The organism is Undibacterium sp. Di27W (assembly GCF_049340345.1).
GTDB lineage: Bacteria > Pseudomonadota > Gammaproteobacteria > Burkholderiales > Burkholderiaceae_D > Undibacterium.
Genome location: NZ_JBMPOS010000009.1, coordinates 226,623 through 283,923, shown reverse-complemented (window position 1 = coordinate 283,923; position 57,301 = coordinate 226,623). Strand labels below are relative to the sequence as shown.

60 protein-coding genes (1 of these 60 running past the window's edge) are annotated in these 57,301 nt (G+C 49.0%); 19 read left to right on the top strand and 41 right to left on the bottom strand.

Annotation, left to right across the window (positions count from 1 at the left end):
• On the top strand, nt 1-3,259 hold the 3' portion of the coding sequence (locus ACO0LF_RS19410; protein ID WP_423016955.1) for a PAS domain S-box protein. It extends 596 nt beyond the left edge of the window; only the last 3,259 of its 3,855 coding nucleotides appear in the window; its start codon lies off the left edge, out of view; the stop codon is at nt 3,257-3,259.
• Nucleotides 3,260-3,283: 24 nt separating this feature from the next.
• Here ACO0LF_RS19410 and trmB read toward each other — a convergent pair whose 3' ends face one another.
• Nucleotides 3,284-4,000 (bottom strand): tRNA (guanosine(46)-N7)-methyltransferase TrmB, encoded by a 717-nt coding sequence (gene trmB / locus ACO0LF_RS19405; protein WP_423016953.1) that lies wholly within the window; start codon nt 3,998-4,000, stop codon nt 3,284-3,286.
• A 467-nt stretch (nt 4,001-4,467) separates the two neighbouring features.
• Between trmB and ACO0LF_RS19400 the strand changes: the two genes are divergently transcribed.
• Genes ACO0LF_RS19400 through ACO0LF_RS19390 form a run of 3 tightly spaced genes read left to right on the top strand, consistent with a single transcriptional unit; the run spans nt 4,468 to nt 7,551 of the window.
• Nucleotides 4,468-5,490: a phospholipase gene (locus ACO0LF_RS19400; protein ID WP_423016951.1), complete on the top strand. Its 1,023-nt coding sequence runs from the start codon at nt 4,468-4,470 to the stop codon at nt 5,488-5,490.
• An 8-nt stretch (nt 5,491-5,498) separates the two neighbouring features.
• Nucleotides 5,499-6,914, top strand: a complete 1,416-nt coding sequence (locus tag ACO0LF_RS19395) for a peptidylprolyl isomerase (protein WP_423016949.1) — start codon at nt 5,499-5,501, stop codon at nt 6,912-6,914.
• A gap of 40 nt (nt 6,915-6,954) precedes the next feature.
• Nucleotides 6,955-7,551, top strand: coding sequence for a hypothetical protein (locus ACO0LF_RS19390; protein ID WP_423016947.1), 597 nt, complete (start codon nt 6,955-6,957; stop codon nt 7,549-7,551).
• Between the two features lie 166 nt (nt 7,552-7,717).
• Here the strand turns inward: ACO0LF_RS19390 and ACO0LF_RS19385 are convergent, their stop codons facing one another.
• The 38 genes from ACO0LF_RS19385 to ACO0LF_RS19200 all read right to left on the bottom strand — a co-directional run bounded on the left by ACO0LF_RS19385 (nt 7,718) and on the right by ACO0LF_RS19200 (nt 37,851).
• The gene (locus ACO0LF_RS19385; protein ID WP_423016945.1) at nt 7,718-8,269 is read right to left on the bottom strand and encodes a hypothetical protein; all 552 of its coding nucleotides are present in this window, start codon (nt 8,267-8,269) and stop codon (nt 7,718-7,720) included.
• Nucleotides 8,270-8,559: 290 nt separating this feature from the next.
• Nucleotides 8,560-8,964: a hypothetical protein gene (locus ACO0LF_RS19380; protein ID WP_423016943.1), complete on the bottom strand. Its 405-nt coding sequence runs from the start codon at nt 8,962-8,964 to the stop codon at nt 8,560-8,562.
• 99 nt (nt 8,965-9,063) lie between these two features.
• Nucleotides 9,064-9,468 (bottom strand): hypothetical protein, encoded by a 405-nt coding sequence (locus tag ACO0LF_RS19375; protein WP_423016941.1) that lies wholly within the window; start codon nt 9,466-9,468, stop codon nt 9,064-9,066.
• Between the two features lie 442 nt (nt 9,469-9,910).
• A complete protein-coding gene (locus ACO0LF_RS19370; RefSeq protein ID WP_423016939.1) occupies nt 9,911-10,330 on the bottom strand; it encodes a hypothetical protein in 420 nt (139 codons plus the stop codon).
• A gap of 320 nt (nt 10,331-10,650) precedes the next feature.
• The gene (locus tag ACO0LF_RS19365; RefSeq protein ID WP_423016937.1) at nt 10,651-11,199 is read right to left on the bottom strand and encodes a hypothetical protein; all 549 of its coding nucleotides are present in this window, start codon (nt 11,197-11,199) and stop codon (nt 10,651-10,653) included.
• A gap of 369 nt (nt 11,200-11,568) precedes the next feature.
• Entirely contained in the window at nt 11,569-11,934 is a 366-nt protein-coding gene (locus ACO0LF_RS19360; RefSeq protein WP_423016935.1) for a hypothetical protein, read from the bottom strand.
• A 525-nt stretch (nt 11,935-12,459) separates the two neighbouring features.
• Nucleotides 12,460-12,885 (bottom strand): hypothetical protein, encoded by a 426-nt coding sequence (locus ACO0LF_RS19355; protein ID WP_423016933.1) that lies wholly within the window; start codon nt 12,883-12,885, stop codon nt 12,460-12,462.
• A 180-nt stretch (nt 12,886-13,065) separates the two neighbouring features.
• Nucleotides 13,066-13,398: a hypothetical protein gene (locus ACO0LF_RS19350; RefSeq protein ID WP_423016931.1), complete on the bottom strand. Its 333-nt coding sequence runs from the start codon at nt 13,396-13,398 to the stop codon at nt 13,066-13,068.
• A 243-nt stretch (nt 13,399-13,641) separates the two neighbouring features.
• The gene (locus ACO0LF_RS19345; protein ID WP_423016929.1) at nt 13,642-14,055 is read right to left on the bottom strand and encodes a hypothetical protein; all 414 of its coding nucleotides are present in this window, start codon (nt 14,053-14,055) and stop codon (nt 13,642-13,644) included.
• Nucleotides 14,040-15,521: a hypothetical protein gene (locus tag ACO0LF_RS19340; RefSeq protein ID WP_423016927.1), complete on the bottom strand. Its 1,482-nt coding sequence runs from the start codon at nt 15,519-15,521 to the stop codon at nt 14,040-14,042. Before ACO0LF_RS19340 ends, ACO0LF_RS19345 begins: the two co-directional genes overlap by 16 nt.
• Before the next feature lie 319 nt (nt 15,522-15,840).
• Nucleotides 15,841-16,287 (bottom strand): hypothetical protein, encoded by a 447-nt coding sequence (locus ACO0LF_RS19335; protein WP_423016925.1) that lies wholly within the window; start codon nt 16,285-16,287, stop codon nt 15,841-15,843.
• Nucleotides 16,284-17,429, bottom strand: coding sequence for a hypothetical protein (locus ACO0LF_RS19330; RefSeq protein ID WP_423016923.1), 1,146 nt, complete (start codon nt 17,427-17,429; stop codon nt 16,284-16,286). The genes ACO0LF_RS19335 and ACO0LF_RS19330 overlap by 4 nt, the downstream gene beginning before the upstream one ends.
• A gap of 141 nt (nt 17,430-17,570) precedes the next feature.
• Nucleotides 17,571-17,816 carry a hypothetical protein gene (locus ACO0LF_RS19325; protein ID WP_423016921.1) on the bottom strand — a complete coding sequence of 82 codons (246 nt, stop codon included), beginning with the start codon at nt 17,814-17,816 and terminating at the stop codon, nt 17,571-17,573.
• A 75-nt stretch (nt 17,817-17,891) separates the two neighbouring features.
• Nucleotides 17,892-18,314, bottom strand: coding sequence for a hypothetical protein (locus ACO0LF_RS19320; protein ID WP_423016919.1), 423 nt, complete (start codon nt 18,312-18,314; stop codon nt 17,892-17,894).
• The gene (locus tag ACO0LF_RS19315; protein WP_423016917.1) at nt 18,307-18,789 is read right to left on the bottom strand and encodes a glycoside hydrolase family 108 protein; all 483 of its coding nucleotides are present in this window, start codon (nt 18,787-18,789) and stop codon (nt 18,307-18,309) included. The genes ACO0LF_RS19320 and ACO0LF_RS19315 overlap by 8 nt, the downstream gene beginning before the upstream one ends.
• The gene (locus ACO0LF_RS19310; RefSeq protein WP_423016915.1) at nt 18,782-19,057 is read right to left on the bottom strand and encodes a hypothetical protein; all 276 of its coding nucleotides are present in this window, start codon (nt 19,055-19,057) and stop codon (nt 18,782-18,784) included. The genes ACO0LF_RS19315 and ACO0LF_RS19310 overlap by 8 nt, the downstream gene beginning before the upstream one ends.
• Before the next feature lie 334 nt (nt 19,058-19,391).
• Nucleotides 19,392-19,850: a hypothetical protein gene (locus tag ACO0LF_RS19305; protein ID WP_423016913.1), complete on the bottom strand. Its 459-nt coding sequence runs from the start codon at nt 19,848-19,850 to the stop codon at nt 19,392-19,394.
• 12 nt (nt 19,851-19,862) lie between these two features.
• Nucleotides 19,863-21,455, bottom strand: a complete 1,593-nt coding sequence (locus ACO0LF_RS19300; RefSeq protein ID WP_423016911.1) for a hypothetical protein — start codon at nt 21,453-21,455, stop codon at nt 19,863-19,865.
• A complete protein-coding gene (locus ACO0LF_RS19295; protein ID WP_423016909.1) occupies nt 21,440-22,018 on the bottom strand; it encodes an aspartyl/asparaginyl beta-hydroxylase domain-containing protein in 579 nt (192 codons plus the stop codon). The genes ACO0LF_RS19300 and ACO0LF_RS19295 overlap by 16 nt, the downstream gene beginning before the upstream one ends.
• The gene (locus ACO0LF_RS19290) at nt 22,015-22,329 is read right to left on the bottom strand and encodes a hypothetical protein (RefSeq protein ID WP_423016907.1); all 315 of its coding nucleotides are present in this window, start codon (nt 22,327-22,329) and stop codon (nt 22,015-22,017) included. Before ACO0LF_RS19290 ends, ACO0LF_RS19295 begins: the two co-directional genes overlap by 4 nt.
• Nucleotides 22,326-22,577 (bottom strand): hypothetical protein, encoded by a 252-nt coding sequence (locus ACO0LF_RS19285; protein ID WP_423016906.1) that lies wholly within the window; start codon nt 22,575-22,577, stop codon nt 22,326-22,328. The genes ACO0LF_RS19290 and ACO0LF_RS19285 overlap by 4 nt, the downstream gene beginning before the upstream one ends.
• A 3-nt stretch (nt 22,578-22,580) precedes the next feature.
• Nucleotides 22,581-22,859, bottom strand: coding sequence for a hypothetical protein (locus ACO0LF_RS19280; protein WP_423016904.1), 279 nt, complete (start codon nt 22,857-22,859; stop codon nt 22,581-22,583).
• On the bottom strand, nt 22,853-24,403 hold the full coding sequence (locus tag ACO0LF_RS19275) for a hypothetical protein (RefSeq protein ID WP_423016902.1): 1,551 nt from the start codon (nt 24,401-24,403) through the stop codon (nt 22,853-22,855). Before ACO0LF_RS19275 ends, ACO0LF_RS19280 begins: the two co-directional genes overlap by 7 nt.
• On the bottom strand, nt 24,390-25,853 hold the full coding sequence (locus tag ACO0LF_RS19270) for a hypothetical protein (RefSeq protein ID WP_423016900.1): 1,464 nt from the start codon (nt 25,851-25,853) through the stop codon (nt 24,390-24,392). Before ACO0LF_RS19270 ends, ACO0LF_RS19275 begins: the two co-directional genes overlap by 14 nt.
• 151 nt (nt 25,854-26,004) lie before the next feature.
• Entirely contained in the window at nt 26,005-26,532 is a 528-nt protein-coding gene (locus tag ACO0LF_RS19265) for a hypothetical protein (RefSeq protein ID WP_423016898.1), read from the bottom strand.
• A gap of 344 nt (nt 26,533-26,876) precedes the next feature.
• Nucleotides 26,877-27,290, bottom strand: coding sequence for a hypothetical protein (locus tag ACO0LF_RS19260; RefSeq protein ID WP_423016896.1), 414 nt, complete (start codon nt 27,288-27,290; stop codon nt 26,877-26,879).
• 9 nt (nt 27,291-27,299) lie between these two features.
• The gene (locus ACO0LF_RS19255; protein WP_423016894.1) at nt 27,300-28,079 is read right to left on the bottom strand and encodes a hypothetical protein; all 780 of its coding nucleotides are present in this window, start codon (nt 28,077-28,079) and stop codon (nt 27,300-27,302) included.
• A complete protein-coding gene (locus ACO0LF_RS19250) occupies nt 28,079-28,687 on the bottom strand; it encodes a phage adaptor protein (RefSeq protein ID WP_423016892.1) in 609 nt (202 codons plus the stop codon). Before ACO0LF_RS19250 ends, ACO0LF_RS19255 begins: the two co-directional genes overlap by 1 nt.
• Entirely contained in the window at nt 28,684-28,968 is a 285-nt protein-coding gene (locus tag ACO0LF_RS19245; protein ID WP_423016890.1) for a hypothetical protein, read from the bottom strand. The genes ACO0LF_RS19250 and ACO0LF_RS19245 overlap by 4 nt, the downstream gene beginning before the upstream one ends.
• Nucleotides 28,968-29,273, bottom strand: coding sequence for a hypothetical protein (locus tag ACO0LF_RS19240; RefSeq protein ID WP_423016889.1), 306 nt, complete (start codon nt 29,271-29,273; stop codon nt 28,968-28,970). The genes ACO0LF_RS19245 and ACO0LF_RS19240 overlap by 1 nt, the downstream gene beginning before the upstream one ends.
• 116 nt (nt 29,274-29,389) lie before the next feature.
• Complete coding sequence (locus tag ACO0LF_RS19235) at nt 29,390-30,313, bottom strand: DUF5309 domain-containing protein (RefSeq protein WP_423016887.1); 924 nt, start codon at nt 30,311-30,313, stop codon at nt 29,390-29,392.
• Between the two features lie 24 nt (nt 30,314-30,337).
• On the bottom strand, nt 30,338-31,318 hold the full coding sequence (locus ACO0LF_RS19230; RefSeq protein ID WP_423016885.1) for a hypothetical protein: 981 nt from the start codon (nt 31,316-31,318) through the stop codon (nt 30,338-30,340).
• Between the two features lie 275 nt (nt 31,319-31,593).
• Complete coding sequence (locus ACO0LF_RS19225) at nt 31,594-31,755, bottom strand: hypothetical protein (protein ID WP_423016883.1); 162 nt, start codon at nt 31,753-31,755, stop codon at nt 31,594-31,596.
• A complete protein-coding gene (locus tag ACO0LF_RS19220) occupies nt 31,752-32,036 on the bottom strand; it encodes a hypothetical protein (RefSeq protein WP_423016881.1) in 285 nt (94 codons plus the stop codon). Before ACO0LF_RS19220 ends, ACO0LF_RS19225 begins: the two co-directional genes overlap by 4 nt.
• A complete protein-coding gene (locus tag ACO0LF_RS19215) occupies nt 32,020-34,383 on the bottom strand; it encodes a portal protein (RefSeq protein WP_423016879.1) in 2,364 nt (787 codons plus the stop codon). The genes ACO0LF_RS19220 and ACO0LF_RS19215 overlap by 17 nt, the downstream gene beginning before the upstream one ends.
• A gap of 8 nt (nt 34,384-34,391) precedes the next feature.
• On the bottom strand, nt 34,392-35,639 hold the full coding sequence (locus ACO0LF_RS19210) for a PBSX family phage terminase large subunit (RefSeq protein WP_423016877.1): 1,248 nt from the start codon (nt 35,637-35,639) through the stop codon (nt 34,392-34,394).
• On the bottom strand, nt 35,629-35,949 hold the full coding sequence (locus ACO0LF_RS19205) for a hypothetical protein (protein ID WP_423016875.1): 321 nt from the start codon (nt 35,947-35,949) through the stop codon (nt 35,629-35,631). The genes ACO0LF_RS19210 and ACO0LF_RS19205 overlap by 11 nt, the downstream gene beginning before the upstream one ends.
• 948 nt (nt 35,950-36,897) lie before the next feature.
• Nucleotides 36,898-37,851 (bottom strand): LysR family transcriptional regulator, encoded by a 954-nt coding sequence (locus ACO0LF_RS19200; RefSeq protein ID WP_423016873.1) that lies wholly within the window; start codon nt 37,849-37,851, stop codon nt 36,898-36,900.
• Between the two features lie 246 nt (nt 37,852-38,097).
• Between ACO0LF_RS19200 and ACO0LF_RS19195 the strand changes: the two genes are divergently transcribed.
• From ACO0LF_RS19195 to ACO0LF_RS19185, 3 genes are all read left to right on the top strand, one after another.
• Nucleotides 38,098-38,469 (top strand): hypothetical protein, encoded by a 372-nt coding sequence (locus ACO0LF_RS19195; protein ID WP_423016871.1) that lies wholly within the window; start codon nt 38,098-38,100, stop codon nt 38,467-38,469.
• A gap of 99 nt (nt 38,470-38,568) precedes the next feature.
• Nucleotides 38,569-38,943: a DUF4345 domain-containing protein gene (locus ACO0LF_RS19190; RefSeq protein ID WP_423016869.1), complete on the top strand. Its 375-nt coding sequence runs from the start codon at nt 38,569-38,571 to the stop codon at nt 38,941-38,943.
• 251 nt (nt 38,944-39,194) lie between these two features.
• Nucleotides 39,195-42,743: a CHASE domain-containing protein gene (locus ACO0LF_RS19185; RefSeq protein WP_423016867.1), complete on the top strand. Its 3,549-nt coding sequence runs from the start codon at nt 39,195-39,197 to the stop codon at nt 42,741-42,743.
• Here the strand turns inward: ACO0LF_RS19185 and ACO0LF_RS19180 are convergent.
• Nucleotides 42,734-43,537, bottom strand: coding sequence for an AraC family transcriptional regulator (locus ACO0LF_RS19180; RefSeq protein ID WP_423016865.1), 804 nt, complete (start codon nt 43,535-43,537; stop codon nt 42,734-42,736). The genes ACO0LF_RS19185 and ACO0LF_RS19180 overlap by 10 nt on opposite strands.
• Nucleotides 43,538-43,631: 94 nt before the next feature.
• Here ACO0LF_RS19180 and ACO0LF_RS19175 point away from each other — a divergent pair, with 94 nt between their 5' ends.
• The 4 genes from ACO0LF_RS19175 to ACO0LF_RS19160 all read left to right on the top strand — a co-directional run bounded on the left by ACO0LF_RS19175 (nt 43,632) and on the right by ACO0LF_RS19160 (nt 48,492).
• Complete coding sequence (locus tag ACO0LF_RS19175; RefSeq protein ID WP_423016863.1) at nt 43,632-44,834, top strand: FAD-dependent oxidoreductase; 1,203 nt, start codon at nt 43,632-43,634, stop codon at nt 44,832-44,834.
• Nucleotides 44,835-44,866: 32 nt separating this feature from the next.
• Complete coding sequence (locus tag ACO0LF_RS19170; RefSeq protein ID WP_423016861.1) at nt 44,867-45,229, top strand: VOC family protein; 363 nt, start codon at nt 44,867-44,869, stop codon at nt 45,227-45,229.
• Nucleotides 45,230-45,371: 142 nt separating this feature from the next.
• A complete protein-coding gene (locus ACO0LF_RS19165; RefSeq protein ID WP_423016859.1) occupies nt 45,372-46,586 on the top strand; it encodes a hypothetical protein in 1,215 nt (404 codons plus the stop codon).
• Nucleotides 46,587-47,172: 586 nt separating this feature from the next.
• Entirely contained in the window at nt 47,173-48,492 is a 1,320-nt protein-coding gene (locus tag ACO0LF_RS19160; RefSeq protein ID WP_423016857.1) for an Ig-like domain-containing protein, read from the top strand.
• Nucleotides 48,493-48,879: 387 nt separating this feature from the next.
• On the opposite strand, the gene ACO0LF_RS19155 is transcribed toward ACO0LF_RS19160, so the two are convergent.
• Nucleotides 48,880-49,155, bottom strand: coding sequence for a hypothetical protein (locus ACO0LF_RS19155; RefSeq protein ID WP_423016855.1), 276 nt, complete (start codon nt 49,153-49,155; stop codon nt 48,880-48,882).
• A 358-nt stretch (nt 49,156-49,513) separates the two neighbouring features.
• Between ACO0LF_RS19155 and ACO0LF_RS19150 the strand changes: the two genes are divergently transcribed.
• Genes ACO0LF_RS19150 through ACO0LF_RS19115 form a run of 8 tightly spaced genes read left to right on the top strand, consistent with a single transcriptional unit; the run spans nt 49,514 to nt 57,262 of the window.
• Nucleotides 49,514-51,712, top strand: a complete 2,199-nt coding sequence (locus ACO0LF_RS19150) for a TonB-dependent hemoglobin/transferrin/lactoferrin family receptor (protein ID WP_423016854.1) — start codon at nt 49,514-49,516, stop codon at nt 51,710-51,712.
• Between the two features lie 12 nt (nt 51,713-51,724).
• Entirely contained in the window at nt 51,725-52,837 is a 1,113-nt protein-coding gene (locus tag ACO0LF_RS19145) for a hemin-degrading factor (RefSeq protein WP_423016852.1), read from the top strand.
• The gene (locus ACO0LF_RS19140; protein ID WP_423016850.1) at nt 52,825-53,760 is read left to right on the top strand and encodes a heme/hemin ABC transporter substrate-binding protein; all 936 of its coding nucleotides are present in this window, start codon (nt 52,825-52,827) and stop codon (nt 53,758-53,760) included. Before ACO0LF_RS19145 ends, ACO0LF_RS19140 begins: the two co-directional genes overlap by 13 nt.
• The gene (locus ACO0LF_RS19135) at nt 53,757-54,842 is read left to right on the top strand and encodes a FecCD family ABC transporter permease (protein WP_423016848.1); all 1,086 of its coding nucleotides are present in this window, start codon (nt 53,757-53,759) and stop codon (nt 54,840-54,842) included. The genes ACO0LF_RS19140 and ACO0LF_RS19135 overlap by 4 nt, the downstream gene beginning before the upstream one ends.
• A 23-nt stretch (nt 54,843-54,865) precedes the next feature.
• On the top strand, nt 54,866-55,681 hold the full coding sequence (locus ACO0LF_RS19130; protein WP_423016846.1) for an ATP-binding cassette domain-containing protein: 816 nt from the start codon (nt 54,866-54,868) through the stop codon (nt 55,679-55,681).
• 28 nt (nt 55,682-55,709) lie between these two features.
• Nucleotides 55,710-56,093: a VOC family protein gene (locus ACO0LF_RS19125; protein ID WP_423016844.1), complete on the top strand. Its 384-nt coding sequence runs from the start codon at nt 55,710-55,712 to the stop codon at nt 56,091-56,093.
• Entirely contained in the window at nt 56,086-56,934 is an 849-nt protein-coding gene (locus ACO0LF_RS19120; protein ID WP_423016842.1) for a ChaN family lipoprotein, read from the top strand. The genes ACO0LF_RS19125 and ACO0LF_RS19120 overlap by 8 nt, the downstream gene beginning before the upstream one ends.
• 55 nt (nt 56,935-56,989) lie before the next feature.
• Nucleotides 56,990-57,262, top strand: a complete 273-nt coding sequence (locus ACO0LF_RS19115) for a hypothetical protein (RefSeq protein ID WP_423002487.1) — start codon at nt 56,990-56,992, stop codon at nt 57,260-57,262.
• Nucleotides 57,263-57,301 lie beyond the last annotated feature (39 nt).

The following is a 57,301-nucleotide window of genomic DNA, read 5'->3' as shown; positions in this document are numbered from 1 at the left end:
GGTGCAAAACAACAGCAACTTGCTCGATGCCATCATACGTGGCACCTCAGATGCGATTTTTGTCAAAGACCTCAAGGGGCGCTATGTCATGGCCAATGAGTCTGTCACTACCCTGGTGGGCAAGCCTGTGGATGAGATTATTGGTCGTGATGATTACGCCCTGTTCCCGGCTGAATCAGCACGCATGATTACGCAAGGCGACCAGCGTGTGCTGGCCAGCAGCACCATCCAGGTCACGGATGAATACATCGATACCCTGAGTGGCAAATCCATGGTCTTCATGGTGACCAAGGGCCCCATGCTGGACAAGGCTGGCAAGGTGCAGGGCTTGTTTGGTATTGCCCGTGATGTTACCGGACGCAAAGAGGCAGAGGCTGCCCTGAGGGAGAGTGAAGCCGCCATGAAAGTGGCGCAACGCCTGGCTGCTGTGGGCAGCTGGAATTGGGAGGTGCGCACCGACGTGCATACCTGGTCGGAAGAAGTCTATTTGATCTACGGCCGCGACCTATCGCTGCCACCAGCCGTCTACCCGGAAGTGCAGCAATATTTTACGCCTGAAAGCTGGCTTAAACTGGCCAGCTCAGTCGAGGAAGCCATTAAGAACTGCACTCCCTATACCTGCGACGCCGAAGTCATCAGGCCCGATGGCAGCCACCGCTGGATTATTGCCCGTGGCGAAGCCTTGCAAGACAGTGAAGGCAAACTGGTACGGCTGCATGGCAGTGTGCAGGACATTACTGAGCGCAAGGTTACGGCCATGCAATTACAAGCCAGTGAAGAACGCCTGCAAATGGCCATTGCTGCCACCAGCGAAGCTTTATGGGATTGGGATGTGCCCACGAACACAGTCTACCGTTCGCAACGTTATTATGAAATGACCGGCTACACTGAAAACGAAGAAAGCCAGGATCTCGAATTTATCAAACGCAAAATTCATCCTGATGACCTGGACATGGTTTTGCAGCATATGGCGAATTTTCGTCATCCGCATTGTGGCGACATCGATTTTGAATATCGCCTGGTGACCAAGCAAGGTGACATCAAATGGGTGCATACACGTGGTCGGGTCGTCAGCCGCGATGCTGATGGCTATGCTCACCGTGTGGTCGGTACCCTGGCTGACATTACTGAGAAAAAAATCATTGCCGCAGAATTGCTGGAAAGAGAACAGAGGCTGGAGCGCGTCATGCTGGGGTCCGATCTTGGTTACTGGGATTGGGACCTGGCCAGCAATACCTTTAAGGTCAGTGCCCGTTGGGAAACCATGCTGGGTTATTATCCAGGTGAAATGAATGTCAGCCCCGGGCACTGGCCAGACCATATCCATCCGGATGATTTAAAGGCTTCACACGCTTCGCTGGACAGACATATCAAAGGCCTCACAGCCAGCCACGAACTGGAATTGCGCTTGCGTACCAAGTCAGGAGAATGGCGCTGGGTGCTGACCAGGGGCGCAGTCGTGGCCTGGGATGAGCAGGGCAAACCCCTCATCATGTCTGGCACCCATACCGACATCACCGCGCAAAAAATGATGGAGTTGACGCAGCGTGAAGCTGCCACCGTGTTTTCCAGCAGTTTCGAAGGCATCATGGTGGTCAACCCTCTGGGTTGCATCACCAAGATCAACCCGGCTTTCACGCGCATCACGGGCTATACCGAAAAAGACGTGTGCGGCCAATCCACCAAGATACTGGCGTCCGGCCATCACAATGCCAGTTTTTATGCTGAAATGTGGAATGCCGTCAAGGACGATGATTTCTGGCGCGGTGAAATCTGGAACAAGCGCAAAAATGGTGAAATTTTTCCTGAGCTCTTATCCATCTCTTCAGTGCGCGATGCAGCTGGTGAAATCCAGCACTACATTGGCATCTTCACCGACATCAGCGAACTCAAGACCCATGAAGCCGAGCTGGACCGTATTGCCCATTATGACCCTTTGACAGGCGCACCCAATCGCCGCTTGCTGGCCGATAGACTGGGGCAGGCAGTCAACCGTGCCAATCGCACCAGCAAGTCCCTGGCCGTGTGCTTTCTTGACCTGGACGACTTCAAGGATGTCAATGATAAATACGGCCATGCGATTGGTGACCGTCTCTTGATGGGCGTGACAGAAAACCTGAAGCGCGTCTTGCGTGCCGACGATACCCTGGCACGCCTGGGAGGCGATGAATTCGCCGTCTTGCTGTCCGACATTTCATCCGCCGAAGAAAGCGCCATGATACTGGACCGCGTCTTGATGGGCGTCAGCCAGGCAATACAGATAGATACGACGACAGTCAGTATCTCGGCCAGCATAGGGGTCAGCCTTTATCCTGACGATAATGTTGATGCCGATACCCTGCTACGCCACGCCGACCATGCCATGTACCTGGCCAAGGAGGCTGGAAAAAACCGCTACCATCTGTTTGACCCGGAAAGCGATCGCAGAGCCCAACAGCGCAGGCAGATATTGGAAAGGCTGGAAATTGCGCTGGATCATCATGAATTCGTCCTGTACTACCAGCCCAAGGTGGATTTGATCAGCGGTGAAATTGTCGGTGCAGAAGCACTGATACGCTGGCAACATCCCAACCGCGGCATACTGGCACCGGGTGAATTTTTACCGCATATCTATGGCAGCAAGCTGGAAAAACCGCTGGGCGAATGGGTCATCAAGGCAGCCATACAGCAAGCCTATCAATGGCAGTTACGCGGTATCGCGGTACGTGTCAGCGCCAATATTAGTGCACATCATTTGCTGGCGCCGGAATTTTGTGATTACCTGCAAGCTGCCTTGCGCGTGCACCCTTATTTTGAAGCCGGTAATTTTGAGCTGGAAGTACTGGAGACCGCTGCCATCGCTGACATGGAACAAGCCGTCGCCATACTTAACCGCTGCCGCCAAATGGGCATCCATTTTGCGCTGGATGATTTTGGCACCGGCTATTCGTCTTTAACCTATTTACGCAAGCTGCCTGTGGATACCCTGAAAATAGACCAGAGTTTTGTCCGCGACATGCTGACTGATGTCGAAGACCTCGACATCGTCGAAGGCGTTATACGCCTGGCTGGTGCCTTTGACCGCCAGGTGATTGCTGAAGGGGTAGAAACCATGGCCCATGGTGCCAAGTTGCTGGAACTGGGTTGCCGGCTGGCCCAGGGCTATGGCATCGCCCGCCCCATGCCGGCCGACCAGTTCGTTGACTGGTCAGTACGCTGGAAAACCGAAGCACGCTGGCGCGATCTGCGCACCAGGCCGGCGCTGCAAATTCTGCACTGAGCGAGAATTCGCTACCTCCGGATCTTACTTTTTACGGAATACCAAATCCCACACGCCATGACCAAGGCGCAAGCCGCGGTTTTCAAATTTAGTCACAGGGCGATAATCAGGGCGTGGTGCGTAGGCATCGGCAGTATTCTCCAGTGCCGCTTCCGCATTCAAGACTTCCAGCATTTGCACGGCGTATTCTTCCCAGTCCGTTGCGCAATGCAGATAGCCACCAGGGGCCAGGCGGGAGGCCAATAAGGCCACCAGCGGGCCTTGTATCAGGCGACGCTTGTTATGGCGGGCCTTATGCCAGGGATCAGGGAAAAACACGTGTATACCATGCAGCGAGGCTGGAGCGATCATATGCGTCAGCACTTCAAAGGCGTCATGCTGGATGATGCGCTGGTTTTGCAAACCCAGTTCATCCGTCAGCTTGAGCAGGCTGCCTACACCTGGGGTATGCACTTCAACACCGATGAAATTTTTCTCAGGCATGCCTGCAGAAATCTTGGCACTGGTCTCGCCCATGCCAAAACCAATCTCAAACACTGTTGGTGCCTGGCGACCAAATGCTGCATCTACATCCAGCGGCGCTTTTTGATACGGGATGCAAAAACGCGGGCTCAGGTTTTCTATCGCCCTGGCCTGTGCATCAGACAAGCGCCCGGCACGAGTGACAAAGCTACGGATACGGCGCTCGGTAGGATCATAAAACAGCGGCTTTACGCCTTCAACAGGTTTGGATTCAGACATACAGGAAATCAGAAAAGAAGAGAGGAGTTACTTGTGCGACAACAAACTCAGTCTGTGGCTTGAGTAAACACCCAAGCGCTGCGACTTGTGTGGAGGCCAAATGCACCTGTTTGAAGTCACTTGTTTCGCAAAAAGCGTATTTTAGCAGATGAGCGTTATGGGAAGAAATTTCACTTTAGGCTTTGGTTGTTTTAACAAACCAGACTACTCACAAAAGAGATTATTACTCCACAGAAATGACGTGCTGATTACGTCACACTAGAGGTCACATTCTAGAGAAAATGCTAAGACCATGCTTTTCTTCCATGTTAAAAAGCTAATGCGCTGAAATTATTTAATTTCCAATACTGATGCGTGCCTGTTGCAAGCTCTGGTTCCTGCCCGCAGGAGAAAGGGGGCATGTCGCGGCGATCATTTCAGCGGTCTGAGTTTCGCTCCTTTTCAACATCAAACCTGAAGGACGTTCTATGAAATCCGTTTTCAAAGTGGCAGCCGTGGCTGCTCTGCTCTGTTGTTTTGCCCCTGCACATGCCTTTCAGCAAGAGACCCATCGCCGCATCGCCATTGATGCAGTGACTTTCATGAAAAATAATCCTGACAAAACCAACTATAAAGCGCTGGTCACTGGCCTCGCAAAAGCTGGTTATACCGTGGATCAGTTCGCCACGGCCATGGGCCAGGGTGCTTACGATGTCGATGATTTCGCTGACACCTATATCTGTGGTGCAGTCACTGGTGATTGCCAGCTGGCACCGATCTGGGGCGCTGCACAAAGTATCGTCAAATATACTTCTTACTGGCATTTCCAAAACCATACGGCTGGCCCTGATGTACACGGCAACCCGTTCGGTGGCTATAACTATGCCAAGCTGACTGTCGCTGGCGATATTGACAATCTGGCGGCGTCATGGCTGGTGGGTGACTATCTTGACGACGGCCCTGGCGGCATGAAAGGCTGGTTCGGCGACAGCAGCAAGTACAATACCTATGGCGTGACCGAAGCACATTACCGCCTGGGTGGTTATTCAACACCAGCCCAATATGCCGACTTTGAAAAAATCCCTTTCCAGCCCATCGACAACCTGGCGCAGTACTGGTTCCAGCAGTTTCTGAGCAGCCCCAGCTTGCAAAGCCTGGGTTTTGTCATGCATTCCACCGACCTGCTGCAACCCCACCATACCTGGACCACCTCGGCCCGCAATCACTCAGGCTGGGAGCAATGGGTCAACAGCTATTACGACAGCCAGAGCTTGAATGATCCAGCCCTGGTCGCCGCAGCCATGGCCGACTTCACGCCGCTGGCAGCAAATGCCACCGATATCCGTCAATTGCTGACACAGGGTGGCACTTACTCTTATCAGAACGGCGGTATCGTACTCTCCTCCACCGATCAGAATGACCGCATTCGGGTTGGCCGCCTGGTGGTGCCACACGCCATCGCCATGATGGTTCATGTCTTGAACCGTGCAGCCAACCGTCTGAATAGCTGAGGCAGACCATGTACAGACCAGGCAGCAGCTTGCAAGTAAAAATGGGCTTGATGGGTATCTTCCGTACCTTACGTTTCTTGGGCATGAAGAGCTGCCTGTCTGTACTGTGTCTGACTATGTCTGCTGCTGCAATGGCAGCGGACATTGCACCAACTGCGGCGACTAGCCAGGCGGTGCTTCAGTCCGACCTGGTGGCACGCCTGAATGGTGCCCCTATATATAAACTGACACTGGACGTGCTCGCCCACATGACGCAACTGGAAAAACCAAAAACCAGGCAAGCCGATATCCTCGACAACATCGTCAACAATCGCTTGCTGGCTGTTGCAGGCCGTGGCCAGTTTAGCGAAGAAGAATTGCAACCATCGCGGCGGGTGGCGTTTGAAGCGGACGTGATGCTGGACAACCAGTTGAGCGGCTATCTGCGTACCGTTTATCGCCAGGATCTGGAAGCCGCCATCGGTAAACTCCCCGGTGGCAGACTCGATGCACTGATCCAGGAACAAGGCAAGCTGGAAGAAGATGAACTGAGCAAGATTTTCGGCCCCAGAAACAGGGTCATGCTTGACTATAGCCTGAACCCCTCACAGCAGGCTGCAGCAAACCATGTGATAGTCCTGCGCTGCAACTTTGCACCAGCCGCCAATATCAGCCTGTTTGCCCTGTTCCGTCGCCAGAATGTACAAGGACGAGTAGAGTTTTTCAATCGTAACCGTGACTACATACGCCAGCAGGCGCAACTCTATCTGGCCAACCTGTATGTGCTAGACTGGGCGCGCCAGCGTTTTGGTGAACCGGCACTGAGGGATTTGAGACAGGCAGTGGAAGAACAAAATACCGTGCGTGCCATCATGAGCCTGCATGGCATAGGTGCCGATACCGATTCGGAAAGCAGGCTATTGAACCAGCTCGCCGCTGAAGTAAAGCCCAAAGAAGTTGCGGCCTACTTTCGCAGCCATAAGGATGAGTTCAAACGCATCGTGTCAGTCAAGTCGCGTCATATCCGCCTCAATAATGAAGCGCAGGCCAGACAAGTCGCCGAGCTGGCGCAGCGCAGCGGTGATTTCGCCAGCCTGGCAAGGCAGTATTCCACCGCCGCAGATGCCCAGCAAGGTGGCGACCTGGGCATCATTGCTCACCAGGGACAATTATCATGGCTGGAACAACTGGCCTACATGCAGGAACCCGGCAAGGTATCCCCGCCCATACGCGCTGCTGTCGCGCCCAATGAAAAAGCCTATTGGGAAATCGTGCTGGTAGAAAAACGCATTGAAGGCTACCAGGACCCGGCCTCAGAAACCGTGCGTTACCAGGCCAGCCTGGCGCTAGCGCAAGAAAAAGCCATACGCCAGTTATCTACTCTACAAGCACAATTGCGCAAGAGCGCAAAGATAGAAACCAGGCAGGCACTGCAATATCAATAACTGAGCAATAATCCAAGCAATCAACCAGCGAGGCAGGGTCATGATAAACAAGAGCATACTCATCGCAACGGCCATCATAGCGTCAACAGCATCAGCCGTCTGGCTATTGTGGCCGCAAACCGAGGACAAGCAAATCCCTCTGCAAATCGCTGCCACTTCATCCAGCACGGCTGCGCCTGGAAAACCCGCGCAACAAAGCACGGCATCATGGCCACCGCCTTTCCCTGAACGCAATGACGAAAGAAAATTCGTGCCTTTACTGGCCACCGGGCCACTACTTTCTGCCGCCCAAAGCCTGGCCGCCACCCGCGATGGCGACCCGCGTACGCCCCCCATAGAGCATACTCAAGTCACGCAAGAAATGCCCAGCGCCGCCGAACTGGCAGATTCCAAAGCCTATCAGCAATACGAAGCCAGGCAAAACACACGTCTGTATGCCGCCTATGTACAGGCAGCAGATGAGGAAATACCACGACTGCGCGCAGCGATTGCCCGCGCCCACGACATGGGTATGGCCGCCGCAGATATTGCCAAAGGCGAAGAAAAATTACGGCGCATCACTGCCATGCAGGGGCAGCTTCTTAACGAACATCCAGAGTTGCAGAATGGGAATGTTACTAAAACAAATTTGAAATAATTTCTTGAAAGATGGTGCTGAAAAGTGTGCTTGCATTGTTCCTAAATGAGGCACCGAATGCAGTCTCAATCTGCAATGAATAAGATCAGTGACAAGCGAGGGTCCTTGGATTACAGATGTCACAGAACAGAAAATAAATCGGAATTACAAAGTCACTACCTTGCATCTACATTTTTTTAGGACAAGTCGGCTCGACATCATATCCCAGGGAAATATACAAATGACTCAACTTCTTCTTTCCCTCACGTCTGATCACGTGCATTCCTTCCTGGCTATAACAAGTTGACACCGTTGAAGTCAATTTTTCATCGGTGATTAGGTATTGCGCACCCTTGGCTTGTACATTCACATTTTCCCCAATAACAGCAATCCCTATAAATGGATCTGGATAGGCCAGAGATTTACTAAGTTTCAAGCCATACACATGCATATCCCGATTGTCCATCGCATCAGTAACAAAGTCATCTGGCCCTAACCGAATTTCTTTTTCAATAGATGCTTTTGTACAGCATTGTTCCTTCCCGTCTTTGCGAACAAATTCAAGCTGAACCTCATCTGATTTGGATAAAACTCCAGTAGTAAATAATAAGGGAGTTTTTCCAGGAAATATTTTTGCAACGCCATCGAGAGTGCCTGCTGCGTATATAGGCTGGGAGAAAAATAATCCCATTGATAGCATCAGTGTGTTTCTTTTGATCATCGCAATATTCATATTCATGTTTTATATTCTGAGTTCCCTACCCTGCATTTAAAAATTCAAAACTCTGATCAGATTTTTCAGGTAATGCAAATGCTGAATATACCAGCACCTATTTTCATAAGTAGCGTGTCACCTTGAATGAATCCGCCCCAAGGGATTTCATCCAAGTTACCTTCACAGGTCAGTTTTCTGGTGTGATACCTTGCCACTTGTATTAAATCTGTCTAACGTAAGAACAATGCGCTAATTGATTTCTTACTCAAGTCTTGCGATTTTCTCATCTGCGCTCCAGATATCTGCGATTCAATTTAAACTAAACGATCAATCAAACCTCTTATTTCATCACTGAACGGCCTCCCATTTTCATTCACATACACCAGCAAATTCTTTAGGGTAGTTTCGAATCTCCGTGGCAATTTCGCCGACATATAATCAAGTTGAATGACTGCAGTCACTGCGATATTGTTGGATCGGGATAGCAGTAAAGCCATCAAAATTGCAAGGCCTTCCCTGTGTTCCAGACAACCAATGGCTTCAGCACAGCGCTCTTGCCAGTAAAGCGGTTTGGCCAAGGTTATGGCAAACAAGACCTCCCAATCATCTTTAGAAAACAGAGTTAAGGCTTCTGAGGCAATCCCCAGGCTGTATTCCTGCCATGAGGAGGTTTCAGTTCCTAGCAATTTTTCAAATAAATCTACTTTATTTTCATCCATTTTTTTCCTTAAGATCACCATTACGGATAAACGGGCGATCACACTGCACAAATAAAGCTAGCCTGTATCAACACCGTTCATCAGAAGTTCTTCTGTAATTCAATTTAAACGATCAATCAAATCCCTTATCACATCATCGAGCGGTATCTTATTTTCATTTACATACACCAGCAAATTCCTTAGGGTAGTCTCGAATCTCCGTGGTAATTGTGCCGACATATAATCAAGTTGAATGACTGCAGTCACTGCGATGTCCTTGGATGGAGACAGCAGCAAAGCCATTAAAATTGCAAGGCCTTCCCTGTGTTCCAGACAACCAATGGCTTCAGCACAGCGCTCTTGCCAGTAAAGCGGTTTGGCCAAGGTTACGGCAAATAAAACCTCCCAATCATCTTTAGAAAACGAAGTTAAGGTTTCTGAGGCAATCCCCATGCTATATTCCTGCCAAGAGGAGGTTTCAGTTCCTAGCAATTTTTCAAATAAATCTACTCTATTTTCATCCATTTTGTTTTCCTTAAGGTGTGGGAGGTACAATGGGACGTGTCCCGACAGGAAATGAAGACGTAATAACACCATTATCCTTTATCACTTGCCACTGTACGCCTCTGTAATAACCAGTATGCAAAGTGGTCTTCACGCCGCTCACATCACGAAGCAGTATCCCTGGCGCATTTGCAGTCATTTGACCAGCCCTCAAAACCTCTGCATTGTTCCAATCTGGCGGGGCTATAGTATGTATGTTCGGCGATTTCGCTGCTGACAAAGCATATGATTAGATTTTTTTAATAATGCAAATGCTGAATATACCAGCACTTATTTTTATGTAGTACGCCACAGTGTATTGGTCCGCCCTGAGGGGGCTCATTCAAGTGTGATCAAGAAAAATTTATCCCGTCAGTGAGCGGTGTTTTTCATTTTACATACAAGTCAGAGGATTTCCATTCCTTCAAGAAGAGATGCTAATGTTGGCAGAAATTAAATCTTCTTTCCATCTTTCAACGACAATGCCGTAAATATTTTCAAAGAAAGCTCTTGGATCATCAATACGCCAAGCTGATGGCAAGTAAATAGTCTCGGCAGCGTCATGATCTGGTTGAAATATCCCAGAAAAATCGAAATCTTTATTGTGCAACGCATCCTTTAGCACGCGAACCAATTCAATTTTATGAGCAGGAGTGAGCGCTAAAATTCCTCCACAAAAAAAATAACGCTCAAATAACTCTTCCAATTGTCCTTGTTCATTTGGATCAAACTGATTGAGTTCCTCGCCCAAAGTTTCCTCTCTGTCATATGCATCAAAACAGTTCAAGAAGTCTTTCGGCTCAACAATAAAATCTGCGCTGCTGTTAACATGCTTTAGTTTCATAATTTTTTACCAGGGTGGTATTGTCACCGCAGTAGTTGAGAACGATAAAATACAGAAATGAAGCTAGCATCTTCTGTCGACGTGAGATCGCAAAAAAGGTAACGATACTAGCTGAGAACGTGTTTTTGAATGCAGGTTTAATCAAGAAGTGAGTGAATAGAAATCAGAAATACAGACCTCATCACGATATTTATTTTTGATGACAATTACGATAAAGAGTAAGCGCCAGAAGCTGGTCAGGCGACTACCTTATTTATTGGTATATACTGAATCACAAACTAGAAATTGCCTATGCATGGACTGAAAATAGGCACGAAACATCACACTTCCGCCCCTAGCCATGATTTCACTGGCTGAATATCGAATTCTTCATAACTCTTTTTGTCGATATCCACTATCATATTTTTGAGATAGGCTTCAAGCGCTGAGAACTTAACCCAAAAATGAATCGGTTGCCCATCTTTATCAAGTCTTGAGAAATCTGGCTTGCTTTTGTATTTTAATAGTATAGGCACGTCTCTGTATTTCCAGACGGGTGTCTGATGTATCAAACACCAAACACCGTCCTCGTGTACTTCTACAGGAATATGGTAGTTTGCACGGACTGTATCATGGCCAGTTCTATGAAGAAAAAATAATCCCAGCTCACCACTATAACTCGGCAATTCCCTCCATCCAGCTTTACCACAGCCCTGGACTTCCAATTGCTCATGCCCGAAGCTAAAATAACGATGCCTGAACAAATATTTAGTTCTGTAGACAGTCCCCAGCTCCAGAATACTCTCGTTGTTCCCCACATGTGGAAGCCTCGCGAGTACGAGATCATTGTATTTGAGCAAACTCATGAAAGAATTAATAAATAGAAACATTAATCTTGCTCCTACAAAATACGAATATTTGCTTTAAAAGGCATACTTTATACCAGCCGTTACATACACTCCATTTTTTTCCATGTTAGCTTTTTTCAACTTTATTCAAGATAAAAAAACTTAGCTTATTCTTTCCAAGGTGTGGCGCCTGAGTCAATCATTTTGGGAATATACTTCAAGAGTGTACCTGAATTTTCAGGAATCGGTAGTCCCAAGCTTGCCGGATATGTTGCGCAATTATATGGAGGTTGACCAACGCCTCCAGGCTTAAATGAATAAGGAAATTCAGGTAACGGCACTCCAACGCCACGTGAATTATGGAGCTGTTGTGCCAATTCCAATTGCGGACGCGTGATCGGCAAATCCAGTTTATATACCTTGAATATCCTGGTCGAATTTATTACCCGACGCGCTAAATTCATAACGGTCAAAATCACCATCATGATAATCCGCTTTTTTTGCTTGCAGAAAATTCGATTTCGTCAAATCAGTTAAATCAGATATCGCGCCTATTGATCCAAGGCGACTCGCTGTATCCGCTCTGAAACGTGCCATGTCCTGACCATAACCAAAATCCATATCAATGCCACGAGCAAATGGTGGTGGCACTGACCTGAGTTCAAGATCATCACTGCCAATACTCCATGGAGAATAACTTTCATTCGCTCGTACACCTGATGCATCGATGAGATATGGAAGTCCATCATCGCCAAAAATTCTTTGGAAATTTGCCATTGTTTTTTCCTTATAAAATGAAATTGCAATACCTGTCCTTTTTGGACCTATGTATAGCTATCAATACAGCGTTAATTTTTGATAAAAAAAAGAGGCTACCCAAGCTCGGGTAGCCTCTTTCTGGTCTTACTTTGAAAATACTTTAACTAGCCAGGTCGTTTGAAAGGCGCGACCAGGTCATTAGATAGGCCGCAGGCAAAAGGCCGGGCTTGCTCACTCTTTGCTGCCACACTCAGGATTGTGGCAGTGAAATTACGTATACTCAGGGTCACCTTGCCAATGTCAGCTGTCGCTGAGATCAGGGTCTCAATGCCAAGTATCAGCTTCTTGATTTAGTCTCTGTGTTCAACCAGAAAAATGATGACTTGCGATATGGTTGCAGCAATTTGCAACATGGGCTTGTCTTTAAAACTGCCATTCACTATCTGCCGTCATCGACATAAGCAGTCGCGAAATGAGGTTAAGACGTGATAGCGAAGTTACCTAGGAGTTGTTATTTCTTTTTGAAGTATCTCTAAATTAACCTCAATCGAATTCAGTCAAGACCAATGTACAGTATCCTAAAGAAAAAAATTCTTCTTTCCATTTATCTCTGACAATATGGTAGATGTTTTTAAAAAATTGCCTTGGATTTTCAATTTTCCACTCTGAAGGCAAATAAATTGAATTGAAATCTGCATGATCACATAGCAAGGATGAAAAATCATATTCCCTGTCTTTTAGCGCCACTTCTAGTGCCTTAAATGCTTGCACTTTGTTTTCCTTGCTTAGATCGTTACTAGATCCGAAATAATATTTATTGAAAAGCTCCGTCAAATCCTCCAACTTATTTGGGTCATAACGATTAAGCTCAGGATCAAACGTCTCTTCTCTGTCATAAACGTCAAAACCTACCAAAAAACCATTTATAGGAAATACGAGACCATTAGTATTACTGTCTTTAGAATCCATCGTTTTATCACTCAATTGGAAATACCGTAAATAGTACTTCGAAATTTCTGTCGAAGTTAACTCGCCAATTGTCGAGCTTTGGAGTAAATATTGTATTCCCCCGGTGTTACAGTGTTAGGCATAGACCCACGTCCAGTTGTCTCTCGAAATTTGCCGAAAACAACCGCGCCAGGCATAAATTTAGCCTCTCGACATTTCTTCCGTCACCCACATCAATGCTACACAGGCCAACAACATCTCGGGATTGAAGACTGTACATTCAGGTGCTGTCTGCATCCTGGTTCTAGATACCCATTTTTTTGGCGAGCTCGTCAGTTCATAAACTTCATTCGGATGCCCAACATGTCTGATCACCCAACAGACATCTTTTCCATGGTCACTTGCTCTTTTTTCCCATCCGAAATCATAAGCATCCTGGTCGGAATAAAAGCCTGTTTGGATGAAAAGAAATTTCTTTTTGAATTTAAATTCTGTCGTCCCAAATCGAAAGTAGGAGCTGGCATCTGTAGACATAATGAATTGGTCACCTTTACGGATCTACAGTCTTTGCTCGTTCCAGATAAACTCAAAGGAACTAACATCAAATGAATCAGATATGCATTCCAATTTACCATTAAAAAATGATGTTCTACCCAGTTCAATCCACATTATGATGCCTCAGTTTATTGTTTACGTTTTCTTAGTTCCAGAGACAGACCAAAGCCTGGCAAAGCCTTCGAAGTAAACTCAAAATTTCTGAAATCTATAATTATAAAATTATTTTCTTTCAAGATAATGCAGGTGCTGTATCACCCAACGTCGTTTGGCATTCACAAATGTAGCACGCCATCTTGAATGTCTTCGTCCCCAGGGCATTTCATCAAGATCATCTTCATACTCAAACCATACATTTGTTCCATCGTGCCCCATTTCAACGACAGTCTCTGGAGGCCATTCAGCATCAGCCGAAGTAAAAAGCAGTAAATGAGACCACAGGCTTAATTTTAATGGTAAAGGTAGCCAGTTCTTAGCATCAGGAATAAATCTCTCAATAGCAACTCTAATTTGTTTCTCATCATAGGCAGCATCAGAATCGAAAGGCAAATACCGCAAACGATATAGCCTGCCATCTTCTGAGCTGCATGAAAATTCATTTGGAAATAATTGATAAGTTTTTATTTCTTCAGCCATCTATATACCTTTCCACCAAAATATTTGCCATTTTCACTGCCCAAATAACCGCCAATTGCTCCGCCTAATATACCGCCACTAATCGCTACCCAACCAGGGGGCGTCGCGGCCAATGCCCCAACACCCAAAACACCAAGACCTGTTCCCAAGGCCGAGCCACCAGCCCCGCCGAGAATCCCTCCTGTTTCCTGAGCAACCACCTGCCCTTTTAATGGTTCTGGCGCGTCATATACATTCTTGCCAGCTGTATATAAACCCAAACCGGTCCCAACAACCCCACCTGTTTTACCAAACATTTGTAAGTATTTAATTGATCCCCTGCTTGAGCCTGATTTTTCGGCAACTGTTTTTGCAAGATCAAATGGATCCGAATGTTTGGGGCGACACTTGTCAAAATACTGTTCTGGTGTCAAAGACTTGTCTATCATATCAGACATTCTGGCTCCGCCCCAAGACAGCTTTTCTCTAGTTTCCAGTCGGATTTTTGAACGTGCATCCGACGCATTGTAAGCGGCAGCATTGGCAGCCTCAATATCATTAGCAAGCGTCGCTGCCTTGACTAAGGCGACCGATTTATTCGCATTTTCAGCAATTGCTTTTTTATACTGATCACGCTGCAGGGCATCCCAAATTCCTACCAAACCTTGTCCTGCAGTTTGGGGGGAACTGGGAGCCGAAACAGGCATTTTTTGTGTATTAGAAATAACCTGATCGTCAAAACCAGCCAAATTGCCCGAAAGGTAGATAGGAAAATATGGTTTACCTTTCGATAAATTGTATTGATGTCCGATGTCATCAAGTTTTGAATAATTGCGACTCTGCTCTGCAATTTTCGCTTTAACGTAATTTGGATCAGCATCCCTCTCTGCCTGCGATGCTTTCCACAACTCGCCATTGGTCAATGGATCACTTTGTGCAGCTTTTGTGCGTTTTAGAAACGCTTTGGCATTCTTAGCGCAATAATCCTGAATTTGATCCGAGCTGACATCAAGTTGATGCAGCCTGTCCGTGCTTGGGCTGTTTATTATGGTATTCGCATCCAACTCATGCGGGCTGTCCATGCCGTTCAGATTGGCATACTGAATCAACTCACCAGCACTTGGTGTATAGCCATAGTTCTTCCTGAACAGCGCTGTCATGGTATCGCCGGAACGACTCAGGTCTCGCTTGTCGAAGGCATTAGTTTCATATCCAGATTTTTCCGAGCGCAGAAAATTGGATCTGACTAGTTCAGCATCATCATCTATCGCTCCCCAGTCTGGCAAAGCGACAGGGACTGATGCATTATTATTGGCAGAGTTAAATAAGCCATAGGCAAAATTACGCTGTGCTTCTGCATAGCCAGGCAGTATTGCTGAGCCCAGCCTGGCATTGTTCAGCATATTTAAAGAAGTACCATCGCCAGTTTGCAATTCGTTATACAGGTCAGAAAAGTCAGTATCATCTTCATAAATTTTGTAAGCCATGTTTTCCTCTTGTTGCCGCTTGCGGCATGCGCTTGCCTTTCGCAGGGCGATTTAGGTGATATATGCCAACAGAGCAGGCGTGCATCGTCCTGCCTGCTGGCATCCATTTTTTAACCGTAGGTTAGGGAGTTAGTGTTCTGAGAAGCTGAGGTGTGCGAGGGTCAATTGAAGAGCTGGCTGTTAACCTCAGTCACTGCCATTGCATGGCAGACTTGGTCAGGCTGCTAGCTTTGTTGCAGCAACGAGGTCATTGAACAGGCGCCAGGCTTGTTCAATTTTCGTTTTCTCATTTCGGCTGATGGCAATGCTTTTTGTATGTTCAGGATTTTGCATTCAATTGCAATATTGCCGCTGGATTATATGTAATTTTTTTGATTACTTTCCCAAGTTTTGATGGCTGCTTAAAATCGGGTTTTCCATCAATGATAGGTGGCCCCTCATCTTCAGTAAAAGTGATGACCAACAGATCTTCCTTTTCCCATATGGCTTTGACGCTCAGCCCACGAGACAATAAAGTAAATTGATCTAACTTGAATTCTTTTCCATCTCTATTTGAAACGAAAATTTTTACATATTTTTCATTCAGATCGAACCATTGATCAACCAGAGACATGTGAACATAGCTGTGGTAGATCCAATCATCACCGTCAGATTTTGAACCAGCTGGGAAATAAAAATGCTGTCCAACATAGTGAGTGCCTCTGCATGAGGTGATTAAAAAAATCAAAGCAATCAATACACATTTACGTAAGAGAACCAATTTCATCGACGTTTACCTCCGTTAGTCTGAGTATCAACCCATTGCCGTGCTTCATTTATAACTCTTTTGACAGTCTCGGTAGCATCGTCATCTATATCGAGACGTCCGTTTGGCGCCCCAGGATACGGAGCCCCAGCATATTTAAAAGCGTCTTCCAGGTCATTGTGACAGTCATTCACCCAAGGGAACCACAATCCTCCATTCCAACCTGGGTAATTTTGGATACGATTCATAAATTCACGGGCAGTCATTCCATCGGGAATAGTAACACTATGATAAGGATTTTTAAAGCCATATCCTCCAGGCCCTTTCGTGATGCCAAAAAGACCGTCTCGACCTTTTTGTTGTCCCGTTTCAGGGCTGCCCACGTATGCATGATTTAATCCAGGTATCCCGAAAGCATCGCTGGAATAAACATTTACAGTTGCAGGTAAACTTGCACTCTCATTGCCAAGCTGCGTCGTATTTTGCTGAATTGAGGGCGTACTCCTGATCGCAAGTAAGCCCCCAGGTATTGTTTCATTTGATTTTGATGTACTGAAATCTATTCCAGATGAAAAATTATTTTTTCCATTACCTAGAGCATTTTGTGCGAGAGAATAAAAAGGAATTGAATCAACATTCAAATTGCCATTTTTAATGTTATCAAGGAAGTTGTCACTTATTCGCTTTGTATTTCTACTTTCAGTTTTTTGAGGAACGACTAATACAGATCGAAGCGGACTACGCTTGCTGCCCAAGTTGGCATATTGATTCAATTCACCGGAGCTTGGTGTATACCCAAACTCCTTCTTAAACTGTGCTTTTATCTCATCACCAGCGTCCTTCCCGTAAGATTCACGCTGGTCAATATCTTGATAATTTGTTTTTTCTGGGCTCAAAAAAGTTAATTTCGACAAATCACCAGAAGCTTCTACCGCATCAATGGATAACGGGCGTCTCGCCTGCATATCTCCGAAGCTGGTCATGCCCTGCTTATAAACATCTTTCGTATCAGCGTTGGCAGCAAACGACAGTGGTTCTGAGCCAAGCTCAAGATCATCGCCAACAGTACTCCATGGCAAGTGGTCGACATTAAATCCATCACCAGATGTATCAATGAGATATGGAAGCCCGTCGTTACCATAAATTCTTTGAAGATTTGCCATTATTTTTCCTTAAAAAATTGAATCTCACTGCGTTTTTACCAAAACGTCTGCATCGTTATCGGCAAGATTCAGTAACGCGGGCATTGAAAAAGAGCTTATCCAAAACAGATAAGCTCCTTTCAGTGCGTTGTAAGTGCTCTATTAAGCAGCTCGTTTAGTCGCTGCAACCAGATCATTAAACAAACCGCTAACGAAGGGCCATGCCTGTTCAATTTGAGTTTCGACATTCAAGCTGGTAGCAATAAAATTACGAACAATCAAGGCTTTACTGCTTCCAGGTGTAGTGGGTATCAGACCTTCTATATCCAATATCAGTTTTTTGATCTGATCTTTGTGCTCAGCCAGAAAGGCGATGATTTGCAAGAGGGTGGTCGCTATTTGCAGCATGGTGCTGTCCTTTAGATTTGGCATTGATGGGTGATGGTGACGCCGTTGATGGACTTGAGGTAGTCGCGGGCCATGTCAGCCACGGAATGTGGTGTCGAGCCCGGCAAAGGGGTTGTCGCTATCTGTGATTGAGGGTTGAAGCTGGTGCTGCACTTCGCTTGTTGCCACAACTGCCGGTATTGCTGGCATGCTGCCGCTGAAGCTATGATCTTCGATTGGAGCATGCTGGCTGATTTTTGCTGGCAATAGCCCGGTTCGCTTAGAAGTAATAATGGGGAGCACGACGCCAACAAGGGTGACAATGCCAACAGCCAGACCATTGAGTTGCTCTGGCGTGATGGCAATAGAGATACCGAAAGCATCGCCACATTGCGCCAGCGCGCCCAGCGCAGCAGCCAGGGCAGCAACGGAAATACCGCCGTTTTTCCAGAGTTCGACATTGCTAACCTCGTTGCCTTTGCGAAAAAGATTGATGATGGCGTTGATTTTTTCAAACATGATCTGTCTCCCATAAAACATTGTTTGCCAGGCGATTGACCCAACCTGCACCGAAAGTCGGCCAGTTGGATAATTTGGTATAGAACTGTATGCGGTGAGCCAGCATGCGCCTGGCTAGTTTGTCGGCATTGATTTTTCCAACAGTTGCCAGGGTGATAGGTCCAACGACGCCGTCTTCAGCTACGCCAAGAGCACGCTGTAGTAATCTTGCTGCCGTACCTGCGCCGCAATTAATTGCACAGTCAAAAAATTCGAAGGCAACAGCTAACGGTAATTGGTCCAGCTGATTGGCATCCCAAAAATCGCGTTTGTAGAGTGCCTTGGCTTGCTCTGCCGTAAGTGCTGCAATATCGAGCTTGGGGTAACTTCGTTGACTGATACCAAACCGCGTGAGTTTGCCGGCGTCCAAGGGATGATTACTGGTGCCACCTTCATTTTTCAGTATGGGACTAATGCAAAGGTCAAAATTATTCATGGTGATGTTCCTTCCATCGTTGTTCTGCTTCTTGTCTTTCTATTTCTGCGGTTTTCAGGCTGACCCAGCGCTGGCGCAATAGGATGAGTGAAATGGCGATACCAATGACCATCGAAGCTATTGACAGATAGCCTTGTATTTCGGCAATCGACGTCAGGGGCGCGATTGCAGTGGTAATTGCTGGCACGGCCAGTGCAGTTTTCGGGTTGTTGGTGATCGCCTCTGCCACCTGGCTGGCGGCAGTTTCGGCGTGATCAGGTATTTTCATGTAAGGATTCCTTTACGCGATTTACTGTACAAATTTGATGCTGATTTTTTGTTGATTTGGAGATAAGGTGTAAATGGCGATTAATAAATGGCCGATGCGACATACAGATAAATTCAGGTCAATGAGAGCTGAATTTCATTCAATTTTTAATCGAATTTTTATACCAGGATTGACGATGCATGTGGAGCCCATCAAAAGTAAAAAACCCGCCGAAGCGGGTTAAATTTTTAGATATCACAGTTGCGCGAGAATACGGCGCGAACAGGGTTGGATTATTTTTTCTATGAAATTCCATTTCATGCAACGCATAGAATGGAATTTGGTATTATTAACTTCAACGAAGAAACAAAGGTGAATCAGCGTTATCTGATGTTCCTATCTCGCCAGGATCACTGACAGAGTATTGCAAATCTGTGAAATATCCTCGGCCACTAAGAAATGGCTTAGTAGGATCTCCTTGCAAGGCTCGTCGCCACGGATCAAGATTGTTTGGTGATGTAAGCCCTGACGTTGGCTGATTTGTCAACTGTGAGATTGAATCACGCATCGCCGACATGGGTATTTTTCCATTTTCAAAAGCCATTCTTCTTCGCAATATATTTTGTTGCAGTTGTCGGTCTTTTGCATTCTGCAAAGTTTGCTGATAGCTTTGCATTGCCCCTCCCACAGCCTGTCCTAATGAGACTGGTATACGAGATGGGCCTCCAGCTTGCAACAGGGTCATAGCTGCAGCTATTTGCGCTTGAGATTGCGGATCATCGTTACCACCTGAAAACATGTCTAGTAAGCCCATATCAAACCCTTATTAATAAATGCTAGTCAAATCAGCCGGGCTAAGACCTTGATTATTCATTAAATCTGCATTGTTGCTTAAGAATTTCCCATATCCATTACTTCCTAAGTCACTGTTAAATTGCTTGAATAATTGCGCCCCAGCCAAAGCCCCACCAAGAATATTTGCCCCTTGATTCTGATAAAGAGGTGCGCTAGATACAGAACTACTATTGGCACCTATATAGGGAGCCAATAGAGCATTGATTTTGCCAGCCTGATTTATCAAATAATCGTTAGCATTTTGCGCCTGGTTATAGGCATTATTTTGCACACTACCAAGCAGCCCCGCACCCGTTGCCCTGTTCTGACTATTCAATTGATGCGTGTTGAATTGCATGCCAGTGTTGTATTGATTGGCCTGTTGCTGGTTCGCCAGGTTTTGCATGTTAATTTGTTGGCGATTTCCCAGATTTTGCAAATTCATCTGCTGATTTCCTTGGTAGTTTGTCGAATTTGCCTGCTGCTGGAATTGCGAGTTCTGCATCAAGGTGCTCAATTGACCTTGGTAAGCTTGCTGTTGTGCTTGATTTGTTGAGTTGGCATTGAATTGATTACCCTGATTAATCATGCCAGCATTGGCAAGATTGACTTGGTTTGTAGCGGCAGCATTCGCGCCGGATACTCCATATTGCTGACCTGATAGCCCCATGGCTGCGGATAATTGGTTTTGGCGGTCTTGCGCATATTGCTGGGATTGTGCCTGTACCGCGGCATCCGTCTGATTTTGTCCGACTTGCGATAAAGCTCGCGTCAAATTACGTGTCAGCGAATCAGCTGCCTTGCCTTCCGCCAGGCCCTGTCTTGAGCCGCCATATTGGCCATTAACGATGGCGTCGCCTCGAATGGACGGCAGCAAATCTTGCTTGAAACTGGTCAGCATGTCATCCTTGAGATTCTGGAAGTTTGCTGAACTTTGATTCAAGCCTTTTTGAATTGCGCCAGCGAGGTAGGGGTTATTTCCCAGATCGCCATTAATGATATTACCCAGAGCAGGATTCAAGTTCAAATCATTTTGACTTGGTGCATTGATCTGTGCCGCAGGTGCTGCCGTAAAGACACGCGCCTGTTCGGCATTGTAGCCATTTGGCGCATAGCCTTGCGCCGCCATCATTGGATTGGTAAAGATACCCTGTGCAGCGTAGCCCTGGGCGGCATTCATCTGCGGTGCTGAAAATGGATCATTCATCAATCCCAGCGACGCCATACGTTGCTGCCCGAAATCATATGCGCTATTCGCACCGACGTAGTTATCGGCAGCAGTACCAGATAACTGCAGGCCAAGATTTTGAGGTTTATCAAGCAAACCCTGGTAGCGTGACAACAAGCCTTGAGTCGGTTGATTATAGTCAGACTCAGCATAGGTTGGATTGCCGTTTTCATCCATGCCAGTTGGTTTGGCACCCGCTTTTAAAGTTTTTTCCCCAGATCCAAACAGCATGGCGGCAATGCGCGGATCGAGTTGTTGTTGTTGAGTTTGTGTCTGTTGCTGAGATGAGCTATTTCTATCGTTCATAATCCCACTTACAAAAGCACCACCTACCGCAGCTACTACTGACCAAGGCATATATTCTCCTTATGCGACCTTATGCATATGATCAAAGCAATTCGATCGCGTTTTGAATTGTTGATTACCCAATGAGGTCGGCGATTACTGAACCAATACACTTCACCTAGCGAAGGCTCAATGACACCGTCCTCAAAACCAAATATTGCGCCTTCATCATTCTGTATTGGAATGTAATATTTTTCATAATATTCTGCATGCCAACCTGAATCTACATGAGACTCTATACGACCACCAGGTGGAATTTTAGTAATCAGAATGCCACCCAGACGTTCACCTTCAACATGAGACATCAGCCAATTTACAATTGGTCTGATTTGAGGTATTGCCGATGCTTCAGGATACCAAACAGAGTCATGCACATCGTTGAATTTATCCTGATCTTTCTGCAAATTGTCATAGGCATTGTAACGTACCCATATATCAGTCATTTGTAGATGAGGTGAAGCATATGAATCGGATCTGAATGTGCGTTTACCAAACAATTCAGGCTGGCGAATAAGTGACATTTGCAATGGCAATATGTTTATTCTTTCGGCGATTTTTATAAAATTCTTACTCATGAGGCAATGACTACCTTATCAATTTTTTCAACATCAACTTCATCAGTCTCATGTACGCAAAACCAGGTAATTTCATCGACAGCCAGCACTTCATGCTCCTGTCCTTCCTTGATCAAGATGAAGGCAGGAGCGACATACTCTGTTTCTACGTCGCCAACCTTAACTATTGCTATGCCACGATAAAGCATGCTTATATGGTCGTATTTATGTTTATGTGTCACTGCAAAGTGGCCCGCTGGAAGATGCATTTCCTTAGCATATAGCCCTGCAGAAAAATGGTGTTTTATAAGAAGATCGATATCCATGTTCATACTGACATAGCCCTCATAAATTTTTTCATTACTGCTTGTTTATCTTCCGGTGTTTTGTCTGGTGCATTTTGAATTGCTTGCGATATTTTTTTGAAAAAAATCGCCTTTTCTTCATCTGACGCATTTTTCATCTGCTTTATTACTCGCATCACATGCGGCGGAATGCTGTCGTGCATAGCATTTTTTTGCCTTTGGCTTAACAAGCCAATGCCTGCTGGCGCTTGCTTACTTCCAAGTAAATTACTCATTTTTTATCCTAAAAATACCCAGGTTGATGTTCCGCCCTTATAGTAATAAATCCCAACTCCAGCCCCCGGATTCCACAATACGCCATCTGCATAGCGAATATCGCCGTCCCTGGGCTTGGTCGGAGCAGCCATTGTTTTTTCAAGATGCCCCAAGCCTATCAAACCAATAGCAGTCGATATTTTTTGCAGTTCAGACATAAAAAAACGCTGCAATTCAGCAGCGTCTGTTGGTAATGCTCCGGGAGCATAATTAGCATTTCCAAGATTAGCTGCTTTCACCATGCTCCCACCGTTTCCACATCAAAATCGAAGGAGTCAAGTCGCCATTGAAATGAAGTGCCAGTAGAAAATTTCACTGCAATATATCGTCCCGAAACAAATAGATCGCTTGCCACGCTTGAGCCTATTGTGTACACCACATCCGTGTAGGTCGGATCTGCATACGGCGAGGTCGCAGAACCTACACTGATGATCACGGTTTGCCCAGTATTGCCGGATATCCTGGCTCTGATGCCTTTGATGCATTTGATGCTTTCCGGCGTATCAAACGATAGCCCGCGACGTTCAAGAAAGGCTGCTGGTATACTGCCATTGAAACTTGCAGAGGCATCCAGCATATACAGCTTCATATCACTGGATGCCATCAGGACGCGGGCAGAATCCGGGGTATAATCCGGCCCATTCCAGCAGGTCAAATCAGAATCCCATGAATCAGAGTCTTGCGACCAGGCCCCTCCCAGATCAGTTGACACTGAACCATAACTAGCATGGTTAATACCCGGTAAATCACGGAATGAAACTGTTTTATCGACGAAGTTATATACCATGGCCTTATCACATGCCGTTGCACCTATGGATGGATAAGCCAGATAAATTTCATTCAGGAAGGGGTTCTTAAAACAAAATACCAAGCCCCGGTTTGCCACATCAATATTTTGAAAGAATGATCTGCGTGTCTGTTTATCCAATACCGATGTCGCTGATTGTCCATCATGCACAATGACGTCCGAACCTGTAGCAACAAAGTGCCAGCCATCAAACTCTACTGCACAGTTACGGTTCAACATGCCAGACATGCCCATTATTTTTGAGAACCTGAATACTGATTGCCCACCAACATAATCCATTCTATGAGTAGAATTTTCGGTGTAGATGATGAAGGAATCTCGCAATGACAAACCATCCACGATAGGGCTTATGGCTTCGGCAAGATCAGTCTCACCGGCATCTTTGGTGGTATCTGCAGCATCCCATGTGGATGGAAATGCGCCAGGGTCAGCAGGATGTGACCATTTCACCAAGAAAGGTTTGTTTACTCCAGCGACAGTCGCATTCAAAGCCACCAAAAAATTCTTATAAGTTCGAAGTGACTTGCAATAGGTATTGGCTGGCCAGTTGACCAGGTCAATAAACTTGTTCGCCACATTCAAGTCCCAGGTCATCGGTACTTTGGAGGTGTCACCTGTATTTATCACAGGCAAGCCAGATAACAAGGCATGCGTCCACTGGTTCACGACGCCTGTGCGTGGTGTCGCATGCGTGATATCGGTATGTATCACGGAACCAGCGGAATAAGTCGCAGCATAGGTCTTCGAGGCAGACAGATATATCCAATACCGATTCCCGGATATAGTCACAGCAAACACATATTGCGGAATCACGGCAGGCGAGTTATACACTTCTCCATGGCCATAGAACTGATAGGCATACCCATCCAGAAAGCGAATGTTTCTCGCATCAGTCCAGGCATTGATAGGCAGTTCGTGCTGTGACAAATCTTTATTGACACCATACTGCCCGACTTGTTGTACTTTAACGAGAGCCATATGCGCTTAACAATCCATAGCGATTTTGATTTGCCGGCTGCTGTTGGCCTTGATTCAAAAGGCCTCTGAGCTGCTGAAAGTTGTTTTGAAATCCCTGGTATTGCATGCCATATGGATTCTGCTGATTTTGTTGAGCCTGCATGCCATAAGGGTTTTGTTGATATTGCAGGAATGGATTTTGAAAATTGCTGTTCTGCCCACCATATCTATAAGGATTTTGTTGGCCTTGTTGAGATTGTTGGCCTTGTTGAGATTGTTGGCCTTGTTGAGATTGTTGGCCTTGTTGAAATTGCTGGCCTTGTTGAGATTGCTGACCTTGTTGAGATTGCTGATTTCCTTGCGCTGTCCAAGCTCCCTGGTTCCCCCAATAATCCTGCCCCCTGGATTGCCTGGGACTAGCCCAATCCATATTCACGGACTGGTTATAGGAGTTCTCTTGCTGGAATGGCTGTATATAAGGGTTTTGTTGTTGCTGCTGCGCCTGTGGTGTTTGCTGCTGATTTAAAGGAGATTCCAGTCCAGCCATGCCATATGCCTGACGCATATTCATCAATTGCTGCTGCGCGGTGTTGTAAGAACCATTATTGTAAACTTTCGCATACATTTGATGTTCTTCATCAATCCCACCTAGTTGTTGCAATTGCTGAGGTGTCAATTGGGACATTTGCTGACGCAAGTATTCTTGTTGCGCCGGATTCATGGCCTGCGCTTCTGCAATACGCTTCTGCATATCAAGCAAAGAATCGCTGGAATACGTACCAGAAGAAGCTACGCTGTCAAATGGCTTGATTGCCATTTGCTTTTGACGATTTGCAGCCGCCGTCGCCAATTCGGATTGCATGCGCATTGCAGCAAGCTTTTGCTCATAATCGGGCCGGCTACTTGCACCAGGCATGCCAAGATCCCCCGCCTGGTAAGGCCCGCCAATATTGCCCAACGCCGCCATTCTTGCATTCTGGGCCGCCAGATATTCTGCAGTTGGCATACCATTGGTTGAGTCAAGTCTCAACCCGGCATTAGCTGTCTCTGCAGGAGTAGATGCTTTGGTCTGAGAAACGGTGGTTGCCGGATTTTGAATATTGCCCGAACCTACACCTTTACCGCTAACCATATTCTGCGCAGCAGCAACCTGGAAAGCGGTACGTGCAGATTCCAAACCCTTACTTTTGATCTCATTATTCCAATAATCAATCCCATCCCGATCGCCAACTTTGCCAAATGGCGTGTAAAAATCAGCGGCAGTGGTGCCGCCGCTATTACCGGTACCCGGTTCTGGAATATTCCCGACACCCCGGCCAGAGATGATATTTTCGCTTGCCGCCTGGTAAAAATTACGCTGGGCCACCTCTGCCCCCTTGGCGGCAATTTCCCTGTTCCAGTAATCGACACCCGTTTGATCTCCGGTACGGCCAAATTGCTTGTACCAATCTGCTGCGTTTATGTCTGCCATGATTTACCTCATTCTATCCGCGGTTTAGTGAATACATGACCATCCCAATAGTCTCCAATAGAGACACTGTCTTCGCATGGAATATATCCTGTAACCATTCCTAACACTATATTGACTACGATACCGTCTTTGATTTCTGCGCTTTTCATATTTACCACCAGTAAATGATTACAAGACCGTCCCCGCCTTTGCCTGTAACGGCTCCTGCTGTACCATCAACACCACCACCGCCGCCACCAGGAAAACCTCCATCTACAGCATTCATACCAGCACTGAACGCCCCCCTTCCACCCCAACCTCCTCCACCTTGCAGCGTATGAGATATGCCATTCTGAGCTGGCATGTTACCTGAACCACCCTGAAAATATTGGCCTGAAGCCCCGCCATTCGCTTGATAACCACCGCCACCACCACAACCAAAAATACTGCCGCCTCCTTGATTCACACCACCGCCACCACCACCCCATACAGCATTCCCCGGTGCCATTGCCCCCGACGACAATCCATGCGCGCCACCATAATCGGATGAGGCATTTGCGTTTGTGCCACCAGACACTCCCGTTCCGCCTATTGTCGGATTTCCACCAATACTACCAGAGCCAGCACTGGCAATCCCACCACCGCCAGCGCCCCCCCCTCCCCCTCCCGCGCCACCAAAAGCTTCAGCTAAGAATCCCAATGCTAAGCTACCAACTGAAGATTTCCCACCGCCATTTCCCGATATATAGTTTCCAGGTGAAGTCACCGCAGTTCCACCGGCCCCAACAACAATTGAAATATTTGCTCCTGGTCTGAGTGATAAGGAGGTGAAAAACTGCCTATTTCTTGCTCCACCTCCACCGCCACCTGAACCTGAAGCAGAACTTGCTGTATACCCTCCGCCGCCACTACCGCCGCCACCAAATACATCGATAATAAAATTTTGCGCTTGTGGCAATATAAAATTTCCAGAGGTTTTGAATATTTGAAAATTTGGTGACCGCAATGGCGCGCTTGGAAATCCTGGAAAACCTGAAGACATAATTAATAATCCCCCATATGCACCCGCACGCGCCAGCCAGCTGCTACGGTAGTACCGATAGTGGCATATAGCGTATAACCAGCAGGAATAGCACGATTCATTGGAATTACGATTTTCGTCTGACTTGCGACCTCGCTCAACACAGTGGCCGGCAGACTGATTTCTTCCCATAAAATATTATTGGCTGCGATCGTTGTAGCAGAGCCGTTATTGAGGAAAATTCTTAATACAGATGCAGTATTTGTACCTGTTGGTAAGGCCTCAACACTCTCTACAAATGCGCCATTGGGTCCTGCTGGCAAAGAAATTTGTGTGGTTGTACCCGTGCCGTCTTTGTTAATATTGGCCGTTGTGATTAGGTTTGATATCAAGACCCTGGGTATCAACGGAAAAACGGGTGAAATGTTTGCTGCCATACTTGCTCCTTAAAAATTATTGTATAAATACAGCACGCTTGCTGAGTTTGTTCCCCAACTCGCATTGCTCCCATCTGTCGTCAACACCTTGCCCGCATTTCCTGTTTGTCCTGGCAATATAGGAGAGAAAGCCTGTGCAACAACAAAGGCGCAAGTTGCTACTTCATTGTTTGCTGTACCTGCTGCCCTGGTTGCAGCGGTAATTGTTGTAGCAGTAAAATCCTGAGCGCCTGTCCATGCCTGGCCAGCGACGTTACCCTTGGCTGACATACCAGGTCCGGTCAGGTTGCCAGACACGGCCAAATCACCTGTGACCAGCTGATTGCCAACCATCGTCAAATTGTCCGTCATGGTTTGATTGCCAGTTTTCAGCAAAGTCTCAGATCCCGCGATGATGACGAAATTTGTACCGTCATACATCAACAACAATGGCTGGTTGGCGACAAGGTCACCAGACGTAGGATCTGCGCCCAGCAAAGTCTTGACCGATTTCGCACCAAGGCCAGACACATTCACTGTCAAAGCACCAGTACCCGCGTTGACTGGCCGATACAACAGTAACAGCCCGGTTGTGTAAGCCAACAAGGCAGTGACCGGATTCAAGACATGCGCAGTAGCCGTACCTGTTTCTGCGGAGGTAATAATCACCGCGCCAGTAAAGCCGGCGAAGCATTCCTTCAGTACCGTTTTCAGCATGCGTATATGGTCATCGCCCTGGGATTTAGGATCAGATGCCGTTGGATTCGTGACCGTCAGATCATTGATATAGCTTGCAGTTTCCAATGCCATTATTTAGCCCTCACTTGCATGGTTGAACCTGAATACCAGTCTATGGAATTGATGGCATCCACACTTTGCAAATACAGTTTTTCAAAAGTAGGAATGCGCGCATCGTTCATGATGAAAGGCTGGGCTGCACATAAGGCAGCGTACAGGTACACGTTGGGAAAAGCTGCCAGCAACCAGTTCGTCGTATTGATGATCGACAAGGCTGGTATACGTTGCTGATAAGTCAATTCCAGTTGATAAGCTGCATCCGGTATGGGGGCGAGTTGCAATTGCTGGCCTATGACAGAAAACGCTACTGGCCTGCCAGTTGCAGCATCTGCATGGTCAGCACTGAGCTGATCCGGTGAAGAGTAGCGCAGCACTGTCACTGGGTCACTGCGTAAAATAAGCCTTCTCATTTCCAGCATATCAAGCGGCAAGTTCGCATAGGCATTACCCGCTACTGTCAGCAGATTGCTGCGTATATCCATGGGTCGTGCCACAATATCCGATGACATCCTGGCTTCAGCCAGAGCAATAAAGTCAGCAATAAACGGCGTAAGATCAGTACGATGCAACCAGCTACTCACCGCTGTTTGTAAACTTGCATAGTCAGTGATGGCGCTCATATCCGGCCTCCCCACACACGAAATGCAGACAGCGCTGGATCAGCCAGCATGCTCTTTACATGCACGGCTTCTGCCATAAATTCCTGGAAGCTGATTCCTTTGTCATTCAGATATTTCTCTACGATCACCATAGGAAAAGACGCTGCATGCCGCATATCAGTCGAACCATGCCTTCCTTCCTTGTGCAAAGCTTGAGTATGCTCAGCAATGGCCGAGCAATCCTGGATACGCTCAAACGTGACATCACCACCTTCTACATGGATATTGGTCGTGACTGCCATTACATATTCTCCAGCGGAGAAACCTGTACCACGCCTGCAGCAGACACTTGTATTGCAGCGATCCTGTCGTTGCCATTCACACTCAGGATGACGGCATCACCTGGCTGTACCTGCAAATCCGTGCCCAAGGCAGTTGCAGATGATTTGCCAAGGCGCACGCAAGCTGGCGCAGTCGCCGCGACACGGATAAAACGCGGCAATTCACCGCTGGACATTGTTGGAATAGTTGCAGATGCAGACGTACCCGAAGTGGCGATTGCCACTCCGGTGGTCTGACTCGACACGGTGATATATCCACCATTCATAAAAACCCCCTGCGCTTCACAGCGTTTTAATTCAATTGAAAAAGACGGGGCTTGCACCCGCCAGCTTTTTTTATGCCGCCATCAAAAACGATGACGGCATTTTCCAACGTTAAGAATTACAAGGCGTCGTAGATCGCACCATGCGCTTTTGGTGCTCTGCATTCCAGCGTGTATTCCACCACCAGTTCGCGCTGCACTGCATCGCCTGTCGTCGCCAGTTCGATCGTGCTGAATGGACGCAAATAAGCCAGTGCCAGTTTATCAGCCTGCAAGACAAACACATCACGCGCTGCCTGGAAGCGATTTGGCACCACCTTCAAGGAACCAAAGTCGGATACATACACATCAATCGCCGCATACAGTTTCGCATCTTCCGACTTGTCAAAGCGTGTAGCATTGCCACTGAATGTAGAGAAAGTCTGTTTCTGTGCTGGGCCAACCATGATAGTGTCAGGCTCGCCACCTGCGCTATAGCATTTTTGCAAAACATTCTTCAACTGCGCTTCAGTAAATGCACGTGGTGTACCGACAGTACGGCCAGTATTGCCGGTGTATGATGCCAAAGTACCGGCATTATTATCGACGTTATCAACCACCCAGCCGATCAGACCACGTGCCTGGCGTGGTGAAGTTGCAGCAACATCGAGTTGACACAGGGCCGACTCCATATCACGTTTCAATTCCAGCGAAGCCATGGACAACTGATAAGCCAGTTCATCCTTGCGGCCTGCCGGGTTCATCGCTTGCTGGGTACCAGAGACGATCACGGTCTTTGATGCAATCTGCGTACGATTACTCAGGCGCACAGTTGGCGTCACACTCTTGGCCGTAGCATTGTCACCCTCCGCTTGTGCATTGGTCGTGACTGCACTGGCCAGATCCTGCGTTTGCCATTCATGTAAAGTGTTGCTGGCCTTGGCCTTGGCAGCCATATTCATCAAAGGTGTAGTGGTAGGTGAAATGCGATAAATAATATCGCTGAGATCTTCCTTATTACCAATTGCGCTGGTCGTTACATAGGTATTGCTTGGTGCTGTCATAGATTTCTCCGGGGTCTCACGACCTTAAATAAATTTTGCAAAAAGGGAAGCTGCGTCTTCAACCCTGCCAGATTTGGCAAGACGCTGCATGGCAGCCTGACGACCATCACCGCCGGGTGATTCGCCCACACCCGGTCTGACTACCTTTTGCGGTATGCTCGTCACACGTTTGGCCGCCGCATTGGCTTTAGACATCATGGCGTCGTACAGCATGGCTTTACGCCCTAGTAAAACTGCCTTGTGGTCAGCAATACTGTCCACCAATTGATGCTCAAAACCTTGCTCAAGTAAATAACGACGAATGGCATTACTTTCAGCCTCAGCCTTTCTGCTGTCTTTCCAGTCCGGTAGCTTGGCAAGAAGTTCTTCTTGCTGCGTATGGAGCACAGACTCCAGATGCTGCGCCTGCTCAGCCTGGGCAATATGCGCCAGGTGTTGTTGTTGCTGAATATTTTTCTGATAGGCCGCTTGTCTCCTTTGATAGAGGTGCTGCTGTTTCAGATATTCTGCGGGGTTATTCTCCAGCAAGTGTTCCCAGTCTATCTGCTGTTGCTGGCTCAAGGCGCCTTCAATTTGTACCGCCATCTTTTGCAGATTGCTGGCATATTCCTGGCGTTCCTGGGTGGCACGCTGGATTTCAGCGTCAGCAGCCTTGCGCTGCTCAGCCACTTCCATGGTCTTTCTGGTGTAGTCGGATTGACGCAAGCCATTTTTATAGGCATCTGCCAGCTCTGCCCTGGACAAATTGACGGTCTTGCCATCGACTACAATGGTGACCGCCTCATCGTCCCCGGCATACAAGTCCTGTTCTGTGTCCTCAATGGCTGGTTCGGCAGACACGCTATCATTCCTGTCTCTCCGACCACTCAGGTCATCCAGTACTTCCTTCTCCAAAGCCTGGGCACTTTTTTCATGTGCCTGCGGTTCCAGAAAAGCGCCCATGGCTTGTGCTGCACCATCTACATTCAAAGCACTACTTGTGGGTTCAGTTGCCTGATTATCCATATTCCATCTCCAATCAATGAATGGGACTTCCACCCATTCCCGGCGCCTCGCGGCGTTAAGATTTATCCGGCAGAAAAGCCGCTGCTGCGGCCATCCAGTGCGCCGGACCGTTAAAAGTGAACTATATCAGTTGAAAGCAGGGTGCCTGTCACGTGCGCGCCGACGCATGACTGCGTTGCAAATGCTCTCGATAGTCCCACTATCGATGTGCTTTGCGCCTTGCCCTGGTTCGCCGGGCACGCACCCTTCACTTCTGCTTCAACTGCTACAGTCCACTAGATTTTTACTAGTTCACCACTATTAAGCTGATAGGCAGCCTCACCACATGACACCCTGACCCAGCCCTTGGCTGTCTGTATCATCGCTATCTTGGGATGCGGATGAAAGGCCATTGCAATAGAATCTTTCCAACCATTAAAACCTTGTACCGTCTTCACCAATTCTTCAAACGATACATCAGGCCTTGCTTGTGCTCCACTTCCAGTTGCGCCAGCTTGCCGGTTTCCAGTGTCGTGTCGAGCTGGCTCTTGAGTTTCTTCAACATGGCCAGATACATCCAGAGTTTTTCCCGTCCCTCGGCGTCGCGTGCTGGTGAGTTTTTCCATTTTTCTGTGACCTCGTTTTCTATATCAGCAAATGCCTGCTGATAGGCTTCATTCTCCAGCACTTCTCTGGCGCGGCTGGCTGCGTGTACCCGTTGCTCATATGTGCTCATCATTCACTCCCGTCATCTCATCTATACCGGCATCCAGTTGTGTTCGTGGCTGCATCTTCGCTTCCGCAGCAATACGGGCAACCATCATTCTTGTTTCTGCTTCCAGTTGCGCTTTCCAGCGCTCAAACTCCATGCGTTGCTGGGCCAGTTGCGCATCAAGCTGGGCTTTATGCTGACGTTCCTGCATATCATTTTGCGCCTGTGCCTGCTGTTTTTGCGCTTCCAGTTGCAATTCACGCTCACGCAGCATCGCTTCTTGCTGCAGCTCACGCTCGCGCATTTGCATCTCCATCATGTGTTTTTCCTTGCTGGCCTGCATTTGCATCTGTGTCTTTTGCTGATCAGCCTGCATCTGCATTTGTGCCGGATCAGGAGGAGGTGGCGGCGGAGCTGCTGGTGGGTTCTTAGATGGATCGTTAAAAAACTTGTCGCCATTCTTAAAACCCAGCAAGCGCGCAAGCTCAGAGCTGGATTGATAAATCCCTTGCGGGTTGGCTATCCCCAAAGGGAAAACTTTTTCCTGCTGTCCCAACAAAGCCATCAAATGATTCACTTTCTGATCTTTATTACCCAGGCCTATGCCGACATTGATACTCACATCGAACTGATTTCGCCATTCCCGCGGGTCAATATCTACCCAGGCATTTGACAACCTGACTAACGCCTTCTTGTCCTGGTGTTGGCATATCAGCTTCAGGATCAGCTTGAACAATTCAGTAAAGCCTTCCGCAAAATTGCGCGAGATCAAATCCAGGCGCATGTCTGCTTTATTAGTGATGATATTCATCCCCTGCGCAGTCTGGTTCAGGCCATCAGCATCATTTCCCTGGCTATAACGTGTCCAGCCCGTCTTGTTTTCCAGGTCTTGCTGTATATAGTCCAGCAAACCCATGGCCTCACCTGTATTACCCTGCGCCTGATCGAGCCTGCCTACTGCACCTGGCTGCTTGATACGCACCACACCGCCAGGGCGTGAAGTCAGCAAATCATCCAGATTCACCTGGCCTTCTACGGCGTAATAGCGGCCATTGACGTTCAGATACAGATTATCAAGCTGGCTACGCAAAATACTGGTCTTGGTTTTCTGGCTCTCCATCGCCAGATCGGCAATCGACAGTCCAAAGAAAGTATGCGGCAATGGCACAGGCGTAATATCAACAAAGGGAATGAAATCTACCTCTTCATTGTCCAGCAACTCATTGCCGGCTACTGTCACCTTGCGCAATTCACTGATACCATCACCGTCAAAATCGCAACGCACATAAGCCTCAGTTATCCAGATCTTGCGCTGGCTTTCATCAGCATTCGTTACCTCATCTGACAGGTAGGCATTTTCATCATTCCAGCTCAGTCGTTCAATACGTTCCAGATTGACTGCCTGTCCCTGGTCTTCACCGCTGATATTGTCCACATTCTTGTAACCCATGGATTTCAATTCAGATACCGTACGCTGCACCCTGTGCCCGACAAACTTGGCAGTCTGTATATCCTTGGCATTGCGCGCGATCAGAAATTCTTCAGGTGGCACATTATCGATCTGTATCTTGCCGCCAGTCTTCACGCGCTTGCAAGTAATGTCGTACAACATTTCAGGTGGCTGTGACTGGATTTGCTGCAACTGCGCCTGCATTTGTTGCACCGCTGGATTAGCTGGCGGCATATTTGGCTGACCAGGCGGCTGTCCGGGTTGCTGAACATTTGCCTGAGGTGCCTGTGGTGCTTGTGGTGCCTGAGGTGCCTGCCTCGCCTGCTGCATTTGCTGATTGATTTGCTGGCTAATCTCTTCGACTGCCTGCTGGCGCTGTTTAGCATCATCCTCATCGGGATAAGCCTGCTGGGCTATCACCTCAATTTCTGGGTCATCCAGAATTTGCGCCAACTCTATCTGGTTCAAACCTTTATATTCTTCTTTCGCCTCTTCAAAGCGCGTATCCCACCACACCTTGACGATGCCATTTTTTTGCAACAAAGCGTCCTTCATCCACACATAAGCTATCTTGTGACCATTGTTCTTTTTAAAGAACAGGTAATTGATATACTCAGTCGCTGCCTTGGCCCTGGCTTCATCGTCCGGGTTTTGTGGTTCAAACTCGACTATCGAATCACCGCCGCAAAACGTTACCATCAATTGCGGCAGCATCGACTCTATGGTGTCACGCACATCTGTAGATACTACCGACGAACGGCCATCCACTTCTGGTGGTGACAAATCCCCCACCGCCTGGCCCAGATAATAATATTCCGCCTTTTGCCTGGCTTGCGACAAACGTGAAGATGAATAACCCAGGCTCTGGCGCATTTCTGTTTGCACCAGTGCTTTCAATTCGTCTTGAGATAAAGCTTTAGCCATTTCATCCTCTATGCATAAGTAAATTTAGGGTAAGTCAGTTTGCCGCCCCATTCTTCATTCGACATCGCCTCTGCGTTGATGCAGATATAGCGCAGGTTGTCCGCACCATGGCTGAACTCATCATGCAAGGGTGCGCCAGCTTCATTCGTGCTTTGATTAATCACACGGCGATAACGCTTCACGCATTCAATCAGGCGTGCAGTTTTGTCTGCATCAAACCACAAGCGTCCAAATGTCATGCGCGTCAGGCGTATGCCATCTTCCACACTCATGCTTGGTGTGATCGCCACATCCCAGCCCAAGGCCGTCATGATTTCTTCTGCGCTCTTACCAGTCTTGAAGTCCTTGTTGCGGCCGTCATGGGGTAAAAATAATTTCCCCCAATTCATATTTTTTTTCTTCAACAAGGCCGAGTAATAATCCAGCGTCTGATGGCTGTCTTCCAGATATTCAATCACCCGCAATTCCGAACTTTGCCTTTGCACCAGGCTGATCGCCATCGCATCATTCCAGCCCAGATCAACCACCACATGCACTTTCAGCATGGGGTCATACGGCACATGACAAATCCTGCCCTGAGCACCAGCAACTTCGTGGTAATAAATCGCCCCACTGACTGCCGGTTTACATTCACCATCCCAGATATTTTTATAAGCTTCAGGCTCACGCTGCATGCAGGTTTGCCTTTCTCTTTCCAGCACTTCAGGGAACCATGGATTATCACGCCAGTTCATCAAAATCGAAACACAGTCATGCGGTGGTCGTGCGACAAAGCGCTGATGAGTAGGATCGGTTTCCAGTTCAGGGTTATAAGTCACCCAGATTTCTGAGCCTGCCGTGCGTATCGTCGGTATCAAAATACTCCATGATCTGTCCGACACACTCTGGCCTTCTTCTATCCACACCTTGGTGCAACCTTCAAAAGACTTGATACTGTCAGCCGTCTGATCAGACAAGCCGCTGAAATAAAAACGCGTGCCATTCATGCCGCGAATTTCTGATTCATACACCTGGTAGAAATGACTCAAGCCTAGCGCTGCAATCTGATCACGCAATAACTGATGCACAGACTGCTTGATCGATTTCTGCAATTCACGTGCGCATAAAATCCGCTCCACATTCTGCACACCCAGCAACAACAAGGCGCGGGCAAAGCCCCAGGACTTGCCACTGCCGCGCCCGCCACGCGCCACCTTGTAACGCGCTGGCTGGAATAGAAATTCCAGCTTTTCAGGAAACTCGCATTCAATCTGCATTCGGCTTAACCAGTTTGATGGCGATATCGCTAATCAGATGTTCGCCGTTTTCACCTGCACCATTCACTTGCAAGGGTAAAATTTTCAAATACAAAACCGTCCAGAAAGCTTTTTCATTGGTCGGATCTTCCCGCGCCCATTGCGCCAGACGCAAGGCACCGCCCAGTTCCTCCCCTGCTTTGGCAATCGCATCCCTGGCTGTCAAGGTCGATAGACTGACTGCTTTCTTTGGTCGTCCACGTGTTTTGGCAGCAGGCTTGGTCGCCATCTCAGATGCAACAGCAGCCTTCACAATTTTGCTTTCACTCATTTATTTCCAGGATGCCTTGCGGCTTGTCCTGCTCCAGGTTGATTAGCTTTGGCCCGTCCGGGAACCATGGGCAGCGCATCTGCACGGCTGCACGGACTACAATCACAGGCGCACATTCCCATGATTCCCGTCAACGCCCAAAAAGATTTACCTGTCTGCTGCTTCGCGTTCAGTATGGTCAGCACTATGTGTAGGGTGATACGCTTGCTATCACAAACAGGTAAAAGCCTGAGCACCAGCACAAGCATGTCGTGCGGCGCAATTCTGTCAATTTTCTGCGCTCATTCATGAAACTCACCAACACGACTTATCAGCCAAACGCAGAAAACAAAAAGCCCCGCTGCTTTACAGTAGCGGGGCCAGATCAAATCTAAGGACTTCAAATTCTTCAGGACGCAAATCGCCCTGAGCAGAACTATATACTGATTATACAATCAGTGCAAATTTTTCTTAAGTCCCAATATTCACAGGAAAACGCCCTGAAAACACGACGCAGAGGTTCAAGAAAAACCTGCAGCTCAAAACCAAAAACCCCACTTTTTACAAAGCAGGGTTCGTGGTTTTTATCTGAGGGATACTACAGTCTGGCAACAGGGCGCAGCTCGCCCTGAACAACACTATATACTGATTATTTAATCAGTGCAAATTCTTCTTATCTATTTAATGCAAGTATCACAGCCAGAAAACAACAACTAAAAAGCAAGCCAGATAAGAGTTTTCAAAAATTAAAAATACCTAATAAAAACAATTACTTAAAAACCAAAAACCCCACTTTTTACAAAGCAGGGTTCGTGGTTTTTATCTGAGGGATACTACGGTCTGGCAACAGAGCGCAACTCGCCCTGAACAATACTATATACTGATTATTTAATCAGTGCAAATTTTTCTTAAGCAGCCCCTTGATATAAAAAAAGAAACTATCAAATCCAAAAAAGTCACTATTGCATCTTATTTCCCATTCCCTTTTGAGACTTTGTCTCCAGCCAGCACCTGCTTATCTGGCAAGGCTACTTGCTCTATGAGCATGCGCAACCAGATAGCAGCAGGATCAGTATCAGTTCGCCTGTGCCAGGCAAGCATGTAATCATAGCTGACCAATTCCAGCGGTAAATCGAACATGACTATGTTCTGACGTCGCGCATCATCTGACAGCCGGGATGGCAGAGAGGCGATAAGATCGCTACCAGCCAAAGACGCCATATTGGTGGAAAAACTTTGTGTCACCACGCGAATAGTTCTTGAACGTCCTAACTGGGCAAGTGCATCGTCAACCGGGTTCTTGCCAGGATCGCGCAGAGAAACAATGATGTGCGGGTAGGCAAGATACTCATCCAGAGAAATACCTTGCTTCCTTGATTTTCGCGCCAATGGATGCGTATTCGCCACCATGCCTACCAGGTGTTCAGAAAAAAGATGCGAAGAGCGCCATGGCAGTTCAGGGGCATGGGAAGCCCAGAAAGAACAATCCAGTTCACCCGCTGCGAGTTGCTCGTAAGAAGTTTTTCCTGCGGGAATAATGTCCAGCGTGATGTTTGGTGCCGCCACCCTGCAAGCCTGCACAAGCGCAGGAATCAGCGTGGTGTTGGAATAATCACTGGAACCGATACGAAACACATGCTTGCTCGTCTTGGGGTCAAATGCATGACCGGACAACACAAAACCAGCCGCGCTCAAGATGTCACGTACCGGCCCTATCATTGCCAGGGCACGAGGAGTTGGTAAAAATCCAGACTTGCTCCTGACGAACAGTGGGTCATCCAGAAGATAGCGCAACCGATTCAGCGCATGGCTCACCGCCGGCTGACTCAGGGCTAGCTGTTCAGCTGCCTTTGATACAGAACCCTTGCTCGCTACCGCATCGAAAATAACAAGCAAGTTCAAGTCGGGACGAGCAATATTCATATTATGCATAATAATACAAAACTCATTTCATTGGATTCATTTAGCTAGTGACTCTACCATGCTTTCCAGATGACCAAGGCCTGAACAGCAACACCCCAGTTCGTTTCAATGCATGAAAGCATTTATTCTGAAATGGTACTCAGTAACACGCTCAACAAGCACTGGAAATCCAAACCTGCCCTGGGCGAGCAATGCGCTTACAAACCAGGTCACCAGGAAATACTGTCTATACATGGAGAATTGAAAATGAGTAAAAGTAAAGTTGCCTTGATAGGCTGGAGCCCGGATGCCTTTGATTACAGCACCTGGCCAGGGCTCACCAAAGAGCAATTAAAAACCCAGCTTGAAGGTGACAGGGATAGTCTGATCGCACTCGGCTATGACGCACAATTGCTTTACATTTTTGGCGCAGATACAGCATACGACACAGTCTGCAAGTATTTACGTGAGAAAACTTTTGATTGCATCATGATAGGCGCAGGTGTGCGCAAAGTAGAAGCAAATTTCCTGCTTTTTGAGAAAGTCGTCAATGCCGTGCATGCAAACGCGCCACATTCAAAAATTTGCTTCAACAGCATTCCTACCGATACTGCAGATGCAATCAAGCGCTGGGTTTAAGTCTTAAAAAGCTTGTGGAGAAAGGCGCAAAGCATGCACCTTTCTCATCAGCAAGAATCAATTTCCGCATGGAAACAAAAACTGAATTAAAGGACTGGTATGAACACGACTCAACTGACCCTGTGGGTGGCAACTGCTTTCATCGGTATTCCTGGCTTGCTTTACTTGTTTGCGCCGCAGAAAATGATGCAATTGCCAGCTATCCAGCTAACCGTTCCAAATGGCACGCACGCCATTCGTGCTGCTTATGGCGGCGCATTTATTGCATTTGCTCTATTGTTTGCCAGCGGGGCATCAAATGCTGACTTAAGCAGGACCAGCTTGATTGCAATGACGGTATTTATGGGGGGATTTGCATTCGGCCGCATCGTCAGCATGATCGCAGATGGTCTGCCTCACATCTTGTTTCGTGCAGTGCTGGCTGGCGAACTACTGTTTGCGCTAATAGGCATTGCGCTGGTAACGCAAAACTAACTTCGATTTCCAAGCACTTCCATACGCTACCAACAAGCCAGGACTTCACTGAGCAACAAATATCCGCAACAGCGCAAGAAAAGCTAAAATAAAATCAGACCGTGTTGACACAATAAAGTCGAGACAGATGCTCAAATGCATACTTACGTTGAATAAAAGTTGAATAAAATCACAATGGCTTGCTTTCAGTCATATAATTATTCAAAGCAAATTTTTCGCTATAAGGTGTTCATTCTAGGGAGCCAGGTATCTTGCCCGTATCATCCTTGAACAATGTCTTATCCCTGGTATTGAGGAATCTGCTACTGGCTTTCGTCTACATCCTGTTTGGACGTATAGCCTTGCTGCTGGCAATTCCTCCTGGTTATGCCATTGCCGTCTTTCCGCCGGCAGGTGTAGCTGTGACTGCTGTCCTGACAAACGGTTACCGCCTCTTGCCCGGTGTAGCCCTGGGCTCATGTATCTTCAATTTGTGGATAGGCTGGGAAAGCCAGGGACAACTCACTGCAAGCAATATAGAACTTGCGCTTCTGGTTGCTAGTGGCGCGATGTTACAGGCAATGGCCAGCGCTTATCTGCTAAAACGCTTTATTGGCTACCCCGCAGCGCTGGATGGCGAACGTCATGTTGCCTTTTTCCTGTTATTGGCTGGCCCGGTTGGATGCCTGGTCAATGCCAGTGTGGGCATCATCTCCCTGTTCAGCCTGGGTTTACTGCCGGCAGCCGACATGTTTGGCAACTGGTTCACCTGGTGGGTAGGTGACATTCTTGGCGTTCTTATTGTTGCGCCGCTCGTCATGATACTGATAGGCCATCCGCGCACCATCTGGAAGTCACGCCGTCTCAATGTCGGTTTTCCTTTACTGCTGACACTATCCGTCGTGGTTGCCGTCTTTCTGTATGTACGCGAGTCAGAGCTTGAACGGCAAAGACAAGAATTTGAAACCGAAGCCAGCCGCATGACGCAGGCGATACAGCAAAGATTTGATTCCCAGAGCGAGCTGCTGCGCAATATGGAACGCTTCTTTGCCAGCACGGATCATGTCACCAGGGCAGATTTCCATAATTTTGTCAGCACGACCCTGGAGAGAGAGAGCACCATCATTGCCGTCGATTGGGCTCCGCTGGTCATGCTGCGCGACAGGCCAGCCTATGAGACCAGGCTCAAGGCAGAAGGCTATACCACGTTCAGCATCAGCCAGCGCATAGACAAGTATCTCTTTGGTCCGGCAGCAGAGCGCGAGTTTTATCTGCCGGTTGAATTTGTCGAACCCTATACTGGCAATCGCCCTGCCCTGGGTTTTGATCTCTACTCAGAACCAGGCCGCAGAGCCGCCATAGAAAGAGCCCGGGACACCGGCCATCTCAGCACCACCTCACCACTCAACATTATCAGGACAGACAGGGCAAAAGATGTCACTGGCAGCCTGATTTTTGCACCTGTTTATGCACGTAACAGCTCGCCTTCTACACTGGACGAAAGACGGGCCGCTTTTCGTGGCGTGGTACTGAGCGTGCTGCAAGTTGAGGAGCTGGTCAGGCATGTTTTTTCTGAAGACATACGCAAACAGGTCCTGTTCCGCCTGCGTGATTTGAATAGCCCTGTCGACCAGGCCAATGTCTATAACACCCTGGGCCAGCAGCCAAAAGCCCCTGGATTTCGCGCCCTCATCCAGTTTGGTGACCATCAATTTGAATTCCTGGCCCAGCCCTCACCTGCCTATTGGCAATTACATCAATCGTGGTCGGCCTGGGCCACCTTGATCGGTGGGTTGTTTTTTACCAGCCTCATCAGCGTGTATTTGCTGGTCGTCAGTGGCAATGCCTATCATATTGAACATAAAGTCAGGCAACGCACACTGGAACTGCAAGCCAGCAAAGAAGAATTGATACGCAGCGGCTTGCTGTTGCAAACCGTCATGGAAGGCACAGAATCGTATATCCACGTACGTGACCTTGATGGCCGCTATCTTTACATCAACAAGGAATATGAAACCGTCTTCCAGATGAAGCGCGAGCAATTGATAGGCCAGACCATAGAAGATGTTTTCCCACCTGAGCTGGCCAGGAAATACCGTAGCGCAGAACAAACCGTCATTGCCACCAAAACCGCCTTGCGCACTGAAGCCATGGTGCAACAAAAAGATGGCATGCACACTTATCTTGTCGTCCGTTCTCCGCTCATCAACGCTGACGGTGAAGTTTTTGGTGCCTGCGGCGTAGGTACGGATATCACCCAGCGCAAGCGCGATGAAATTGCCCAGTATGAAAACCTCATGCTGCTGCAAGCCGTCATGGACAGCACCGCATCAGCCGTCTGCCTGCGCGACAAGCATGGCAACTACCTGTACGCCAACAAAGAATATGACAAACTCTTCAAACCTGCCAATATCCCCAGCCTGATAGGTACCAGTGTCTATTATCTGTTCCCCAGGGATAAAGCCGAACAATACATGCGCATGTCGGATGAAGTCATCCAGACCGGTACCATACGTCGCACAGAAATCGCCGTAACGGCAGTTGGTCTCAACACCACCCACATACTCATGCTCACCCCCCTGCGCAATGAATCGGGTGAAATTTACGGTGTCTGCACCGTCGGCACAGACATCAGCCAGCGTAAAAAATCCGAAGAAGCCATCCTCGCTCTGAATACCCAACTTGCCGCGACCACCGCCCTGCAAAATGCCATACTCGACAGTGCCAATTTTTCCATCATCGCCACTGACACCGCAGGCTTGATACAAGTCTGGAGTAAAGGGGCAGAACTCATGCTCGGCTATAGTGCAGAAGAAATGATAGGTTTGCAAACCCCAGTCTGCCTGCATGAACCCACAGAGTTGACCAACCGCGCCACCAAACTCAGTCTGGAATTTGATACGCCGGTAACAGCCGGGTTTGCCGTGTTTGCCTTGCGCGCACTGCATGGCATGGCAGATGAAAGTGAATGGACTTACAAACGCAAAGATGGCAGCCACCTCCCCGTCATGCTCTCGGTCACTGCGCTCAGAGACAACCAGGGAGAAATTTCCGGTTTCCTCAATATTGCCTACGACATCACCGAGCGCAAAAAAGTCGAAGTCATGAAAAACGAATTCATCTCCACCGTCTCGCATGAATTGCGTACCCCACTGACTTCCATACGCGGCGCGCTCGGTTTGCTGATGGGCGGCGCATTAGGAAAAATGCCTGAGAGTGCAGAAAAAATCCTCGACATCGCCACCAAAAATTGCCAGCGCCTGGTCAGGATGATCAATGACATTCTCGATGTAGAAAAAATAGAATCCGGCAAGATGGAATTCAATTTTTCTCAAGTACATTTGATCCCTGTGCTGGAACAAGCCATCGCCGCGACTAGCGCCTATGCAGAACAGCACCAGGTCAGCCTCAGGTTGCAGACAGAGGTAACTGAAGACATCGTCAGGATAGATACCGACCGCATCACCCAGGTCCTCATCAACCTGCTCTCAAATGCCGCCAAATTTTCACCTCAGGGCGCTTGCGTTGATGTGCTCCTGAGCTCCCAGCCTGGACAATTGCGCGTCGCCATCATAGACCAGGGCATAGGCATAGCCGATGAATTCCGTGACCGCATCTTCCAGAAATTTGCCCAGGCAATTTCTTCCGACTTCCATAAAAAAAGCGGCACAGGCCTGGGCCTCAGCATCTCCAAAGCCATCATAGAACACCATGGCGGGCAAATTGGTTTCACCAGCGTCATAGGCCAGGGCAGTGAATTCTTCTTCATTCTGCCAGTCGACGCAGAAACCGGCAGCCAGCAAGAAACCCATCAAGCCTGACTAAAATACTTGCCAGGCGCTTGCCCAAAGTGACGCCTGAACATCACAATAAAATTGCTCGGTGTCGCATAACCCAGGGCATCAGCGACCTTAGCCACCGCTTCACCTGCCGCCAAACGTTCCAGCGCATGCAAGAGCTGCGCCTGCTGACGCCACTGCCCTATGCTGATACCTGTTTCAGCCAGGAACAAACGGCTCAGTGTGCGTACAGACATACTGGCCAGGCTGGCCAGCTCAGGCAAACCCAGGCTGCCCCCCGGTTGTGCCAGTATCGCCGTCGTCACCTCTCGCAAGCGATGGCTGGCAGGCATGGGCAAATGCAAGGCCTCATGCGGTGCCTGTCGCAATTCATCCAGCAAGACCGTGATCACTGCTGCCTGTTCACGACTCAGCTCCTCTAATGCAGACCAGCTCGCCGCACGCGCCACCAAGGCACGCATCAATGCATTAATGCTGACGACACAGGGCTGGGCCGGTAAATCCACACAGGCTGCGGTGGTCAACAAGACACTCCAGCCACTTATGGCCCCACTGACACTCACATGATGCGCCTGCCCTGGCGGTATCCAGCCTGCACGATGAGGCGGTAGCAACCAAGATCCATGTCTGGTGCGCACATGTACCAACCCACTCTCCACACAAAACACTTGCCCGCGAACATGGCTGTGCCAGTCATATTCCCGCGTCCCCAGCAAAAACTGTTGATCGCCATCCGCCCCATTCTCACTGCGCAAGGCAATCAGGGGCGGGCCATCAGCCCAGTCGCTATAGTCAGGAACAGAATTTGATTTCATGGCAAGAATTCGTTATTTATTGTCAAAACAACGTTATCAGGCATTCTCACTTTTGTCCAATAATGAGCACAAGACTAAACACCCTGGATACGAAATGAAAACACCTCTCCACATCTGCATCATAGGCGCCGGCTTGGGCGGCCTTTGCCTGGCACTAGGCTTGAAAAAACACGGCATCAGCTTTGAAGTCCATGAAAAAGATGCCGCACCCGACAGTCGCAGCCAGGGTTATCGCCTGCGTATAGACCAGGTTGGCCAAACTGCACTTGCCTCCTGCCTGCCCGCCGCACTGTATGACTTGTTCCAGCAGACTTGCGCCCTGCCTTCAGCGCAGGTCAACACCCTCAATCCACAACTTGAGACCCTGACCGACAAATGGGTAAAAGACTGGCAGCATGACAAAGCTGGTGCAGATACTGTGCCAGACCTTAAAGCCAACCGCCTCAGCATGCGCCAAGTCTTGCTGACTGGCCTACAAGAGCAAGTGCACTTCAATAAAAATCTGATTGGCTATAGCGAACAGGCCGACGGCAAAATCCTCGCCCGATTTGAAGATGGCAGCAGCAGCCTGGCCGATATACTCGTCGCTGCCGATGGCGTGCATTCACGTGTGCGCGAGCTAGGTTTTCCTGAACTTGCACCACAAGACACAGGCAGCATCTGCATCTATGGCAAAACCGCTTTTAGCGACGAAGTGCGCCAGCAAGTGGCCATGCAATTACAAACTGGCACCTCCATCATTTTTGCCCATGAAATGGCAGCCGTCGTAGATACCATGCTATTTCGTGATGATGTGCAAGCGAGCAACGCAGCCATCAGTCACAATGCAGATTACATCTACTGGGCGCTGATAGGCAAACGCTCCAGCTTCGGTCTGCAAGAGAATCAGCTTCTGCCCACGACTTCACTTGCCATACGCAACTGCCTGACACAAACGACAGCAAACTGGGCCACAGGATTACAAGCGCTATTCCAATTGACACCCACAGCAGCACTGGCACTGCTACCCATCAGGACAGCCAGCGACATGCCCGTATGGACTACACATCCCATCACTGCCCTGGGAGATGCCAGCCATGCCATGAGCCCCGCCAGTGGCCTCGGTGCCAACTCCGCCCTATATGATGCCGCTGCCCTGACGAGTGCGCTCAATCAGCTGCACACAGGCCTCAGCACAGCAGAACACGCCATCAGAAACTATGAAGACCAGGTGAGGCAGCATAGCTTTGCCGCCCTGCTGGCCTCACAAAAAGGCAGCAAGCAATTATTCGGCGACAAAGACAAGTCCGCAAACTGAAATCATCCATCAAACAAACATCCAGGCCAGCCATGCACCTCAACCACCTCAATTTAAGCGTCAGCAATGCCCGTGCTGCCGCAGATTTTTTTGAACAGTACTTTGGTTTTAGCACCCAGCTCCACAATCCGGCCAACACCCTCATCGCCATGACAAACCATGACTTCGACCTGGTCTTGCAAGAAATCGGCATTGACGACCAGCCCCCGCTCTACCCGCCGGGCTTCCACCTGGGCTTCATCCTGCCTGACATATTACAAGTGCAAGCGACCTATCTGCGCTTGCAAGTTGCTAGCGTGGAGGGGCTGACGGAGATCAAAACGACATCCAGGGGCAGGCAATTTTTCTTTGTCGGGCCAGACGGCATCATGATAGAAGTGGGCACGCATAATTAGCACCTGCTTGACATCTATCCTCTGCTTCTATGATGTCCAAGTTTTTTTCACTAAACAGCTAAAGCATTGCATAATCGCTACCGCGCGATGACCAGGGCGTGAAAAAATGCTGAGAAAAAATCAAGCAACATACGGAGACATCATGAATAAAAAAATCACCAACATCCTGTTAGTCAGTTTATTCGGAACGATAATAGTTGGATGTGGCGGCGGCAGTAGCAACACTGCTGGCACCGTCAGCATTGCGCCAGATACCAGCAGTCAAAACCAAATCAGTGCCGGTCTTGTTCCGGTAATTTTGCCTGGGCCAGTGCCTGCTGACTCCCCCAAGCCGCCCAGCGGTGCCGCCTACGCCATGTCATTGGCAATCCCACCACGCCATCAGTGGAATGCCAATTATGGTTATTGTGGTGAAGTCGCCTTCATCAGTGCCGGCTTGTATTACGGCCAGTATGTATCGCAATACACCGCACGCGCTGTCGCCACGCCAGGCGTGAATCAAAACGACGTCAGCAGCCAACTACTCGTTGCTGTCAATGATTTGACGGCAGCAGCCAATATGCATCTGAATGCCGTTGAATGGAATGGTCAGGCCAATACCGTCACCACCAACCAGTACCTGGCATGGATCAAGGGCTACGTCCTGGCAGGCTATCCGGTGATCATGGGTGTCTATGTGAATTGGTATGAACCAGGCGGCAGTTTATCGGCTGGTTTTTCCAGCTACGATCATATCGTGCCCGTCAATGGCATCGCCTCCAACCACCCCCTGGTACCGGGCTTGAACCAGACTTATTATGCCGACGATATTTTGCAGCTCAGCGACAATAGCGGTACCAACAATGTCAACTACCCCAATCAGACCAGTGCTCCACCGGTAGCCTCTGCTTATTTGTTCCAATATGGCTTCGACAAGTTCCAGATGACACGCACCCAGGCAAACACCGCAACTGCACCACCATACTCACTTGCCTTGCATAGCAACAGCAGCACTCAAAATGCCGCCGTCGCAATCACCGGTGTCATCGACCTGAATCACGAAACCGTACCAGTACGCCTGGCCACCGACTTGAATTACGAAAACCCGGCAATGAGCAAAGGATCAAACACTGCTCCAGCCGCCGCCCCATTGAGCTTGACCGCAACCGTCTACGGCTTGACTGCCGGTGTTAAATACAATGTATATCAATACAATACGCTGACAGCTATCCCCAATTCTGCCTTCAACGCCAATGCTTCTGCTGCTTACCAAAGCTACACTTTCACCGCTACAAATTCCAGCTACGTACTTCCCGAAATAAAAATCATGTCAAATCAAGTCGCAGCATTCCGCGCCGTGCCAGCATCGGCACATTGAAAAATTGATCCAGCACGCATAGATAAGATGACGCTTCGTTACGCGTCATCGTCAGCATGCTCATTGGTCTGCCGCCTAGTTGTAAAAATCGGTGCGTTGTAACGCACCGATTTTTACAACCAGCAGAAACAGAAATGTTAATTTTTTGAAGCTCCTGATGTATCCAAGCAGACTTCAATAGTAGTGCCAACAAATGGACAAAAAAAGAAAATGAGAATTTTGTTGGTACTATTGGAGCGACGTTGGTGAAGCTCAGTTTCTACACTGAACAGGCAAAGTGATTAGTAGATGCTGAACTGTGTTTACGCATCGGTTTCCCAAGAGAAGTCTTCAGTAAAAAAGTGCGCTGCGGATGTGATTTTTTGTTCAAAAAAAAGTCAAGTCGGACATGCGGAAATACTCGGTGAATAATGACATATTTCATCTTGCCGTTACAGAATTATGGTCGAATTTTTCAAGATGACAGCATACAAAAATCACAAAAAACTACCTTGCATCACCCGAGTTTGAATGTCATCATATCAATGCTTTATTTGCAATACCCTTATATGCGAATAGAGTTTGACTTTCTCTACAAGGAGTTTTTGTGATATTCAAAAAAAATGTGTATGCAGTCGGTACTGCTTTGTTGTTATCCATGTCAGGCGCTTTCGCAACTGGCACGCTCATCCCCTCTTCCAATCGTGTTGATATGTCACACGATGCAGCTCGCAATATCATTTACATTACCGATGCCAACCAGGTGCTGCGTTATAACCTTACCAGTGGCAGTTTCTTGTCACCTATCGTACTAGGGCCTGTAACTAGTGGTGGCAGCAAGGCTCAACTGAAAGGGATAGACCTGTCGCCCGACGGCAATACCCTGGTAGTCGCAGATCAGACTAGCGATAGCAGTTCACAATGGGTATATCTGATCAATTTGAACAGTAATCTGACCGGGCCTCAGGCAATCAGCAAGGTCTCCATGCAAAAAGAATTCATGGAGGATGGCATGTGGTCTGTAGCGTATGCCGGTGATGGCAGCATTTTTGCATCATCACAGTTTGCCGGATCTGGCACGGTTCCTCTGCGCCGCCTTGATCCCGCCACATTCAACTGGAGCAAGCTTGGTACGTCTTACCCAGAAAATATCTTTAACCAGAACACCATGTTGTCAGCCAGTGGCAATGGCGCAGTGGTTGCATTTGCAGAATCAAACAGCTCAGCTGGTCCCTGGGGACTATATGACGTTTCCAACAATAATTTGAAACGCTTCAATAACTACCAGACCGGCACTTCTGCCTATAACTATGAAATTGCCACTAACAGCAATGGCACGCAATTTGCCGTTCCCACCTACTTTGGCACACAGATTTTCGGTGCCAACTATGCAAAGCAAGGTGTCATAGGCCAATATGCAGGCCCACAACCTATTGGTGTTGCCTATCACCCTGTTGAAAACCTGATTTATTTCCCGTGGGCTGAAACGCGTGAAGTCAAAGTATACGATTCCAATACCCTGCAGCAGGTGGCAAGCTATAATTTTGAAGACAACTTCATCTCCAATGGCAATAACGCCTACAAACAGGGACGTACCAAGTTATCACGGGATGGTTCTATCCTGATGGTGACAGTGACCGGTGGCGTACGTTTTGTACAGCAGTATGCCAGCTTGCGTGCCAATACAGTCACGGCCACCAATACTGGTGCGCCAATGACATTCGACTTGCAAGCTTCTGTCGGCAATAAGGGCAAGCTAACGTATACACTTGCCACCAACCCAGCACATGGCACGGCCAGTGTTTCTGGTAGCGCAGTAAGCTATATACCGACACCAGGATACAAAGGCAGCGACAACTTTATCTATACCGCCAGCTATGGCAATGCAACAGTCAAAGCCAAAGTGGTCATCAAGGCAACGCCCTAATAAATCCAGCCAGGCCTGGCGAGCCCAGTCACTTTTTTTGAATAACTGGGTTTGCCGCTGAACAGCTCCCAAGGCCATCATCGCCCGCCTGCCATCACAGGCGGGCGATGTCGCATTTAAATCGCCACAGCATCACAATCTTTTTGCCAGCGCTCCCAGATACTGGATAATTTATTGAGCGAGTTTACGACTTGGTATAACTTGATCAGGCCGCATCAGCATTTGCACTGGTATACGCCTGCTGAGGTCTGGGCAGGGATGAATCCCTAAACCACGACACCTAAATCTGTACATCAGTTTGCGGCTTGGGATGGTTTTTTGCAGGGATATTATTTACGGCGCCAGTAAATTCTGGCTGAACCCAAATGTGTATGTTAAGTGGGCGGTTTACTCTAGCGACAAAATTTTCCCATCGAGTTTCAAGTCAAGCAAAAATTCCACCTCCGCCAAATCATCGCAGTGAGCTTTGATCTTGATGTTCTTTTCATTCACGACTTCGACTTCATCAACTGGAATAGTCATATCAAGCCCGGGACTAAGGGGCACACTTATGTTCGTCCCTGCGACTACCTCACCTTTTCTTATCTGACATTGCAAGGCAAACAGAATCTGTTCGTCAGTATTCCCGACGAAAACACGTTCAACATATATTTCGGTAAGCATTCTCGTTCTCCTCAAAGGCGACGGCCAGCAATCTGGCATTGCGCTTCCAACCATACCAGACATGAGGCCTGTTAAATATTACCAAAAAAATATTTTTTCGCGTTCTCAAGCTGCTTTTACGTATCGCTACAACTCCAAATTCTTATAAAAGAAAATCTCAATTGCACTTGCGACTGAGAATGATTCTCATTTATAATAAACCCGATTAAAATACATTAGTCGTAAAAACTCCCCTTTTTACGATGCTCCCAGCCTCAAGCACGGTGCGTTGTCCGTGTGGGCTATGGAGTTGACCATGATACGCACAAGCCAGTCGCCGCTAGCCAGTGTTCAATTTTTCTAATTATTAGGAAACACGATGCTAAGCAAGACGCAAATCGCCCTGGCGCTGGGTATGGCATGGGGCATGGCTCCGGCAACTACTTTTGCACAAACTCCCGGCCCGGTCCCACCAACAGAAGCAACTACCCTCAAAGATATTACTGTCACCTCTACGCGTACCGCCAGGACAGTCGATAGTGTGCCCAATACCGTCACCGTCATCCCAGCAGCCAGGATAGAGCAAGAAGGTGGGCGCGATATCAAGGACCTGTTCCGCAATGAGCTCGATATCAGCGTGCGTGCTGCACCTACCCGCTTTACAGCGGCTGGCAGTTCCACGGGTCGCGCGGGTAATGAGGGTATCAATATTCGCGGTCTGGAAGGTAACCAGGTCTTGATGCTGGTGGATGGTACGCGTGTACCAGGTAGTTTTTCGTTTGGCGCATTTGCGACAGGCCGTGGTGACTTCCTTGAACTTGATGGCATCAAGGCAGTAGAGATTTTACGTGGTCCTACCTCCACACAGTTTGGTAGCGATGGTCTGGCGGGTGCAGTCAGCTTCCGCACGCTGGATCCGTCTGATCTGCTCAAAAAAGGCCAGTCTTTTGGCGGCTTCGTGCGCTCTGGCTATTCTACGGTGGACCGCTCATGGCGCAATACTGCTGCCATCGCTGGCGACAATGGCAGTTGGCAAGGTTTGCTGCTGGTCAGCGACCGCCGTGGCCATGAAACAGAAAACCGTGCAGACAATGATGCAAAAAACGTCAACCGCACCAAACCAAATCCAGTTGATTTCAATGCCCAATACCTGCTGGGCAAAGCAATCTTCAAAATCGATGGCAACCAGCAAATTGAAGCCAGCGTAGAAGCGCAAAAACGCAAGCAGGATACTGAAGTCTATTCTGCCCGCGCCATCCCGCCATTGACAGCCACCAGTACACTGGACCTCGATGCCAGTGACAAGGTAGAACGCAATAAACTCAGCCTGGCCCACCGCTATAAAAACCTGAATTCCAGCTGGTTGCACAATGCCGAGACACGCCTGTACTGGCAAGATGCCAAGGTCAGCCAATTCTCTGCAGAAGACAGGAATACCGCCGCTGACCGCACCCGCGACAATCACTACAACACCAAGATCATCGGCTTGTCCAACATCATGGAAAGCAATTTCTCCGGTGCGGTTGAACAAAAACTCAGCTATGGCTTTGACTGGAACCGTACTGAAGTCACAGGCCTGCGCGATGGCACGGTAGCGCCATTTGGCGAAACCTTCCCGGCCAAGCCTTTCCCGGATACGACTTACACAGTTACAGGTGCCTTCATCCAGGATGAAATCGAAGCCGGCAAGCTGAGCATCATCCCCAGCCTGCGTTATGACCATTACAAACTTGCTCCATCCAGTGCAGGTTACACGGGCGGCGCAGTCGCCACCTTGTCTGACAGTGCAGTCACGCCACGCCTGGGCCTGGTATGGCAACTCGACACTGCCTTTGCACCTTATGCACAATTCGCCAAGGGCTTCCGCGCGCCTACTCCTGACCAGGTCAACAATGGCTTTACCAATCTGGCATCTGGCTACACCAGCATAGGCAATTCACAACTGAAGGCAGAACGTGCCGACAGCTTTGAGATTGGCTTCCGTGGCAAGGTCCAGGGTTTGCGCTACTCCTTCTCCGCATTTGACAATAGCTACAAAGACTTCATCAGCCAGCAAGTAGTACGCGGCACAGGCACTGCAGTTGACCCGCTGGTATTCCAGTACATCAACCTGGCCAAGGCACAGATCCGTGGCGCAGAAGCACGTGCAGAATTGCAAATCGACAGCAACTGGCAAGCCACTGCCGGTGTCTCTTACACCAAGGGCGACAGCGAAGTTGCTGGTGTAAAAACGCCACTCGACACCATCAACCCGATGAAATTCCTGGCAGGCGTACGCTATGACACAGCAGCCTGGGGCGCACGTGCGCAACTTCAGCATCAGCAAGGCAAACAGCTGGACAGGATAGCCCCTGCAGCCACGCCACAATTTGCGCCAGGTTCTTATAACGTGGTTGACCTCGGTGTGTACTGGAAGCCCATGCAAAACCTGACAGTCAATGCCAACCTCAACAATGTATTGAATACCAAATACTGGGCCTGGTCTGATGTACGCGGCCTGGCCGACAACACCACCGTCAAAGATGCTTACACCGCCCCTGGCCGGAATGCCCAGGTATCAGTTCGTTACGACTTTTAAGAAGGAATCGTCATGCCAGCCCAACATTTAAACCCGCAGCAAAATGCTAAAGTACGTGCAGAATTCGCCAGCATGCGCCGCGAGAAAAAAGCCAGACATCGTGACATCGCAGAAACCCTGGAGATCAGTGAAGGCGAGCTGATCGCCGCCCACGCAGGCACAGCAGCCATAGAAAGCAACTGCCTGCTGCGTGCCACCTGCCTGCGCGCAGAGTGGCCAGAAATCATCGCCGCCGTAGAAAGCCTGGGCGAAGTCATGGCCCTTACCCGCAATCCCTCTTGCGTCCATGAAAAAACTGGTAGTTATAGCAAAATCAGCCACAACCACCATGTCGGCCTGGTGCTGGCAGGTGAAATCGATTTGCGAATTTTTTATCAGCAATGGGCGTTTGGCTTTGCCGTTACAGAGCAAACAGGAAGTGCTGAAGAACGTAGCGAGCAAAAAAGCCTGCAATTCTATGATGCTACCGGCACGGCCATCCACAAGATCTTCATCAAGCCACAAAGCAATGTAGAAGCATATGAAACCCTGGTCGCCAGCTTTGCTGCAGTCGAGCAGCAAACCGGCATACAAACAAAAGACGCCGCAGAAAAACTGCTGGAACTGGCTGACAAGGACATCGATGTCACCGGCTTCCGTCAGGCCTGGGCATCACTGCGTGATACTCATGAGTTCTTTGGCCTCATGAAAAAATTTGCCGTGACACGCACCCAGGCATTGCGTGTGGCTGATGCCCAGTTTGTCCAGCAAATTGATGTCAGCAGCTGCCAGGACCTGTTGCAGGCCGCCGCTGCCGAAGCCGTGCCTATCATGGTATTTACCGGCAACGTAGGCATGATACAAATCCACTCCGGCCCGGTCAGCAAGATTGCCAAAATGGGACCATGGGTGAATGTGCTCGACCCACGCTTCAACCTGCATCTTCGTGAAGACCATATCGCCAGTGCATGGATCGTCAAAAAACCAACCACGGATGGCCTCGTCACTTCACTGGAATTGTTTGACGCTGACGGCGAAACCATCGCCATGTTCTTTGGTGAACGCAAACCCGGCAAGCCAGAACTCTGCGAATGGCGCGCATTGATCGACAACCTCTTGTCAGAAAGCCAGACATGCGCAGCCTGAGTCCACAAACCCAGCACAATCGCCTGCGCAGGCAGGCTTTGATGCAACTGGCGGGTTTGGCTGGCTTAGCTGGCTCCAGCTTGCTGCCATCCTTTGCACTAGCCGCAACCGGCAAAGGCAAACAGCGCATCATCAGTGTAGGCGGCGCAATCACCGAGATCATCTTCGCCCTTAATGCCAGCAATGACCTGGTCGCCGTCGATACCACCTCCAACTTCCCTGAGAGCGTGCAAAAACTGCCTAACGTCGGTTATGCCCGCGCCCTGTCAGCAGAAGGTGTACTGGCCCTGGCGCCAACGCAAATCATCGCCAGCGAAGATGCAGGTCCACCTGCCGTGATACGCCAGCTGACTTCCTCCGGCATCCCGCTGGCGGTCTTGCCTGCGCATCACAAGTTTGAAGGCGTGCTCGACCGCATCAAGCAGATTGGTGAACTGACTGGCACACAAGCCCAGGCAGCTACCTTAATGCAAAGCCTGCAGCAGGAATGGACCAAAGTCCGTACACCGATAGAGCAGCGCAAGGGCAAAGGCCCAAAAGCCGTATTCATCCTCGCTCATGCACCTAACCAGATCATGGTAGCGGGTCGTGAAACCGCTGCCCATGCCGTGCTTGAATATGCAGGTGCCAGCAATGCGCTGACTGCAGGCAGTGGTGGCAATGGTTTCAATGGCTACAAGCCCTTGACACCAGAAGCCATGATCGCAGCCCAACCCGACATCATCCTCGTGACTGACCAGGGCCTGAAAGCCTCAGGCGGCATAGAGTCTGTGTTGAAATTGCCGGGTGTGGAACAAACACCGGCAGGCCGCAAGCGCCGCATACTGTCACAAGAAGCCATGCTCATGCTGGGCTTTGGGCCGCGTCTGCCATCGGCAATCAGCCAGCTTGACAGCGCCATCACCCGGGCCATGCAGGCATGAAAGCCTCGGTAGCCGTGTCTGGTGAATTGCAACAAGGTTTGCAAGCAAAGCTTTTGCAAGGCGGCAGGCCTGGCCTGCTGCTGGTGCTGGGTATCGCCTTGATTGCCGCTTTACTGCTGAGTGTGCAATTCGGTGCTGTGCCTGTCAAATTGCAAGACTGGCTGACCCTGCTAGACTTCAGCGACGACCAGACGCTGACAGGCAGCAGCTATGTCTTGTGGAATATCCGCCTGCCACGGGCCCTGTTTGCCGTGCTGGTTGGTGCAGCACTCGGCATGTCAGGTGCGTTGACACAAGGCCTGTTCCGCAATCCGCTGGCAGATCCCAATTTGCTGGGCATTACTGCAGGTGCGGCTGCGGCTGCGGGTTTGAGTATCGTTGTCCTGTCAGGCATGCACTTGCCTATCCCCATGTCCTGGCGTATGTGGATTTTGCCGGTCACTGCGTTCAGCGGTGCCTTGCTGGTTTGTTTTGCACTTGATCGTGTGGCGCGCTGGATTTCACCCGGCTCTATCGTTGGCCTGCTGCTGACAGGTATTGCTTTGAATGCCCTGGGTGCCGCCGTACTGGGTCTGTGCACTTACCTGGCAACGGACGAGCAATTACGCAACCTGAGTTTCTGGACCCTGGGTTCCCTGGCAGGTGCCAGCTGGCTGGCTGCTGGCTTGTTACTGGCATTGCTGTTGCCAGCCTGGTGGTGGGTCAGACGCATGATCAGCGCCATGAATGCACTGGCGCTGGGCGAAGCTGCGGCTGCCCATGTCGGCATTGATGTACGCCGTTTGCGCACCCAGGTCATTGTGCTGGTCGCGGTACTGACCGGGTTTGCGGTAGCCTGGTGCGGCATGATAGGCTTCATCAGCCTGGTTGCCCCGCATCTGGTGCGCACCATGGGTGGGCCAGATCAAAGACAGGTGATACCACGCTCCATGCTCATGGGTGGCTTGCTCTTACTGGTGGCCGACACCGTGGCACGCTGCATCGCTATCCCGGCTGAAGTGCCTGTGGGTATTTTCACGGCCCTGCTGGGCAGCCCTTTCTTCCTGATCCTGCTGCGTAATGCACGTGGTCGCTTAGCCTGAATCGCCTGTATGAGAATCGCATCATGTTAATGAAGACCACCACACAACAGGGTTTGCTCCAGCTTGACGCCGTCTGCGCCAGGCTGGGCAAGAAAGACTTTGGGCCTTTTAACCTGAGCATAGCCAAGGCAGAAAAAGTCGCAATCCTCGGCCCCAGCGGCGCAGGCAAATCCACGCTACTGAAACTGCTGTCCCGCGAATTGAAATCCACAAGCGGCGACATCATTTTCGAGTCACGCCCGCTGGCAAGCTGGTCCTTGATGGAACTCAGCCGCCTGCGCGCCGTCCTGCCGCAAAACAGTGACGTGGCCTTTGGCCTGGAGACTGATCTGGTCATCAGCCTGGGTCGTGTCAGCCGTGCCCATGACCCTGAACTGTCCAGCATCGTCAGGCAAGCAGCGGCCATGGCCCATGCAGCCCATTTGCTGGGTCGCCGCTTTGACAGCCTCTCTGGCGGCGAACAGGCACGCATACAACTGGCACGCATCTTTGCCCAGCTGTGGGACCAGCGCGATGGCCTGATACTCGTCGACGAACCACTGGCAGCACTCGACCCCGGCCTGCAATTTGACCTGCTCGCCAGCCTCGAAGAATATGCGACAGAACGTCAGCATGCCATCGTCGCTATCCTGCATGACATCAACCATGCCATGCAGGCATTCGGGCGTCTGCTGTTGGTCAAGAATGGCCAGCTCGTCGCTGATATCGCCAGCAACCGCGCAGCAGTACCAGCGCTGGAAGACTTATACAATATTGCCCTGACCTGCATGCACAATGAAGAAGGTGATTTGCTGGTCACCCCCTTGCGCGCTTCATCCCGCGCCAGGAAAAGCGCATAGCAAACAATATTGCCGAATGAGAGAGATCATGCAAAAACCAAAGATGCAGGAAATCAAGGCCTTTGTGCCTGCTAAAAATTTTGAAACTTCCCTGGCCTTTTATCAGGACCTGGGATTTGAAGTCGTCTTCAGTGAAGATGGCATTGCCCATCTCAAATATGCGCAATGCAGTTTCATGCTGCAAGAGTTCTATGTCGCTGATCACGCCAATAATTTCATGATGCATATTCTGGTCGATGATGTCAGTATCTGGCACGAATTTATCGTCTCATCCGGCATTGCAGAAAAATACCAGGTGCGCCTGACTTCTATTGTGGAGCAGCCTTATGGCATGCGCGACTTCACGTTAACGGACCCGAGCGGCGTCCTGTGGTTCATAGGCCAGAATATGGATACTTGCGACAATGCGTAAATCAAACCTGTTCATCGCTGTGATCACCGCAAGCCTGTTATCAGCATGCGCGACCCAGGCTGAAAAGCCAGTCAGCGGCAGCAAGATATTGTTATTGGGTGAAGTCCATGACAATCCAGATGGGCATGCCCAACGCTATGCTGACCTGCAAAAACTGGTCATCGCAGGCTGGCGCCCGGCCATCGCCATGGAACAGTTCGACCGCGAAAACCAGGCCGAACTCACTCAGGCACAGGCAACTTGCACGGATGCAGACTGCATCATCAGCAAGCTCGGCAATAAGCGCTGGGAATGGCCGCATTATCGCCCCGTCATCCAGCTCGCCATCGATTACAAACTACCGCTGCTGGCTGCCAATCTGTCCCGCAGCGATGCTGCCCGCGTCATGCGTGAAGGCTATGCTGCCGTACTCGACAAGAACACCATCACCAGCTACAAGCTCGACCAGCCTTTACCGAGCGTGGTAGTCGATGGCCAGCGTGCTGCCATGGAAAGCGGCCATTGCGGCAAGATGCCAGACAATATCGTCCCCAGCATGGTCAGGGCCCAAGTCGCGCGTGATGTCGTGATGGCCAAAATCGTCACTGAAAACGCCGACCGCGGTGTCGTCCTGCTGGCTGGCAATGGTCACGTCAGGCGTGACCTCGGTGTGCCGGTATGGCTGCCTGCCAGCCAGCAAGCCAGGCTGCAAATCCATGGATATATTGAAACAGATGATAGCAAATCAGGAGGTGCATCTATTGCGTCAACTGCATCCATCTATGACGTCAGCCACGTCGTCAAGACGCATACCCGTCCCGATCCATGCCTGAGTATTCAAGCACCTAAAAGTACAAATTAGAACACAACTTAGAATCCAACATAGAACCCAACTTAAGCCTAGCGCAGAGGAACACATGAAACATCAGTCATCAGCCAACGCTTGCCAGCACCTCGGCCTGGCTACAAGTAAAGTCGGCGAAGTCATGATCTGCCCTGAATGCGGGGTAGTCCACCTGTCTTTGAACCATGTGTCGCTGCGCTTTGATGTCGAGGCTTTCCGCGTCCTTGCCTATATGCTGGCAGAAGCGCAGCTGAACATAGAAAGCTATGATGCGCGCCTGCCCAAAACCCCGGAAGCGCCTCACGTCACCGGCTTTGAAATAGCCCCGGGTAAAAAAATGCACTAACCCGATTTATGCAAAATCCTTGCAGCATGGCGACAATGA

Coding starts and splice junctions, on each gene's coding strand:
- ACO0LF_RS19155 (WP_423016855.1), bottom strand. CDS start 49,155: ATGCTTACCGAAATATATGTTGAACGTGTTTTCGTCGGGAATACTGAC.
- ACO0LF_RS19275 (WP_423016902.1), bottom strand. CDS start 24,403: ATGGCTCTCGTTAAAGTACAACAAGTCGGGCAGTATGGTGTCAATAAA.
- ACO0LF_RS19330 (WP_423016923.1), bottom strand. CDS start 17,429: ATGGCAAATCTTCAAAGAATTTATGGTAACGACGGGCTTCCATATCTC.
- ACO0LF_RS19130 (WP_423016846.1), top strand. CDS start 54,866: ATGTTAATGAAGACCACCACACAACAGGGTTTGCTCCAGCTTGACGCC.
- ACO0LF_RS19320 (WP_423016919.1), bottom strand. CDS start 18,314: ATGTTTGAAAAAATCAACGCCATCATCAATCTTTTTCGCAAAGGCAAC.
- ACO0LF_RS19230 (WP_423016885.1), bottom strand. CDS start 31,318: ATGGATAATCAGGCAACTGAACCCACAAGTAGTGCTTTGAATGTAGAT.
- ACO0LF_RS19360 (WP_423016935.1), bottom strand. CDS start 11,934: ATGGCAAATTTCCAAAGAATTTTTGGCGATGATGGACTTCCATATCTC.
- ACO0LF_RS19170 (WP_423016861.1), top strand. CDS start 44,867: ATGCACCTCAACCACCTCAATTTAAGCGTCAGCAATGCCCGTGCTGCC.
- ACO0LF_RS19145 (WP_423016852.1), top strand. CDS start 51,725: ATGCCAGCCCAACATTTAAACCCGCAGCAAAATGCTAAAGTACGTGCA.
- ACO0LF_RS19220 (WP_423016881.1), bottom strand. CDS start 32,036: ATGATGAGCACATATGAGCAACGGGTACACGCAGCCAGCCGCGCCAGA.
- ACO0LF_RS19180 (WP_423016865.1), bottom strand. CDS start 43,537: ATGAAATCAAATTCTGTTCCTGACTATAGCGACTGGGCTGATGGCCCG.
- trmB (WP_423016953.1), bottom strand. CDS start 4,000: ATGTCTGAATCCAAACCTGTTGAAGGCGTAAAGCCGCTGTTTTATGAT.
- ACO0LF_RS19305 (WP_423016913.1), bottom strand. CDS start 19,850: ATGGGCTTACTAGACATGTTTTCAGGTGGTAACGATGATCCGCAATCT.
- ACO0LF_RS19310 (WP_423016915.1), bottom strand. CDS start 19,057: ATGAAAATACCTGATCACGCCGAAACTGCCGCCAGCCAGGTGGCAGAG.
- ACO0LF_RS19365 (WP_423016937.1), bottom strand. CDS start 11,199: ATGTTTCTATTTATTAATTCTTTCATGAGTTTGCTCAAATACAATGAT.
- ACO0LF_RS19295 (WP_423016909.1), bottom strand. CDS start 22,018: ATGAGTAAGAATTTTATAAAAATCGCCGAAAGAATAAACATATTGCCA.
- ACO0LF_RS19235 (WP_423016887.1), bottom strand. CDS start 30,313: ATGACAGCACCAAGCAATACCTATGTAACGACCAGCGCAATTGGTAAT.
- ACO0LF_RS19125 (WP_423016844.1), top strand. CDS start 55,710: ATGCAAAAACCAAAGATGCAGGAAATCAAGGCCTTTGTGCCTGCTAAA.
- ACO0LF_RS19165 (WP_423016859.1), top strand. CDS start 45,372: ATGAATAAAAAAATCACCAACATCCTGTTAGTCAGTTTATTCGGAACG.
- ACO0LF_RS19240 (WP_423016889.1), bottom strand. CDS start 29,273: ATGAATGGTGGATATATCACCGTGTCGAGTCAGACCACCGGAGTGGCA.
- ACO0LF_RS19215 (WP_423016879.1), bottom strand. CDS start 34,383: ATGGCTAAAGCTTTATCTCAAGACGAATTGAAAGCACTGGTGCAAACA.
- ACO0LF_RS19250 (WP_423016892.1), bottom strand. CDS start 28,687: ATGAGCGCCATCACTGACTATGCAAGTTTACAAACAGCGGTGAGTAGC.
- ACO0LF_RS19260 (WP_423016896.1), bottom strand. CDS start 27,290: ATGGCAGCAAACATTTCACCCGTTTTTCCGTTGATACCCAGGGTCTTG.
- ACO0LF_RS19335 (WP_423016925.1), bottom strand. CDS start 16,287: ATGAAATTGGTTCTCTTACGTAAATGTGTATTGATTGCTTTGATTTTT.
- ACO0LF_RS19245 (WP_423016890.1), bottom strand. CDS start 28,968: ATGGCAGTCACGACCAATATCCATGTAGAAGGTGGTGATGTCACGTTT.
- ACO0LF_RS19190 (WP_423016869.1), top strand. CDS start 38,569: ATGAACACGACTCAACTGACCCTGTGGGTGGCAACTGCTTTCATCGGT.
- ACO0LF_RS19280 (WP_423016904.1), bottom strand. CDS start 22,859: ATGGTGAAAGCAGCTAATCTTGGAAATGCTAATTATGCTCCCGGAGCA.
- ACO0LF_RS19175 (WP_423016863.1), top strand. CDS start 43,632: ATGAAAACACCTCTCCACATCTGCATCATAGGCGCCGGCTTGGGCGGC.
- ACO0LF_RS19135 (WP_423016848.1), top strand. CDS start 53,757: ATGAAAGCCTCGGTAGCCGTGTCTGGTGAATTGCAACAAGGTTTGCAA.
- ACO0LF_RS19385 (WP_423016945.1), bottom strand. CDS start 8,269: ATGAATATGAATATTGCGATGATCAAAAGAAACACACTGATGCTATCA.
- ACO0LF_RS19270 (WP_423016900.1), bottom strand. CDS start 25,853: ATGGCAGACATAAACGCAGCAGATTGGTACAAGCAATTTGGCCGTACC.
- ACO0LF_RS19315 (WP_423016917.1), bottom strand. CDS start 18,789: ATGAATAATTTTGACCTTTGCATTAGTCCCATACTGAAAAATGAAGGT.
- ACO0LF_RS19325 (WP_423016921.1), bottom strand. CDS start 17,816: ATGCTGCAAATAGCGACCACCCTCTTGCAAATCATCGCCTTTCTGGCT.
- ACO0LF_RS19200 (WP_423016873.1), bottom strand. CDS start 37,851: ATGAATATTGCTCGTCCCGACTTGAACTTGCTTGTTATTTTCGATGCG.
- ACO0LF_RS19210 (WP_423016877.1), bottom strand. CDS start 35,639: ATGCAGATTGAATGCGAGTTTCCTGAAAAGCTGGAATTTCTATTCCAG.
- ACO0LF_RS19285 (WP_423016906.1), bottom strand. CDS start 22,577: ATGAGTAATTTACTTGGAAGTAAGCAAGCGCCAGCAGGCATTGGCTTG.
- ACO0LF_RS19390 (WP_423016947.1), top strand. CDS start 6,955: ATGATAAACAAGAGCATACTCATCGCAACGGCCATCATAGCGTCAACA.
- ACO0LF_RS19395 (WP_423016949.1), top strand. CDS start 5,499: ATGTACAGACCAGGCAGCAGCTTGCAAGTAAAAATGGGCTTGATGGGT.
- ACO0LF_RS19290 (WP_423016907.1), bottom strand. CDS start 22,329: ATGAACATGGATATCGATCTTCTTATAAAACACCATTTTTCTGCAGGG.
- ACO0LF_RS19205 (WP_423016875.1), bottom strand. CDS start 35,949: ATGAGTGAAAGCAAAATTGTGAAGGCTGCTGTTGCATCTGAGATGGCG.
- ACO0LF_RS19115 (WP_423002487.1), top strand. CDS start 56,990: ATGAAACATCAGTCATCAGCCAACGCTTGCCAGCACCTCGGCCTGGCT.
- ACO0LF_RS19400 (WP_423016951.1), top strand. CDS start 4,468: ATGAAATCCGTTTTCAAAGTGGCAGCCGTGGCTGCTCTGCTCTGTTGT.
- ACO0LF_RS19370 (WP_423016939.1), bottom strand. CDS start 10,330: ATGAAACTAAAGCATGTTAACAGCAGCGCAGATTTTATTGTTGAGCCG.
- ACO0LF_RS19375 (WP_423016941.1), bottom strand. CDS start 9,468: ATGGATGAAAATAGAGTAGATTTATTTGAAAAATTGCTAGGAACTGAA.
- ACO0LF_RS19345 (WP_423016929.1), bottom strand. CDS start 14,055: ATGGCTGAAGAAATAAAAACTTATCAATTATTTCCAAATGAATTTTCA.
- ACO0LF_RS19195 (WP_423016871.1), top strand. CDS start 38,098: ATGAGTAAAAGTAAAGTTGCCTTGATAGGCTGGAGCCCGGATGCCTTT.
- ACO0LF_RS19150 (WP_423016854.1), top strand. CDS start 49,514: ATGCTAAGCAAGACGCAAATCGCCCTGGCGCTGGGTATGGCATGGGGC.
- ACO0LF_RS19300 (WP_423016911.1), bottom strand. CDS start 21,455: ATGCCTTGGTCAGTAGTAGCTGCGGTAGGTGGTGCTTTTGTAAGTGGG.
- ACO0LF_RS19140 (WP_423016850.1), top strand. CDS start 52,825: ATGCGCAGCCTGAGTCCACAAACCCAGCACAATCGCCTGCGCAGGCAG.
- ACO0LF_RS19120 (WP_423016842.1), top strand. CDS start 56,086: ATGCGTAAATCAAACCTGTTCATCGCTGTGATCACCGCAAGCCTGTTA.
- ACO0LF_RS19350 (WP_423016931.1), bottom strand. CDS start 13,398: ATGTCTACAGATGCCAGCTCCTACTTTCGATTTGGGACGACAGAATTT.
- ACO0LF_RS19355 (WP_423016933.1), bottom strand. CDS start 12,885: ATGGATTCTAAAGACAGTAATACTAATGGTCTCGTATTTCCTATAAAT.
- ACO0LF_RS19380 (WP_423016943.1), bottom strand. CDS start 8,964: ATGGATGAAAATAAAGTAGATTTATTTGAAAAATTGCTAGGAACTGAA.
- ACO0LF_RS19340 (WP_423016927.1), bottom strand. CDS start 15,521: ATGGCTTACAAAATTTATGAAGATGATACTGACTTTTCTGACCTGTAT.
- ACO0LF_RS19255 (WP_423016894.1), bottom strand. CDS start 28,079: ATGGCATTGGAAACTGCAAGCTATATCAATGATCTGACGGTCACGAAT.